The following is a 56,421-nucleotide window of genomic DNA, read 5'->3' on the forward strand; positions in this document are numbered from 1 at the left end:
TGATGTCCAGCCGCGAGAAGGTCCTCTGGATCGTCGCCGGCATCGCGATCGTGATCTACGCCCTGTTCCCGGTGGGCTGGATCGTGTCGCTGTCGCTGAAGTCGTCGGACGACATCGCGAACGGGCAGTTCCTGCCGACCGCCCTGTCCTGGGAGAACTACGAGCAGATCCTCGTCGGTGACGCCGCCGAGCTGTTCCTGCCCGCGCTGCGCAACTCGTTCGGCATCGTGCTGATCGCGACGTTCATCGCATGCGTCCTGTCGATGTTCGCCGCCTACGCGATCGCCCGGCTGGACTTCTCCGGCAAGAAGCTCATCCTGTCCACCGCGCTCGCGGTGGCGATCTTCCCGGTGATCTCGATCGTGACGCCGCTGTTCAACCTGTGGCGCCAGATCGGGCTCTACGACACCTGGCCCGGCCTGATCATCCCCTACCTGTCGCTGACCCTGCCGCTGTCGATCTGGACGATGTCGGCGTTCTTCCGCGAGATCCCGTGGGAGATGGAGCAGGCCGCGCAGGTCGACGGCGCGACGACCTGGCAGGCGTTCCGGAAGGTGATCGTCCCGCTGGCCACCCCGGGCGTGTTCACCACGGCGATCATCGCCTTCTTCATCGCCTGGAACGACTTCGCCTACGGCATCTCGCTCACCTCGACCAGCGCGTCGCGGCCGGTGCCCGCCGCGCTCGGGCTGTTCTCCGGGGCCTCGCAGTTCGAGTCCCCGAACGGCCCGATCGCGGCCGCCGCGGTGATCGTGACGATCCCGGTCGTCATCCTCGTCCTGATCTTCCAGCGCCGCATCGTCGCCGGGCTGACCAACGGCGCCGTCAAGGGCTGACTTCGTACTTCGCCAGAGAGAAAGGACCCGACCGGCCATGGCGTCGATCGAGATGCGCAACATCGTCAAGAAGTACGGGGACGGCTTCCCGGCCGTGAACGACGTGAGCATGGACATCGCCGACGGCGAGTTCATGATCCTCGTCGGGCCGTCCGGCTGCGGGAAGTCGACCCTGCTGCGGATGATCGTCGGACTGGAGGACATCACCTCCGGCGACATGGTCATCGGTGGCGACCGGGTCAACGACAAGGCGCCGCGCGAGCGCAACCTGTCGATGGTCTTCCAGAACTACGCGCTCTACCCGCACCTGTCGGTCTTCGAGAACATCGCGTTCCCGCTGCGCCTGGCGAAGGCACCCGAGGACGAGGTGAAGCGCAAGGTCACCGAGGCCTCCAACGTGCTCGAGCTCGGCGAGCACCTCGACCGCAGGCCCGCCAACCTCTCCGGCGGCCAGCGCCAGCGGGTCGCGATGGGCCGCGCGATCGTCCGGGACGCCGACGCGTTCCTCTTCGACGAGCCGTTGTCCAACCTGGACGCCAAGCTGCGCGGCCAGATGCGCACCGAGATCTCCCGGCTGCAGCGCAGGCTCGGCATCACCACGGTCTACGTCACCCACGACCAGACCGAGGCGATGACCCTCGGCGACCGGGTCTGCGTGCTGCGCAAGGGCGTCATCCAGCAGGTCGCCTCACCGCGCGAGCTCTACGAACAGCCGGTCAACCTGTTCGTCGCGGGCTTCATCGGGTCGCCCCCGATGAACTTCCTGCCCGCGACCGTCTCCGGAACCACGCTGGCGACCCCGTTCGGTCCGATCGAGCTCGACGCCTCCCGCGCCGACAAGGTCACCGGCAAGGACCTGGTGCTGGTCGGGGTCCGGCCGGAGTACTTCGAGGACGCGTCCCTGGTGGACGAGACGAAGAAGCACGTCGGCACCACGTTCACCGCGCAGGTCGACGTCACCGAGTGGCTGGGGGACTCCCAGTTCGCCTACATCCCCTACGAGGCTCCCGCCGCGGTCGACGCCCAGCTCAAGGAGCTCTCCCGCGAGCTCGACTCCGACCAGCTGCGGACCCAGGCCATCGTGTCGATCGACTCGACCAGCCGGATCAGGGAGGGGCGCGAGGCCGAGTTCTGGCTGGACGCCCGCAAGATCCACGTGTTCGACCCGGAGTCCGGCGACAACCTCACCCGGGACGCCGAGGCCGGCGCGGAGCTGACCCGGATGGCGGCCGAGGACCGCACCGACCAGGTCGCCCAGGCCCGCGGCGAGGCCTCCTGACACCTCACCGGCGGACGAGTTGCCGGTAGCGGGTCTCGGCGACACCGCTGAGGGTCCGGGCCATCACGGCGAACACGAACCGCTGGGCCGGGTACGCGGCCAGCCACGCCAGCCGGCCCGCCAGCCCGTGCGGTGCGAACCGCAGGGTCTGGGTGTAGCGGCTGGTCAGGCGTCCGGTGGGGTGGATCCGCAGCTCCAGGTGTACGACGCCGGGCAGCCGGGCCTCGGCGCGCAGCAGCAGCCGGGTCCCGGGCTCGACGGCCTCGACCACCCAGCGGTCCAGCGGCTCCCCCGCGACGAGGCGGGGCGGTCCGGTGGAATGCCTGCGCGGCAGGTGTCCCGGCCCGCCGGCGAGGACGTCGAGGAACCCGGTCAGCGTCGCCGTCCCGGGGACGGTGTACCAGCCGTGCTCGCCGCCGAGGGTCTCGATCACCGACCAGACGGCGCGGGGCGGGGCGTCGACGTCGTGGGCGTCGGTCGTCTCCCACTCGACCGGACCGCTGCCGGGGGCGTCCGAACTGCCGGGCCCGGCGTCGCCGGCACCGTCCAGCGCGCGGCGGACGGCCGCCCGGTAGGGCGTGTGCCCGCCGGGCGGTGGGCCGATCAGGGCGTCGAGCGCCGCTACGTCGGCGGGGTCGGCGACCAGCTCGTGCCGCATCGACTCGACGAGCGGCCCGGCGAGCCCGCGCCCGACCGGCGTGAGCGCCGCGACCGCGCGGGCGGTCAGCCGTGGCGCGGACAGCGGAACCGGCAGCGGGAACGGCCGGAGCAGACCGGCTTCGGCGCCGTACTCGCTCATCAGGGACCGGTAGGTGTGGACGTCGGGTCCTCCGATGTCGAACGCCCGGTTCGTCCCGTCCGGCAGGTCGAGGCAGCCGGTGAGCGCGTGCAGGACGTCGTCGACGGCGACCGGCTGGATCCGGTTCCACGCCCGGTCCGGCAGCGGCAGCACCGGCGGGCCGCCCATGGTGAGCTCGGTGAGGTGGCGGATCATCTCGAAGCTCGCCGAACCGGTGCCGACGACGATCCCGGCCCGCAGCACGACGGCCGGGACCGGCCCCGCGAGCAGGACGTCGCCGACCTCGCGGCGCGAGCGCAGGTGCCCGGAGACCGGCCGGCCGTCGTCGCCGGGTTGCAGTCCGCCCAGGTAGACGATCCGCTGGACCCCGGTCGCCGCGGCGCCACCGGCCAGGGCATGCGCGGCGGCGCGGTCCCGGTCCGCGTAGCCGGGCCCGTCCATGGCGTGCACGAGGTGGACGACGGCCTCGGCACCGTCGCACGCGCGGGTCACGGCCGCCCGGTCCTGCGCGTCGCCGGGTACGACCTCGACCCGGTCTGCCCAGGGGTGGTCCGCCACCCCGGCCGGGGTGCGGGCCAGGACGCGGACCTCGTGGCCGGCGTCGAGCAGGCGGGGCACCAGCCGCGATCCGATGTAGCCGGTCGCGCCGACGACGAGGACGTGCATGGTCCCGATCCTCGCCGCAGCGGCCCCGTGGCGCTCGGTGGGATCGCCCCGCGCCGGTGAACCGGTCAGGGCACGCCGGCCAGCCGGAGCCCGGCCGTGGTCCCGGCGGCCAGGAGCACGACGAGCAGGAACGGCAGCCGTCGCCAGATCGCGGCGGCGGCGACGGCCACGCCCGCGGGACGGGCCCAGCCCGCGAACTCCGAGCCCTCGAACCAGGTCCCGGTCGCGACCAGCGCCACCAGCAGGGCGACCGCACCGAGCTCGACGAGGCGGAGCGTGCGGTCGGAGAACTCGACCCGGCCGTGCAGGAGCAACGGCAGCAGCCGCATCAGGTAGGTGCCGACGGCGAGGACGGCCAGCGCGGTGATCGTCACGACCCACCACCCCGGATTCGCCCGGCGGCGCCGAGGCCGAGCAGGCCGGCGAGCACCGGGAGTCCCGCGGGCAGGAACGGGGCGCAGGCCAGCGAGACCGCGGCCGCTCCCCCGCCGACCCGCAGGGCGTCGGCCCGGCGCAGCATCGGGACCAGCAGCGCGAGCAACGCGGCGGGGAATGCGGCGTCCAGTCCGAACGCCGACGGGTCCGGCACGGCGGCCCCCAGCAGCAGCCCACCGGCGGTCCCGAGCTGCCAGCAGCCGTACTTGATCACGCCCAGGAGCCAGAAGGCTCGGCGGGCGCGACCGCCGGTCCCGGTGCGGGCCAGCACGAACGCCGTCGACTCGTCGGTGATGACGTGCGCGCCGGGGATCCGCCACCAGCCGCCGCCGATGTGACGGGCCAGCGCCAGGCCGAACGGCAGGTGCCGCAGGTTCAGCACGAGCCCGGCCACCACGGCCGCCCAGATCCCGCCACCGGCCGCGAGCACGCCGGTGACCAGCAGCTGCGCGCCACCGGCGAACACCAGCGTGGACATCGCCATCGTCATCGCCGGGGACAGGCCGGCCGACGGGGCGAGCGCGCCGAACGACACACCGACCAGGCCGACCGCCACCGAGATCGTCACCGCGTCGCGGAGGTCGGCCCGATCCTCCGCGCGCCCTGTTCGCTGCATCGAACGCATGGCCGATACAGTGAACCCAGGACCGTCCGTTCGTCAAGCCGAACGAGGAGACCGATGGAACGAACGCCACCGCTCGCGACGATCGCCACGGCCATCCGGCGCGAACGCGAGCGTCTGGGAATCTCCTCGGCGGAGCTCGCCCGCCGGGCGGGGATCGCCAAGTCGACCCTGTCCCAGCTCGAGGCGGGCACCGGCAACCCGAGCGTCGAGACGTTGTGGGCGATCGCGGTGGTGGCCGAGGTCCCGTTCAGCACGCTGGTGGAGCCACTGTCGGCGCCGGTGCGGGTGGTGCGGGCGGGCGAGCGACCGGCGCTCCGATCGGAGTCGTCGCCGTTCACGTCGGCACTGCTGTCGGCCTGCCCGCCCGGGGCCCGGCGGGACGTGCACATGGTCACGTCGGAACCCGGCGAGGCCCGCGCGTCGCAGGCGCACTCCCCCGGCACGGTCGAGCACATGATCGTCGGGAGTGGCCGGTGGAACGCCGGACCGGCCGGCGAGGAGGTCGATCTCGACCCCGGTGACTACGTCACCTTTCCCGCCGACCGGCCGCACGCCTACCGGGCGCTGACCGCGGGAGCTTCCGCGGTACTGATCATGGAATACCGCTGATCCGGAATACCGCTGATCAGGTCCCGCTGGGGCCGCGGGTCGCCGCTCCGGCGACCTCGTCCGGCGCGCCCTCGGTGATCCGCTCGCGCAGTCCGTCGAGGAGCCCCTCCTCGCCGGCACCGCCCTGTTCGGACTCGGGCAGCGGGTACTGGCGGACCCAGTCGACCTCCATCGTGGACGGCTTCACCTCACCTCCGCCCTCCGGGAACCAGTCGAGCTGGATGCACAGGTGCATCGGCCCGGGCGGCAGGATCGAGGTGTCGTCGGTGCGCCACCACTCCTTGCCGTCCACATAGGCCACAACGCCGTCCGGCGTCCACTCGACCGCCCAGTTGTGCCACTGGGTCCCGTCGATCCCGACCTCGCCCTGCACCTGGCTGTTGTCCTCTCCATAGTGGAGGAACAGCTCGGTCGTCTGCCGGGTGTGGTCGGTCATCTCCATGAAGTCGATCTCGCCGCCGACCGGGAAGTCCTCCGCGGTCGGCCAGAGCAGCAGCAACGCGTTGTACGTCGGGTCGGACGCCGGTGCCCGCACCCGCCCCTCCCAGCGGCCGTACTTCTGGCTGGCGCCGGTCCACGCCATCCCGCCGGTCGTGCCGTCGGCGTCACCGTCGATGGTGAGGATGCCGTCCTTCACCGACGCGGCCTCGGGCGAACGGGTGCCCTCGCCGGCGTGGCCCTCCCCGTCGTAGAGATTCCAGCCGGAGAGGTCGCCGTCGAACTCGTCGACCTTGCTCGGCTCGCCCCAGTTGTGCGCGGTCGCGGCACTGGTCTCGGCACCCGGGTACGCCGGGGCGGCCGGGTCGGCTCGCGCAGCCGGGTCGGCAGGGGCAGTCGGGCCAGCCGGATCAGCCGGGGCAGCCGGCCTCTTCGGCGCGCCGGGGGCAGCAGGAGCCTCCGGGCTCTCCGGTGCCTCCGGTGCCTCCGGTGCCTCCGGTGCCTCCGGTGCCTCCGGTGCCTCCGGACGGTCCGGGCCGTCCGGGGTCTCCGGGCTGTCCGGGGTCTCCGGGGTCTCCGGAGCTTCCCGGGCCTCCGGAGCGTCCGGCCTCTCCGGGGCCTCCGGAGCGTCCGGCCTCTCCGGGGCCTCCGGAGCGTCCGGCCTCTCCCGGGCATCCGGCCTCTCCCGGCTCTCCGGGGCGTCCTGAGCGCCCGGGGCCTCGGGGCTGCCCGGGGTCTCCGGGTCAGCCGGTGCGGGCGGATCGATCGGGGTGGCCGGGTTCACCGGAGTGTTCAGGTCGGCCGACGTACCCGGGCCGGCGGGCGCGTCCGGGTTGCCCGGAGTACCCGGGGTGGACGGAGCGCCCGCGTCGCCCGAGGTGTTCAGGTCGCCCGACGCGTTCCGGTCGGCCGGAGCGTCCGGGGCAGCCGATGCGGGCAGTCCGGCCGGAGGCGCCGGCTCCGCGGCCGCGGCGGGCGCATCGCCGGGCTCGCAGCCGGCCCGGCTCTCCCCACCCGCGCCACCCGCACCGGAGCCCGGCGCAGGACAGTCCACCGCCGTCGTCGCGCTCGACCGATCCGCCGTCCCGGTGTCGGCGAACGCCGCAGCCGGAAAGCTGATCAGCATCGCGGCCGCGATCGCCGCGGCTCGCACAGAGCGTCCCATCAGGCTCCTCCGCCTCACTGGTCTCGTGATTCGCACAAGAACGTAAGCGCCACAGAGTCACCGCGTGCCCCTCTGTCATCATATCGAGTAGGCAACCCCGCCCACGGGTGACCACGGAACCCGTCGAAATCAGACATACCCCCGCGACCGGGTGACCGGAACACTCACCGGATCGTGCCCGAGCGCAGCGCGACCATGATCGCCGCGAACCGGTCCGGGAACGACGAGAGCCCCGCCCGGCGACGGCCGGACGGGGCTCTCGGGACGACGTGGACTACCAGCCGCGCGAGGCGTAGCGCTGGTCCTCCGGGATGTCGCCGATGTTGATCCCGACCATGGCCTCGCCGAGCCCGCGAGAGACCTTCGCGACCATGTCCGGGTCGTCGTGGAAGGTCGTCGCCTTCACGATCGCCGACGCGCGCAGCGCCGGGTCGCCGGACTTGAAGATGCCGGAGCCGACGAACACGCCCTCGGCACCGAGCTGCATCATCATCGCGGCGTCGGCCGGGGTGGCGATGCCGCCCGCGGTGAACAGCACGACCGGCAGCTTGCCGGTGCGGGCGATCTCGGCGACCAGCTCGACCGGCGCCCGGAGCTCCTTGGCGGCGATGTAGAGCTCGGCGGCGTCCAGCGACGCCAGCCGGCCGATCTCGGCGCGGATCGAGCGCATGTGCCGGGTGGCTTCGACGACGTTGCCGGTGCCCGCCTCGCCCTTGGAGCGGATCATCGCCGCGCCCTCGGAGATCCGGCGCAGCGCCTCGCCGAGGTTGGTCGCGCCGCACACGTACGGCACGGTGTAGGCCCACTTGTCGATGTGGTGCGCCTCGTCGGCCGGGGTCAGCACCTCGGACTCGTCGATGTAGTCGACGCCGAGCGACTGCAGGACCTGGGCCTCGACGAAGTGCCCGATGCGGGCCTTGGCCATCACCGGGATGGACACGGCGTCGATGATCCCGGTGATCATGTCCGGGTCCGACATGCGGGCGACGCCGCCGTTCGCGCGGATGTCGGCCGGGACCCGCTCGAGGGCCATCACGGCCACGGCACCGGCGTCCTCGGCGATCTTCGCCTGCTCCGGGGTGACCACGTCCATGATCACACCACCCTTGAGCATCTCGGCCATGCCGCGCTTGACCCGCGCGGTGCCGTGCTGCGGACCGGCGTTGTCAGGGGTGTTGTCGGCTGCGGACACGGGTGATCGGAGCTCCTCACATGGCGGACGGGTAACGGCCCGATTCTACGTCAGCGGCGTCCGGTCCGGTCGCGGGTTCCGGATCGGCGATCTCGAAGTACACCGGCTCGGGAGCGGTGCCGTACAGGTGGAACCAGCGGACCAGTCGACGCGACCGGAGCACCCGGGTGTCGCGTACGGCGTCGTTGTGCACCCGGCGGGCCAGGACGACCAGCTGCTGGGCGTCCCGCAGCTCGGCCGCAGGCGCCGGCGCAGTCAGGGCCGGGGCGACAGCGGCGAGTTCCCTGGTCAGGGCGTTCTCGGCGACCTCGCGGGCCTCGCGGGCCCCGGCCGGGTCGCGGCCGTCGGGGGCGGGTGCGGACCCGGCCCGGGCGGTGGTCGCGGCGGCGCGCAGGCCCCCGGCCATGGCCGGGCCGACGGCGTCGGCGACCCGCAGCGCCACGGTCGCCCGGTGTTCCAGCGCGGCGGCCAGTCCGCCCCGGGCGGCGCCGACCCGCACGTGCAGCCGGTGCAGCCGTCGCACCCGTGCCACACACCACACCGTGAGCGCGGCCACGACCAGCAGGACCGTCGCGACGAGCAGGACCGCTGCGGGCGTGCTCATCGGGCACTCACGGGCGGCGCGGCCGCGACCGCCGTCCGGTACACCCGCAGCACGTCCTCGGCGACGACCTGCCAGTCGTAGCGGGCCACCCGGTCCCGGCCCGCGGCGGACAGCGCGGCACGGCGGGCGCCGTCGTCGAGCAGCGTGGTCAGCGCGGTGCCGAGTGCACCGGCGTCACCGGGCGGGACGAGCACGCCGGCGCCGGAGAGCACCGCGCGGAACGACTCGATGTCGGCGGCCAGCACGGGCGCGCCGGCGGCCATCGCCTCGGTGAGCACCATGCCGAAGCTCTCCGCGCCGCGGTGCGGGGCGCAGTAGACGTCCATCGCGCGCAGCGCCGCGGCCTTCGTCGGCTCGTCGACGGCGCCGAGCAGGTCGATCCGTTCGGCGAGCCGTGGCCCGGCCGCCCGGTACAGCGCGTCCGCGTCGCCCCGTCCGACGACGAGCAACCGCAGGTCCGGGCGCTGGGCGACGAGCGGGCGCAGCGCGTCGAGGAGCACCGGCATCCCCTTGCGCGGTTCGTCGAACCGGCCGACGAAGCCGACCCGCCGGACGGACGGGGACGCCGCGGCGAGGCCGGGGACCAGGTCCTCCAGTGCCGGGCCGCGGGCGAAGCGGGCGACGTCGACGCCGTTGGGGATCTCCGTCGCGTCCCCGCCGAGGTGCTCCACCTGGACCCGCCGGGCCGTGGCGGAGACCGCGATCCGCGCCGTCACCTTCTCCATCAGCGGTCGCAGCGTTCCGCCGAACGCGGCCAGCGCCCGGGAGCGCTCGGTCGAGGTGTGGAAGGTCGCGACGATCGGGCCACGGGCGGCCAGCAGCGCGAGCACCGAGACCGAGACCGTCGTGGGCTCGTGCAGGTGCAGCACGTCGAACTCGTGCTCGGCGAGCCACCGGCGGGTGCGGTGGTAGGACACCGGGCCGAACGCCACCCGCGCGACCGAGCCGTTGTACGGCACACCCAGGGGCCGCCCCACCGGCGTCACGAAGGGGGGCGCCTCGTGGACGGTCGGGGCGAGGACGTCGACCCGGTGCCCCCGCGCCCGCAGCGCCGCGGCGAGGTCGAGCACGTGGTTCTGCACTCCCCCGGGCACGTCCAGGGAGTACGGGCAGACGACGCCGATCCGCAGCACCGTCATCCCGGCCCGCCATGGATCGACGCCAGCATGTGCCAGTCCTCGGGCCGGCGGGCGATGAGCTCGCCGAACGCGTCGGCGAGGGCCTGGGTGGCCTTGGCCTCGGCCGCCCGGTCCGGTACCGGGATCTCCGGCCCGACGTGCACGCCCCAGGCGTCGCCCGCGAACACCGCGTACGCCGGGTGCAGCGCCGCACCGGTCAGCCGGGCCAGCCGGGCGGGCCCTGCGGGGAGCCGGGCCGGGGCGCCGAGGAACGAGACGCCGACCCCGGTGCCGGACAGGTCCCGGTCGGCGATCAGGCAGGCCACACCGCCGCCGCGCAGGCGAGCGGTCACGGCGCGGTGCGCGGCCCGTGGGTCGTCGGCGGGCACGACCTCGAACCCGAGCGAGCGCCGGTAGTCGAGGAAGCGGCGGAACAGCGACTCCGGGCGCAACCGCTGCACGACGGTCGTGATGGCCGGCTCCAGCCCCAGCCGGGCGAGCTCGCGCACCATGTAGACCCCGGCCACGTCCCAGTTCCCGGCGTGCGGCAGCGCGTAGAGCACGCCGCGCCCGGCCCGCACCGTGTCCAGCGACCCGCCGATGCCGTGCACGTGCGGGTGCATGGCGGCGTGCACCGCGCCGGGATCGAGCGACGGCAGCGCGAACGCCTCCCGCCAGTAGCGCGCGTAGCTGCGCATCCCGCGCCGCACCAGGTCGTCGAGCTCGGCGGGGCCGGCGTCCGGGCGGACCCGCGCCAGGTTGGCCCGCAGCCGTCGCACCCCGGGGCCGTCGCGGTGCGTGGCGAGATCGGCGCCGGCGTCGAACACCCGCGCGACGACGCCCGCGGGCAGCTTCCCGGTGACCGCCCAGCCGGCGGTGTACCCGGCCGCGGCGAGTGCCTCCCGGACCCGGTCAGGCACGGGGGACCTCGCGGGCGCTCCGGCGCACCGCCAGGATCCGCTGGCCCAGGGTCACCACCGTTCCGACCGCCAGCACGACCAGCGCGACGGACAGGGCGTACGGCACGCCGACCCCGGCCAGGAACGCGCCGAGCAACCCGAGCAGCAGGCGCTCGGCCCGCTCGACCAGGCCGCCCTCGGCGGTCAGCCCGACCGACTCGGCGCGGGCCTTGACGTAGGACACGATCTGCCCGCCGACCAGCGCGACCAGCGCGGCTGCCGCGGCGACGGGCTCGTTCCCGCCGGTCAGCGCCCACCAGGCGAGCGCGCCGAACACGGCCCCGTCGACCATCCGGTCGCAGGTCGAGTCGAGCACCGCGCCGAACGGGGTGCCGTGGCCGCGGGCCCGCGCCATCGCCCCGTCGATCAGGTCGGTGAGGACGAACAGCGTGACCAGGACCGACCCGATGACCAGCCCGCCGCCCGGCAGGAACACCAGCGAGCAGACGACGGCACCCACCGTGCCGAGCACCGTCATCGTGTCCGGGCTGACGCCGAGCGCGACCAGCCGCCGGCCCACCGGATCGGTGAGGCGGTTGACGTGGCCGCGGGCGAACAGATTGAGCATCGTGGGCGACGAACTCCCTACGGACAGGCGGTGGCGACCAGCCTAGTCCGGTTGCGGGGCCGCCCGCCGGGGCGGCTCCCACGCCTGCGCCAGCTGCGCGCGGGTCTCGGCCAGCAACTGCGGGATGACCTTCGTCTGCCCGACGACGGCGATGAAGTTCGCGTCGCCGCCCCACCGCGGGACGACGTGCTGGTGCAGGTGCTCGGCCAGCGAACCGCCCGCGACGTGGCCCAGGTTGAGGCCCACGTTGAACGCGTGCGGTGCCGCCACCCGCTTCATGGTCACCACCGCCTGCCGGGTGAAGGCCATCAGCTCGGCCGTCTCGGAGTCGGTGAGCTCCTCCAGCTCCGCGACGTGCCGGTAGGGCAGCACCATCAGGTGACCCGGGTTGTAGGGGTGCAGGTTGAGCAGCGCGAACACCTCGTCACCGCGGGCGATGACGAGGTTGTCGGCGTCCGGCTCCACATCCTCGCCGGGGTCCCCGACGATCTCACCGCGCGCGATCCGGCAGAACGGGCAGCCGAGATCCGAGGCACCCTTGATGTAGGCCAGCCGGTGCGGGGTCCAGAGCCGGGCGAACCCGTCGGGCGTCCCGACTCCCTCCTGCGGGACCCACTGCTGCTCCATCAGGCGATCCTAAGCTTCAGCCTGCGAGGAACGACTCCGCGTCCGGTGAGGTGTTCGTCCGCGATCCCACCCACTCCACGATCGCCGCCACCGCCTCGTCGACCGGCACACCGTTGCGCTGCGAACCGTCACGGAACCGGAAGCTCACGGCGCCCGCCTCGACGTCCCGGCCACCGGCGAGCAGCAGGAACGGCACCTTCTGGAGGGTGTGGGTGCGGATCTTCTTCTGCATCCGGTCGTCGCCTGCGTCGACCTCGATCCGGATGCCGTGGGTGCGCAGCTTCGCCGCGATCTCGCGGGCGTAGGTCTCCTGGGCGTCGGTCACCGGGATGGCGACCACCTGGACGGGGGCCAGCCAGGCCGGGAAGGCACCGGCGTAGTGCTCGGTGAGCACACCGAAGAAACGCTCGATCGACCCGAACAGCGCACGGTGGATCATCACCGGCCGCTGCCGGGACCCGTCGGGCGCGGTGTACTCCAGCTCGAAGCGGTCCGGCAGCATCATGTCGACCTGGATCGTCGACATCTGCCAGTACCGGCCGATGGCGTCCTTGGCCTGCACGGAGATCTTCGGGGCGTAGAAGGCGGCGCCGCCCGGGTCGTCGCGCAGCTCCAGGCCGAAGCTCGACGCGGCCTCGCGCAGCGCCCCGGTGGCCTCGGCCCACGCCTCGTCGGACCCGATCGACTTCTCCGGGTTGCGGGTGGAGAGCTCCAGGTAGAAGTCGTCGAGGCCGTAGTCGCGCAGCAGGTCCAGCACGAACTGCAGCAGCGAGCGGATCTCGTCCGCCATCTGGTCGCGGCTGCAGTAGATGTGCGCGTCGTCCTGGGTGAAACCGCGGGCCCGGGTGAGGCCGTGCACGACGCCGGACTTCTCGTACCGGTAGACGGTGCCGAACTCGAACAGCCGCAGCGGCAGCTCCCGGTACGACCGCCCGCGCGACCGGAAGATCAGGTTGTGCATCGGGCAGTTCATCGGCTTGAGGTAGTAGTCGACGGCCTGCTTCTTCAGCTCACCGTCGGGCCCGTACTCGGCGTCGAGCTGCATGGGCGGGTACATGCCCTCGGCGTACCAGTCGAGGTGCCCGGAGAGCTCGAAGAGCTGCCCCTTGGTGGCGTGCGGCGAGTAGACGAACTCGTAGCCCGCCTCGGCGTGCCGGATCCGCGAGTAGTCCTCCAGCTCCTTGCGGACGACGCCGCCCTTGGGATGGAAGACGGGCAGGCCGGAGCCGATCTCGTCCGGGAAGCTGAACAGGTCCAGCTCGGAACCCAGCCTGCGGTGGTCGCGGCGCTCGGCCTCGGCGATCCGCTCGAGGTAGGCGTCCTGCGCGTCCTGGGACTCCCAGGCGGTGCCGTAGATCCGCTGCAGCTGGGTGTTGCGCTGGTCGCCGCGCCAGTACGCGGCGGCCGACCGGGTCAGGGTGAACGCCGGGATGAACTTGGTGGTCGGCAGGTGCGGGCCGCGGCACAGGTCGGACCAGAGGGTCTGCCCACTGTGTGCGTGGACGTTGTCGTAGACGGTCAGCTCGCCGGAGGCGTCGACCTCCATGACCTCGCTGTCCTCGTCGCCGCCCTTGAGGTCGATCAGCTCGAGCTTGTACGGCTCCCCGGCCAGCTCGGTGCGTGCCTCGTCCTTGGACCCGAAGCGCCGCCGGGCGAACCGCTGCCCCGACTTGACGATCTTCTTCATCGCCGACTCGATCTTCTTCAGATCCTCGGGGGTGAAGGGGGTGTCGACGTCGAAGTCGTAGTAGAAACCGTCGGTGACCGGCGGGCCGATGCCCAGCTTCGCCTTCGGGAAGAGCTGCTGGACGGCCTGGGCCAGCACGTGCGCGCAGGAGTGCCGGATGACGCTGCGGCCCTCGTCGGTGTTCGCCGCAACGGGCACGACGTCCGTGTCGGCCTCGGGCGCCCACGCGAGGTCGCGGAGGTTCCCCTCGGCGTCGCGCACGACGAGGATCGCCTCGGGCCCACTCGTCGTCAGGCCGCCCTCCCGGACGCGCGCACCGGCGGTCGTCCCGGCCGGCACCCGGATCGGGGCGGACGCGGGCGGAGCGGGCGGTGCGGACACGGTGCGGCCTCCAGGGCGGTCACGGATGGTGGCGCTCCTGTTCGGGAGCCCCGACGATGCTAGTAGGGGCCCGCGAGGCGGTGACGGGCGCCGCCGCAACACGCCGGCGAGGATGATCGTCGCGGGAGCGGGGCCGGGATCGCGGGGGCCCGGGGAAGATCCGGCGATCGCCCGGCGTTGGGTCGGGTCGTGGTCCCCCTCTCCGTGCTCGACCTGGTCCCCGTCGCCGACGGTTCGTCCGCGACCGACGCGCTGGCGCACAGCACCCGGCTCGTGCAGCGGACCGAGGAGCTCGGTTTCACCCGCTACTGGGTGGCCGAGCACCACGCGATGCCCGGCATCGCGAGCTCGTCACCGCCGGTGCTGATCGCGCACCTGGCCGGGGCGACCGAGCGCATCCGGGTCGGCTCCGGTGGCGTCATGCTGCCCAACCACCGCCCGCTCGTCGTCGCCGAGCAGTTCGGGACGCTCGAGGCACTGCACCCGGACCGCATCGACCTGGGGATCGGTCGTGCGCCGGGCACCGACCCGAAGACCGCCGCCGCGCTGCGCGGGACCACCGCGGCACAGCTGCACGCACCGGAGGACTTCCCGGACCAGCTCGTCGAGCTGGCCTCGTACTTCCGGGGCGACGCCGACGTGCTCGCCGTGCCCGCCACGGGGAACGCGCCCTCGCTGTGGCTGCTCGGGTCGTCGGGCTACTCGGCGAAGCTGGCCGGGATGCTGGGGCTGCCGTTCTCGTTCGCGCACCACTTCTCGAGCCGGAACACGACGGCGGCCCTCGAGCTGTACCGGGAGCACTTCCGGCCGTCGGCGATGCTGTCCGAGCCGTACTCGATGATCGCGGCGAGCGTGTTCTGCGCGGACACCGACGAGGCCGCCCGCGATCTCTCGCTGCCCGCCGCCCTGCAGTTCCTGCACCTGCGGCTGGGCAACCCGCGCGAGCTCCCGGGGCCCGAGGAGGTCGCGGCGTTCGAGTGGACCGACCAGGCGCGGGCGTTCGTCGAGCAGCGCCGGGCCGACCAGATCATCGGGTCGCCGGCGACGGTGGCGGCGGGCGTCGAGGAGCTGGCGGCCCGCACCGGCGTCGACGAGCTGATGGTGACGACGTCGACCTACCGCGGCGAGGACCGGCTGCGGTCCTTCGAACTGCTCGCCGACGCCGTCGGCATGCCGGGGGACGCCGCCGCGGCGTGATCGCCGTGTCGCTCGGCGCCCGACACCGTCCGGTCGGCCCTGCCGCGGTGGCCCGGGTACCACCCGGCCCGGGCGGTCACGCGCGTCGTCGCACGCAGACGCCCGCTGCTCGACGGAGCGGGTGGCCGCATGCCGCAGAGCCGTACGGCGCAGGCACGATGGTGCGTGCGGTGGTGCTCCCAGGGCCGAATGGTGACGTATCGCCGTACCACCCGTGATGACGTGCCGACATTCGAGTGACGTCGATCAGGTGGGCACATCGCAACCCGCCGGTAACTCGTTGACCGGCCGAGCACGTGTGTGCCCGACCCGAGGCAGACGCCGGCCACCCCGCCGGCCGGACCGTGAGAGGAGAGGCGGTTGACCGCAGGCCCGCCCCCGTCCCCGCGGTCTCGGCGCTCCCCCGACGACGAGCCGTACGGCTACGGCCGGTCCGTCCGGACCGAGGAGCGCCCGACCGGCCGGCACGGCAGTGACCAGGTCGCCCGTCCGGACTCGGGCCGGCCGCCGCGACACGGCGCTCCCGCCCAGGACACCGGCGATACGCACGGCGGCACGACGCACAGCAGGAACGGCGGCGCCTCCGCTCCGAACGACCGCGCTCCCGACGGCCCCGTCCCGAACGGCCGGGCACCGAACAGTCGGACTCCGAACGGCCGGGCTCCGAACGGCCGAACTTCGAACGACCGCCCAGGCGGCCACGCTCCAGGCGGCCCCGTTCCGAACAGCCGCGTTCCCGACGGCCGCGTTCCCGTCAGCCGCGCTCCTGACGGCCACCCTCCGAACGGCCACCCTCCGGGCGGCCACGTCCCGGGCGGCCACGCTCCGAACGGCCGAGTCCCTGACGGCCGCGCTCCGAACGGCAGTGTTCCGGACGGTCGTGTTCCAAACGGCCGCGCTCCGGCCGGCCGCGTTCCGGACGCCCAGGGCCCGAACGGCCGCACTCCGGCCGAGCCCGCTCCGAACGGTCTCGCTCCGGACACCAAGATCGGTCTCCGGGTGCGGGGCGGAACCGTCCCCCGCGACCCGGGAACGCCCGTGCCGCCGTTGCCCCCGCCGCCGCCACCCGGCCCGGGCGGACCCGCCGCACGCCCTCCCCGCGCAACCCCCCCGGTCCCCGACCCGGCCGGCACGGTCCCGACCGGCGCGGCCGCCGCGCGCGCCGGCGTCGTCACCGGCGCCGGGCGACGACCGGACGAGCCCCCGGCCGGCCGCCGCCGCCGCGATCCCGCCGCGGCCCCGGCCCCCGCCGTCGACACCGGCGGCACCGGCGACGACGCCACCCGGGTGGCTCCCGTCGACGACGCGACCCGGGTGTCCCCCCTCCGCGAGGCCGCCTCGACCGCGGTCGCCGCCGCGGACGCCGATGCCGACCGGCCGCGCCGCCGTCGCCGCGCGGAGCCGGAACGCCCGCTGGACCGGGTCGTCGCGCTCGTCGGGCCGGGCATCGGGACCGTGCGCCGCCGGCTCGGCATCCTCGACGCCGGGCAGAAGGCCGCGCTCACCCCGCAGGAGCGGAAGACCCGCCGGCGCAAGCAGATCCGGTACTCGCTGATCGGCGGCGCCGTCTCGGTCGTGCTGCTGCCGCTGCTGCTGATCGGCATCGGCTGGCTGATCTTCCCGATCCCCAGCACGGACGAGACGGTGCAGAAGCAGGTCGCCACCGTCTCCTATGCCGACGGCGGGCAGCTGGCCCGGCTCGTGCCCGAGCACGGCAACCGGATCAGGGTCGGGATGGAGTCGATCCCGCCGCACGTGCGCGAGGCGGTGCTGGCCGCCGAGGACCGGACGTTCTACTCGAACCCCGGCTTCGACATCACCGGCATCATGCGGGCCGTGCTCAACCAGCTCACCGGCGGTGCGGGCGGCGGCTCGACGATCACCCAGCAGTACGTCAAGAACACCCTGGTCGGCAACGACGCGACGTACTGGCGCAAGTACAAGGAACTGGTCGTCTCGCTGAAGGTCTCCGGGCAGAAGTCGAAGGACGAGATCCTCAACGGCTACCTGAACGCGATCTACTTCGGGCGCGGCGCCTACGGCATCGAGTCGGCCAGCCTGGCGTACTACGGCAAGCCCGCCGCGCAGCTGACGCCGAGCGAGGGCGCGCTGCTCGCCGGGATCATCCAGTCGCCGTCGAACTGGGACCCGGCGAACTCGCCGGAGAGCGCGCGGGAGCGCTGGAACTTCGTGCTCGGTGGCATGGCCCAGCAGGGCTGGATCTCCGAGGCCGACCGGAAGGCCGCGGTCTTCCCCGAGACGATCCCGCCGGAGAACACCTCGCGCTCGTCGTCGCTGACCGACGAGCGCGGGCACATCCTCAACGCCGTCCGGTCCGAGCTGGGGTCGCTGGGCATCTCCGAGCAGGCCTTCGCGCAGGGCGGCCTGCAGGTCACGACGACCATCGCCCCGCAGCGCCAGCAGGAGCTGACCGAGGCCGTCCGCGGCGAGATGGAGGGCCAGCCCGAGATCCTGCGATCCGGCGCCGTCGCCATCGATCCGCAGACCGGCGGCATCGTCGGCTACTACGGCGGGGAGAACGGTACGGGCCTGGACTACGCCACGGTGATGAAGCAGCCCGGGTCGACGTTCAAGCCGTTCGCCGTGCTCGCCGGGCTGCTGGAGGACGACCCGGTCGGTCTGGGCACCGTCTTCGACGGCTCCGAGCGGCCCGGCCTGCGCAACGCCGAGGGGGCGAACTGCCCGAGCTGCGATCTCAAGCAGGCCATGACGATCTCCAACAACGTCGTGTTCACCAAGCTCGCCGCGCAGATCGGGCCGCAGAAGGTCGCCGAGGCCGCCCGGCTCGCCGGGATCACCGCCCCGATGGAGAACCCGGACGCCCGGCTCCCGCTGGGCAACAAGGAGGTCACCCCGGTGCAGCTGGCGTCGTCGTACGCGACGATCGCGGCCGGCGGGGTCTGGCACGCACCGCACCTGGTGTCCAAGGTCGTCGACTCCGAGGGCAACGTGCTCTACGAGTACGCACCCGGCCAGGGCGAGCAGCGGTTCCCGGAGCAGGTGGCCCGCAACGTCTCCGAGTCGATGATGAACGTCGTCGAGCAGGACGACGTGGAGCTGCCCGGTGGGCAGCCCGCGGCGGGCAAGACCGGCACCGTCCAGTCCCGGTTCGAGGGCGAGAACAACGACGCCTGGTTCGCCGGTTTCACCCCCGAGATCGCGACCGCCGTGTGGATCGGCACCGACCGCAACGACCCGATCCGGACGGCGTCGGGAGAGCCGGTCAGCGGCAAGGGCCTGCCCGCCGACGTGTGGCAGGAGTTCATGTCCAGCGCGGTCCGCAGCACCGGGATCGTCGAGTTCCCGGCCTTCCGCCCGATCGGGGAGTCGCCGTCGGAGCTGGCGCCCAACGAGCCGACCGAGACACCGGAACCACCCTCGACCAGCAGCGAACCACCGTCGCCGACCCCGGAGCCGGAGGAACAGCCCCCGCCGCCGCCCGAGCCGGAGGTCCTGGTCGAGCCGACCCCCACTCCCGAGCCCAGCACCGAGCAGCCGGTCGAGACGCAGCAGGAGCTCCGGCAGGAGCCGCAGCCGGGTGAGGACGCGGGCCTCGACGGCGAACCGACGTTCGGCTGACGAGCCTGCCCGCACCGTCGTCGCCGGGCTACGGTGGATCCGTGACCGGACACCATCACTTCGAGGTGGTGGCCTGGCGGGCGGACCGCAGGCTCACCCTCTACGTGCCCGGCATCGAGGCGTCGACCACCGTCGACGACCCCCGGGTGGCCGAGGACGCCGTGCGGGACCTGATCTCCGACCTGACCGGCGTCGACCGCGGCGAGATCACCTGCGACATCCGGCTCGGCCGCCCCTGGCGGTCCGGCATCTGAGGGCACACCGGCCCTACCGGTGCTCCCTGAGCGGCGGGACCAGGATCCGGGACGCGACCTCCTGCACCGCGTCGGTCAGCGCGTCCAGCACCGGGGTGGAGAGCTTCCAGTGCTGCCAGTACAGCGGCACGTCCAGGTACCGCACGGCGTCGAGCAGCACGATCCGGCCCGAGTCCGCGGCCGCCCTCGCCGGCGCGTCGGTGAACATCCCCCAGCCCAGACCCGCCCGGACGGCGTCGTGGTAGCCGTCGGCGGCCGGGACCCGGTGCGCGGGCCCGGTACACGGCCGGTGGGTGATCCGCCGGACGAAACGGGTCTGCAACCGGTCCTTGGGGCCGAAGTCGACCCGCGGCGCGACCGGGAACGCCTCCGCGGGGTCCCGCCCGGCGAACCACCGGTCGTGGATCGCACGGGCCGCCACCGGCCGGTAGCGGGTGGCGCCGATCGGACGGACCGCGCAGCCCTGCACGGCAGCGGCCGACGTCGTCACCGCGCCGAGGACCGCACCTTCACGGAGCAGGGCCGCGGTGTGCTCCTCGTCGTCGACGTGCAGGTCGAGCCGGACGCCGTGGCGAGCCGCGAGGGGGACGACGGCCCGCAGGAACCAGTGGGTGACCGAGTCGGCGTTGACCGCGATCGGGAGGTGGACACCCGTCGCGTCGCCGCCGCCGTCGCCGAGGTTGCGCGACACCGAGTCCTCCAGCACCGCGATCTGCCGCGCCAGGCGTAGCAGCACCTGCCCCGCCTCGGTGGCGGCACACGGCCGGGACCGGCGCACCAGGACGTGACGGGACTGGCGTTCGAGAGCCTTGATCCGCTGGGACACCGCCGACGGGGTGATCCCCAGGGCGTCGGCGGCGCCCTCGAAGCTCCCCTGCTCGACGACGGCGCTCAACGTGGCCAGCCGGTCCCGGTCGTACATGAAGCGAGCCTAATGTTGCTGAGCATCCCTGAACGAGAGCGATGCAGGTGATCGGACCGCCCTACGGTCACGGAGTGAGCGTGATGGTCGGGTTCGGAACCGGGTTGTCCCTGATCGCGGCGATCGGCGCCCAGAACGCGTTCGTGCTGCGGCAGGGGCTGCGGCGCGAGCACGTGTCGTCGGTCGTGGTGTTCTGCGTGCTCGCCGACCTGCTCCTGGTGACCGCGGCGGTGGCCGGCGTCGGGCTCGTGCTGGCGAACGTGCCCGGGCTGGTCGAGGTGGTGCGCTGGGGCGGGGTTGCCTACCTCGCCGGCTACGGCCTGCTGGCGGCCCGCCGGGCGCTGCGACCGGGCGCGCTGACCGCGGACGCGCGCGGTGCCGCCCGTCCGCTGGCCCCGGTGCTCGGGAGCGCGGCGGCGCTGACCTTCCTCAACCCGCACATGCTGCTGGACCTGCTCGTCCTCGGGTCGCTGGCCGCCGCGCACGGCGACGGCGGGCGGTGGGCGTTCGCCGCCGGCGTGGGCGCGGCCAGCCTGGTCTGGTTCGCCGGGCTCGGCTTCGGCGCCGCGCGGCTCGCGGGGGTGTTCGCCCGCCCGGCGGCCTGGCGGGTGCTGGACGCCGTCGTCGCCGCCGTGATGCTGGGCCTCGCGACCACACTGGCACTGGTGTAGGGGTCGGAGTAGAACCCGGGGGATGGACGCCGAGTACGTGCCGGCGCGCCCGCCCGCGGCGCTGCGCCGCTACGTCCTGCGCTACCTCGGGTACCGGGAGCACTCCCCGGTGCCGGTGCGGCGCCGGCAGGCCCCGGCCGCCGGTGTCGCCCTGATCCTCGGGTTCCATCCGATGACGCTGTCGGGACCCGCGCTCGGGCCGGCCCGGGCCGCCGCGTTCGCGGGCGCGATGAGCGACACCTGGGTGCTCACCGAGTTCACCGGCCCGCAGGCCGGGGTCCAGGTGGATCTCACCCCGCTCGGGATGTTCATGCTGCTCGGCGGGCAGGTGCTGCCCACCGGCGGGGTGCCAGCCCTCGACCAGCTCTCCGATCCGGTGCTCGCGGCACTGCCGGACCGGCTCGCCGCGGCACCGGGATGGGCGGAGCGGTTCGCACTGGTCAGCGGCGTGCTCGCGGACCGGCTGCTGGACGTCCGGGCCCGCCGGCCCGCCCCGGAGGTCGTCCATGCCTGGGACCGGCTCGCCGCCACCGGCGGACGGGTCACGGTCGGCCGGCTGGCCGCCGAGACCGGCTGGAGCCGCAGGCACCTGCAGGCCCGGTTCTCCGCGCAGGTGGGGCTGGCGCCGCGCACCGCGGGCCGGGTACTGCGGTTCGCGGCCGCGTCCCGGCTCGTCGGTGGCGGCCGGATCCCGCTCGCCGAGGTGGCCGTCACCTGCGGGTACGCCGACCAGGCCCACCTCAGCCGGGAGTTCCGGGCGCTGGCCGGGACGACGCCGTCGTCGTACCGGGTGGAGGGTGAAGGGTTCCCATCCGTACAAGACGTCACGCCCGGCCCCGGCCAGGATCTGCGGGCATGAGCATCCACCCGACACTGCGTTACGACGACCCGCGCGCCGCCATCGACTTCCTGGTCGCCGCGCTCGGCTTCCGCGAGCTGGCCGCGCACAAGGACGGCGACGGCACGATCGTGCACGCCGAGCTCGCCTGGGAGGACCGGGGCGAGCGCGGCGCCCTCGCCCTCGGGGCCCGCACCGCCGGCGACCCGTTCGACACCGGCCGCGCCGTGACCTACCTGACCTGCGACGATCCGGACGCGCTGCACTCCAGGGCTGTCGCGGCCGGCGCGGTCGTCGTCATGGGGCTCACCGACCAGGACTACGGTTCCCGCGAGTTCGCCGTCGCCGACCCGGAGGGGAACGTGTGGTCGCTCGGCACATACCGGATGGGCGCCGGGTGATCGCACCGCGTCCCGATCCGGCCGACCCGCTGCCCTGGCTGCGCGAGATCTGCCTGTCGCTGCCCGAGGTGACCGAGAAGATCAGCCACGGGTCCCCGTCCTGGTTCGTGCGCGCGATGTTCGTGTCCTACGCCGAGCACCACCACGGGCACCCGCACATCGCGTTCTGGTGCGCGGCACCGCCCGGGGTGCAGGAGGAGCTGGTCGCCGAGGACCCGGCCCGGTTCTTCCGGCCGGCCTACGTCGGGCACCGCGGGTGGCTCGGGGTCGTGCTGGACGGCACCGGCGCACCCGGCGGTCCCGCGCCGGCCGACCGCGACGAGATCACCGAGATCGTGACCGACGCCTACCGCTGTGTCGCGGCGAAGCGGCTGGCGGCTTTACTGGACGGGTGATCGAACTCGACGGCCTGCGGTACGAGTACGACGACGTCCCCGGCTCCGACGACCGCGCTCCCCTGCTGTTCCTGCACGAGGGCCTCGGGTCGGTCGGGCTGTGGCGGGGGTTCCACCGCCGGATCGCGTCGGAGACCGGACGCCGGACCGTCGCCTACTCGCGGCTCGGGCACGGCCGCTCGGACCGGCCGCGTGACCCGCGCACCGTGTCGTTCATGTCCGCGGAGGCCGGGTCCGTGGTGCCCGCCCTGTGCACCGCGCTCGGCCTGGACCGGCCGGTGCTCGTCGGGCACTCCGACGGTGCCACGATCGCGCTGCTGGCCGCCGCGTCGATGCCGGTGAGCGGCGTCGTCGTCCTCGCCCCGCACGTGCTGGTCGAGGAGTTCGCGCTGGCCGCGATCCGCTCCGCCCGCGACGCGTTCGAGACCGGTGACCTGCGCACCCGGCTGGCGCGCCACCACGACGACCCGGACGCCGCCTTCCGCGGCTGGAACGACATGTGGCTCGCGCCGGGGTTCCGGGACTGGGACGTCCGTGACCGGCTCTCCCCCATCACCGCGCCGGTACTGGGGATCCAGGGCGACGACGACCCGTACGGCAGCTTCGTGCACGTCCGCAGCGTCGCGGAGCGGGCCGCGGGGCCGGTGACGATCACCGAGCTCGGCTGCGGGCACTCCCCCCACCTGGAGCTCCCGGACGAGACCGCCACCGCGATCACCGGGTTCCTCGCCGACCTCCCCTGAGCTCAGCGGGCGGACCAACCGGACCAGCGGGTGGGACGCAGCGCCAGGACCGGGCCCTCCGGTGGCTGCCGGGCATAGGGCGGGTACTTCCGCGCCAGTGCCGCGATCGCGCGGTCCCGCAGGTCGCCGGCGTCGTGGATCTCCGCGGTCGCGTCGAGGCGCGCCCACCACAGCTGCGACCAGTCGTCGTCGTAGTGGTCGGCGAGCAGCCCGACGCGCGGATCGGACTCGATGTCGCGCAGCCGGGCCAGCCGGCGGTGCCGCTTGGGCTTCACGTCGTCCACGGCGGACACGACGAGGTCGTCGAGCATCGTGAACGTCATCGGCACCAGCCGCGGGGTGCCGTCGGTGCGCCGGATCGTGGCCAGCCGGGCGACCGGGGCGGAGGCGAGCAGCGCGCGGGCTGCGGTCTCGTCGAGCGTGGGCATCGGCGGCGATCCTACGGCCGGGCACGAATTTCGCCTCCTTCAACCTGTGGGTTGAATACGGGCTCGACGTCCGCTATCGTCTTAATCAACCGCAAGGTTGAACGAAGAGGAGACATCGTGGAGGACCGGCTCTCGAAGGTGTTCGCCGCTCTGGCGGACCCGACCCGGCGCGACATGGTGGCCCGGCTGGCCGCCGACGACGCGACGGTCAACGAGCTCGCCGAGCCCTACGACGTCTCCGTCCAGGCGGTGTCCAAGCACATCAAGGTGCTCGAGGACGCCGGGCTGGTCCGGCGCAGCCGGCAGGCCCAGCGACGGCCGGTGCACCTCGAAGCGGAGGTGTTCGACCTGATGACGGCCTGGATCGAGCGATACCGGCGACAGATCGAGGAACGCTACCGGCGCCTCGACGACCTGCTCGCCGCCGAAGTGCCCACCGAGACGAACGAGGGAGCAGCATCATGACCACCCCGACCCGCGAGACCACCATCGAGGCCGTTGCGGACCTGCCGATCATCCGGATCATCCGGGAGTTCGACGCCCCGCCCGAGCGGGTCTTCGAGGCGCACGTCGACGTCGAGAAGGTGAAGCGCTGGCTCGGCCCGCGCCGGCTCACCATGACCGTGCAGCGCTGGGACGCCGAGACCGGCGGCGGCTACCGCTACACGCACACCGACGACGACGGCGAGTACCGCTTCTACGGCTCGTTCCACGAGGTCCGCGCGCCCGAGCGGATCGTGCAGACCTTCACCTTCGAGGGCTACCCGGACGGCGTGTCCCTGGAGACCATGACGCTGACCGAGCTGCCGGGCGGCCGCACCCGTCTCGTCGGGATCTCGGTCGTCGACTCGGTGGAGGCCCGCGACGCCATGCTCGCCTCCGGCATGGAGGTCGGCGTGAACGAAGGCTACGAACAGCTCGACGAGCTGCTCGCGGAGTCGTAGGCGAGACCCGCCGGGTGTCACGTCAGGGTTCGGTGGCCCGCACCTGCGTGACACTCGGCGAGTTCGGCGGGACGCGGGGGCGTCGCTGTCGGGGGTCGGCTCTAGCGTGGTGGCGTGCTCGTCGTTCATGCGCTCCACTCCCCCGGGCGGGGTGTCCTGCTCTGGGCCGAGGACGGTGAGCGGCCCGCGCGGACCGACCGGCGTTCGCTGCGGACCGCGCGGCCGCACCCGTTCGCCGTGCCCTCCGACGAGCTGGCCGCGATCCATCCGGGGAAGGCGGCGTCGGTGACGGTGCTGCTTCCGTCGCACCCCAGCGGCCCGCGGGACTCGCCCGGCCTGGTGCGGACCACGGCGCGCGCCCGGACCCGCAGCGAACCCACGCTGGCCCCGTGGACCGTGCCTGCCGTGCAGGTCGACCCGTCGGAGCTCACCGACCCGTCGCCGGACGTCCGGTACGGCGAGTCGTTCCGGCACCTGGCCGAGCTGGTCCGCTTCGCCGACGAGCTGGCCGCCCGCGGGCGCGTGCTGCCGGTGCTGGCCACCGAGGCGGGCCGGCCGGTGGCCCGCTGGCGACCGGTCGTGCAGGGGCTGGACGCCGTCGCCCGGGCCGATCTGGCGCGCCGGCTCCCGCCGGTGGCCCGCTGCGAGCAGCGGCGCCCCGGTGACGTCGCCGGGCAGGACCCCGACGAGCTGGTCGGCACCGCGCTCGACCGCTTCACCGACACCGCGGTCCGGGACCGGCTGGGGCGCAGCGCCGCGATGCCACTGCCGCTGCCCGACCGGCCGAGCACCCCGGCCGCGCTGCTGCACGCGCTGACCGGGCCCGCGCCGGAGGTGCCGGCGACCGAGGAGGGACTCGGCGCGCTGCGCGAGGCCCTCACCGCGTGGGACGACGTGGGCCGCGAGCAGCCGGGGGCGGGCACCGCCCTGTTCCGGCTGACCGAGGTCTCCACGATGCACGATCCGGCCGACCCGGATCCGGACCCGCTCGACCAGACCGGCGACGGCACCCGCTGGGAGGTGCGGTTCGCGCTGCAGTCCACCGAGGACCCGAGCCTGCAGCTCGAGGCCCCGGACGTCTGGGCGGGGGCAGCCGACGGCCTGATCGCCGGCGCGCAGGACGTGCTGCTGGCCGAGCTGGGCCGCGCCGCGCAGGTGCTGCCGGAGCTGGTCCGGTCGCTGCGCGACGCCCGGCCGGTGGGACTGACGCTCGACGTCGCCGGCGCGCACCGCTTCCTCACCCGCGACGCTCCCGCACTGCTCGCAGCCGGGTTCGGTGTCACGCTGCCGCGCGGCTGGGACGGGACGCGCGCACTCGGGCTGAAGCTGTCGGCGTCGTCGGCTCCGGCTCCCGGGGTCGTCACGCGCGGCGGGCTGGGCCGCGACGAGCTGGCGGAGTTCCGCTGGTCGCTCGCGGTGGGCGACGACGAGCTGGGTGAGGACGAGATCAGCGCCCTGGTCGCGGCGAAGGCGCCACTGGTCCGGCTGCGGGGGCGCTGGGTCGCCGTCGACGCGGACGCGCTGGCCCGCGGTCTGGACTTCCTGCGCCGCTCCCGGGACCGCACCCCGACCGTGCACGACGTGCTGGCCGCGGCCCGCGGGGACGTCGACGCACCGCTGCCGGTCACCGACGTCGACGCCCGCGGCCGGCTCGGCGCCCTGCTCGACGGCACCGCCGAGCGCGACCTCGAACCGTTGCCCGCGCCGCCCGGGTTCACCGCGACCCTGCGCCCCTACCAGGAGCGGGGTGTGGCCTGGCTGGCGTTCCTGTCCTCGCTCGGGCTGGGCGCCTGCCTGGCAGACGACATGGGGCTGGGCAAGACGGTGCAGCTACTGGCCCTGGAGACCCACGACCGGGCCGAGGACAGCACCGCACCCACCCTCATCGTCTGCCCCATGTCGATGGTCGGCACCTGGCAGAAGGAGGCGGCCCGGTTCGCCCCGGACCTGCGGGTGCACGCCCACCACGGTGCGGCGCGCCCCCGCGGCGCGGCCCTGCACACCCGGCTCGGCGAGGTCGACCTGGTGGTGACGACCTACGCCACCGCCACCCGGGACGCGGAGGACCTGCGGCTGTGGCGGTTCCACCGGCTCGTCCTCGACGAGGCCCAAATGATCAAGAACTCGCACGCGGCGGCCTCGCGGACCATGCGCTCGCTCGATGCCGCGCACCGGATCGCACTCACCGGCACCCCGATGGAGAACCGGCTGGCCGAGCTGTGGTCGGTGATGGACTTCCTCAACCCCGGCATCCTCGGCTCGCCCGAGGTGTTCCGGCAGCGCTTCGCGGTCCCGGTCGAGCGGCACCGTGACGCCGGCGCCGCCCGGACACTGCGCCGGATCACCCGGCCGTACCTGTTGCGCCGGGTCAAGACCGACCCGCAGGTGATCGACGACCTGCCGGAGAAGATCGAGATCGTGCAGGACCACCGGCTCACCCGGGAGCAGGCGTCGCTGTACCGCACGGTCGTCGACGACATGATGGAGCGGATCGAGGGCAGCGACGGCATCGAGCGCCGCGGCAACGTGCTCGCCGCGATGAGCAAGCTCAAACAGATCTGCAACCACCCCGCGCAGCTGCTGCACGACGGGTCCCCGATCCACCGGGCCGGGGGGCGGCACCGCTCCGGGAAGGTCGCCCGGCTGGAGGAGATCCTCGAGTCGGTGCTCGCGGCCGGGGACAAGGTGCTGCTGTTCAGCCAGTACACGGAGTTCGCCGCGATGCTGCGGCCGCACCTGTCGGCGCGGTTCGACACCGAGGTGCTCTACCTGCACGGCGGCACGCCGAAGAAGCGGCGCGACGAGATGGTGGCCCGGTTCCAGAGCGACGACGGGCCGTCGGTGTTCCTGCTCTCGCTCAAGGCCGGCGGGACCGGCCTGACGCTGACCGCGGCCAACCACGTCATCCACCTGGACCGGTGGTGGAACCCGGCGGTGGAGGACCAGGCCACCGACCGGGCGTTCCGGATCGGGCAGAAGCGTTCGGTGCAGGTGCGCAAGTTCGTCTGCCCGGGCACGGTCGAGGAACGGATCGACACCCTGGTGGCCTCGAAGCGGTCGCTGTCGGACATGGTCGTGACCGACGGCGAGGACTGGCTGACGTCGCTGTCCACGGCCGAGCTGCGCGAGGTGTTCGCGCTCGGGTCCGACGCGGTCACCGACGACCCGGGAGAGACCGATGAGTGACCAGCCGTTCTGGGCGTCCGACGAGTACACCGGCGGCCGGCCGATCCGGGTCGAGGGCGGCATCCGGATCCACGCCGCGAAGGGAGCGGTGGCCCGCACCTGGTGGTCGGCGCGGTTCCTGTCCGTGCTGGAGCGGCTCGGCGTCGGCGGGCGGCTCTCGCGCGGCAAGACCTACGCCCGCTCCGGGCAGATCGTGTCGCTCGACGTCGACGCCGGCGCGGCCGTGGCGCTCGTGCAGGGCACCCGGCCGCAGCCCTACCGGGTCCGGATCGGGCTGCGGGTCTGGGACAAGCCGCAGTGGCGGCGGGTGGAGGAGGCGCTGGCCGCCGACGCCTGGTACGCGGCCGCGCTGCTCTCCGGGACGGTCCCGCCGGAGATCGAGGAGCTGCTCGACGGCCTGGGACTGTCGCTGTTCCCGGCGGCCGGTGGTGACCTGGCGCAGGACTGCTCCTGCCCGGACGCCACGGTGCCCTGCAAGCACCTCGCCGCCGTGTTCTACGTGCTGGCCGAGCGCTGCGACACCGACCCGTTCACCCTGCTCACGTTGCGCGGGCGGGACCGCACGACGTTGCTGGAGCGGCTGCGCGAGGAGCGGGACCGCGCGGCGGGGGCCGGCGCCCCCTCCGGCCCCGCGGCGCTCGCCGACCTGCTCGACGGCTTCTGGACCGCCCCGGCCGGTGGCGCCGCTCCCCCGAGCCCGCCCGAGACGGAGCCGGACGCCGTGCTCGACCAGGTGCCGGAGCCGGCGCTGCGCGCGGGCCCGGACACGCTGACCGACCTGCTCCGGCCGGTCTACCGGGCGCTCGCACACCCCGATCGCTGAACCCCGCTAACGCGTGAGGGCCCGGCCACCGTGTTGGCGACCGGGCCCTCGTTCCCGAACTGACGCGCCGCTCCCACCACGAAGCGACATCACTGAAGTTAGCCTACCCTTAGCTGATCGTCAAGACCCTCGATCCCTCCGGACGAGAACCGCAGAGGAGAGCGAAAAGAGGGACGGCCCGGCCGCTGTGGTCGAGGCGGCCGGGCCGTGATTCCCGAACTGACGCGCCGCCCCCACCACGAGGCGACGGCGTTGAAGTTAGCCTAGGCTTACCTCAGACGTCAAGGGTGGGTGCCGCACCGCAGTTCGGAGCGCGTGTCAGCCGGTGACGGGCTGACTGCGCGCGGGGTCGAGCCGGCCGGATCGCGCCACATGCCGCTCGAACCAGATCGTCGTCAGCGGCGGGATGCTGGCGAGCACGCCGACGACCGTCGTCCACAGGTCCCACCGGAACAGCCGTGCCGTCCACAGCGTCACCAGCACGTACACGACGAACAGCGCGCCGTGGATCGGGCCGAAGACCTGCACCCCGAGCTCGCTGGTGCCCAGCACCCACTTGACGAACATCCCGATCAGCAACCCGGTCCAGGAGCAGGCCTCGGCGATCGCGACGACCCGGAAGACCCGGGCGACGATGGTGGGGTCGTTCATGGCAGCGGGTTCCTCCGGGACGGGGTCGGAACGATGTCGCCCTCCACTCTGCCGTACTCGTCCCACGAACTTCTACCGGGTGTCGAATTAGGCTCACACACCCGTACAGCCCACTGAACGCTTGCCCGTTCAGCTCGCTAGACTTACCCTTGTGGTGAACCGCCGGACCAAGTACGCGACGACGATGCAGATCGTCCGCCGCACGGCCCGCCGGCACTCGATGAGAGTGATCGAGATCCCGGGGAGGGGCGAGGGCTCACACCGCTGGCACGCACTGGTCGACTCGTCCGGAATCGAGATCGTGCGCTTCTCGCTGACAGATCATCCGCGCGAGCTGTCCTGGACGGTCCTGCGGAACCTGGAGGAGCGGCTCGCACCGTGCTTCGGAGAGAAGTGGATGGAACGATGAGCACCTACACGGTTGACGTGAACCGCGAGGACGGGCTGTGGTCGGCCATCGTCAACGATCTGCCCGGCGGCGCCTTCGTCGGGCTGGACTTCGAGCGCTTCTCCGATATCCGTGACGGCGTCCAGGAAGCTCTGATCGACTTCTTCGGGACCGAGGAGTTCGCGCTGGAGTGGACCTTCGCGACCGACCACCGCGACTTCACCCGGCCACTTCAGGAGGCCTTGGACCAGGCCGCCGTCGCTGAACGTGCCCGCGCCCGTCTCGATCACAGCCGGCGCGAGGCCATCGCCACCATGCGCGGCGCAGGACTCTCCTACCAGGAGATCGGCGATGCCCTGAGCCTGTCCAAAGCACGCGTGTCGCAGATCCACCACGCGGCGACCGAGGCCGGCGACCGGTCCGTCAGCGCCGCATCCTGACCCGATCGGCAGCCGAGTCGGGGGCGCTCGCGTACGTGATCCACGCCGGGAGTCGTGACCGGGCAGTGACCGCCGCGTAACGTGCCGTGAGTGGTCGACTCTCCGCACGGCAAGGTACGGATCGGCGTCGGATTGCTGGGGGCACGCAGCCTCGCCGAGCTGGGATCCGAGTTCGACGAAGTCGTCGACGCCCTCGACAAGTCCTCCGTGGACTCTCTCTGGCTCGCTGACCTGGCGTCCAAGCCCGTGATCGATCCGATGGTCGGGAGCACCTGGGCCGCCGCGCGGACCCGGCGGCTCAAGGTCGGTACCGGTGTCACGGTGCTGCCGGGGCGCAACCCGATGCTCCTGGCCGCCGAGCTCGCGTCACTCGCGGTGCTCGCGCCGAAGCGGATCCTGCCGGTGTTCGGGATCCGCGCGGCGTCCCCGGAGGACCGGCAGCTCCATCCCGCCCCGGGCCGGCTGGTCGCGGTGTTCGAGGAGTCGCTCGTCGTGCTGCGCCGGCTGCTGACCGAGGAGTCGGTGACCCACCACGGGGAGTTCTTCACCCTCGACGACGCCACGATCCTCCCCCGGCCGGACCGGCCGCTGGATCTCTGGCTCGGTGGCCGGGCCGAGGCGGGCCTGCGCCGGGTGGGCCGGCTCGCCGACGGCTGGCTGGCCAGCTACCTGACCCCGGCCGAGACCGCCCGGGCCCGCACCGTCATCGAGAACGCGGCACGGGACGCCGGCCGGACGATCGAGGACGACCACTACGGCACCAACATCTGGATCGCGCTCCCCGGCACCGACCTGGACGCAGCGCTGGAGCGAGCCACCGTCCAGCGCCCGGACGCCGACCCCCGCGACCTCGTCGGGCTCGGCTGGAACGGGGCCGCGGAGCTGATCCGCCGGCATGTCGACAGCGGGCTCACCAAGTTCGTCGTCCGTCCCTCGGCGCCGGTGGACGACTGGTTCACCTACCTCGACCGGTTCACCGAGGAGCTGGGAGCGCTCGAGTCCGGCTGATCACCGGATCGCGGACGGGTCACCGGGTCCGCCGCTCACCGGTTCGCGGCTCATCGGGTCACCGGGTCACCGTGAGCGCGTCCGTCGATCCCGGACGCAGCGTCCCGCAGCCGGAGCGGGGCGCCGCGCTCGCGCCCTCCCGCCGCGGCTGCGTCACCTGCTGCGCGAAGGCGGTCGCCTCCGCCAGCAGCGCCGGATCGGTGACCAGGTCGCGCCGGACCAGGTATCCGGAGTCGGGACTCACCATGAGCACCGGCACGTAGCGCTGCGCGGTCCGCGGATCGGCCAGCAGCCCGGTGCTGCGCGTCCAGTTGCCGTGCACCTCGATGAACTCGGGACGCACGTCGTCGAGGACATGGTCGCGCAGCGCGTCCATGTCGTCGTCGGCGTGGAACCGGGCGATCGGCGCCGACACCAGACCCACCAGGTCGACGACCTCGTACCGGCTGCTCAGCGCAGTGCCGCCGACGTCCGGCGTGGCGATCCGGCCGCTCGGGATCCCGAGGATGTCGCCGAACGCGTTCGGCGCGGCGCCCATCCCGACCGCGATCGCGCACAGCGGCACGGTCGGCCCGTTGCGGAACGTGCGCGCGGTCTCCAGCCACGACGACGCCGACACGACCAGCGCCACCACGACGAGGACCCCGGCCACGGTCCGGCCCCGCACGGTCGCCGCGCCGATCGCACGGTCCACGGCGAGCACCGCGACCAGCGCCCCGAGCGCCCAGATCGGCGTCGCGAACCGGTGCAGACCCATCCAGTCCGGTTCGAGCACGGCGTAGGCCGCGAGCGCGCACCCGAGCGGCACCAGCAGCACCGCGAACAGCGGCCGGTGCCGGCCCGGACGTAGCAGCGCCGCCCCGAGCGCGCCGACCGCCAGCGACACCAGCAGCCATCCGGCCACCGGCACCAGCTCGGCAGGCCGGTTCAGCGCCGTGACCTCCGGCAGACCCTGTGCCTTGGCGACGGCGGTGTTCGGTACCCACAGCCCGAAGGTCGCGACCCGCCAGAGGAGGTAGCCGCCGTAGGGCACCGCGAACACGGCGAGTGAGAGCCCCGCCGCGGCCGTCGCCCGCAGGATCGTGTCGCGGCGCAGCAGCACCAGCAGCGCGAGCGGGTACGCGAGGGCGTACACCAGACCGTCCGGCCGGGTCAGTGCGGCGAGCGCGGCGAGCAGCCCGCAGGTCACCGCCGGCCCGGGCGCGGTGAGCCGATCCCGGGACACGGCGCGGACCAGCGTCGCGGCGAGCGCCGCCGCGGCGAGCGCGAGCAGCGGGTTCTCCAGCCCGGACGTCAGCCAGACCGCGTACGACGGCACGGCGGCGGCCAGCGTCCCCGCCACCGCGGTGACCACGGCGGCCCGCCATCGCCCGGGCACGATCTCCCGGGCCGCCAGGTGGAACGCCGCCACGACGCCCGCCCCGCAGGCCAGCGCGGCGCCCTTCGGGAACAGCACCAGGTCCGACACCCCGAACCAGGTGCCGTGGTCGAACAGTCCGGCTGCGCTCGCGAGCACCAGCAGCGCCAGCCAGGCCGGGTTCGACCAGCCCTCCACCGGGTCGGCGCCCGGTTGCAGCACCGGGCCCGCGCCGGCCGCGATCGAGCGGGCGTAGGCGAACGTGATGCCCGCGTCGTCGATCAGCCAGCGGCCGTAGAGCGCCATGTGCAGCGCCAGCACCACGGTCGGGACGCCCACGGCGACCAGCCAGGCCGCTGGGGCACCGGGCCCACGCCTCCGCGCCGCGGTGACGGGCCGGACCGGTCTGTCGGGTGCCTGGACCACGCGGGCATCATTGCGCACCGCGCCCGGCCCCGCGTGCGCCCTCCCCGGCACGGGGCGAACGGCACACCGGCGCTCCGGCCGCAAGATCTGACAGCCCGCATGCGCCCATGATGGAGCCGCCGGGCCGTGCCCGGGCGGGGCCTGACGCTCGAGAGGCGCGTGCGGGTAGTTCGGATCCTGTGGCGAGCACACTCGCGTGCCCCCTCGCGGAGCAGCCGGGCCGTGCCCTGGGTCGCACCTGACGTTCGAGGGGCACGTGCGGGTAGTTCGATCCCGGGGCCAGCGCGCTCCTCTGCCCCTGGTGGAGCAGCCGGGCCGTGCCTGGCCGCACCTCACGCTCGAGAGGCGCGTGCGGGTAGTTCGATCTCGTGCGAGCGCGCTCGCGTGCCCCTGGTGGCGCCGCCGCCCGTGCCCTGGGCCGCACCTGACGTTCGAGGGGCACATGCGGGTAGTTCGATCTCGCGGCGAGCGCGCTCCTGTACCCCTGGTGGTCCCGCAGCCGATGCGGAGCCCGATCGCCCGAATGTTTCCGCTCGAAAACCATTCGGCGACCAACAATGCACCACCGGATACCGGTATTCGCGATCACCAAAGAAAGAGTGACATCGAACACCTGTTCGGCTAAAATGAGACGCGTGACCGCAGTCCACGACCCCCCGATCCCCGACACCTTCCCGGGTGCCGGAGAGCCCGGGTTCCCGCAGGTCGACCTCACGCTGATGCAGCTGGTCATCGAGCAGGCTGCCGCAGCGGATGCGGAGTCGCGCACCGAATCCGAGTCCGAGTCCGAGTTGATCGATCAGATTCAGCAGATCGAATCGTTGCAGAACTCACTGGCCGCATTGCAGGCGAACCGCATCCGCGCATTCGCCCGCGCCCACGTGAGCGCACGGATATCCGCCGGTGTCGTCGAACCCGAGAAACTCGAACGCGCCGCGGTCGCCCAGATCGGGCTCGCCTGCCGGGTGTCACCGACCGAAGGGCGCTCCCGGCTCCGGGTCGCGCGTGATCTGCGCGAAGGCCTCGACCACGTCCGCGCCCTGTTCGTCGCCGGCGAACTGAGCCGGGACAAGGTCTCCGCGATCGTCACCGCGACCACGGACCTCGACCACGACGAACGGGCCACGATCGACACCCGGCTCGCCGCCCACGACCTGCCCCGGCTCGGGACCGGACGACTGCGCGACCTGACCCGCAGGCTGGTCGCCGAGATCGCCCCGGACAAGTTCACGGCCCGCGTCGACACCGCCCGCACCCAGCGGCGGGTCACCCTGCGCCCGGCCCCGGACGCGATGACCTACCTGACCGCCTACCTACCGGTCGAGCAAGGCGTCGCCTGCCTGGCCGCACTGCGCAAGGCGTTCGTCGACGTCTCGGTGGACCCGGCACCACTGACCCGCACCCGCGGCCAGGTCATGGCCGACACCCTGGTCGAGCGCGTCACCGGGAAGACCACCGCCACCGACATCGACCTCGAAGTCCAGGTGATGGTCCCGGTCGAGGCCCTCATCGACCCGGACAGCCCACTACCCGCCGAGGTCCCCGGCCACGGCCCCGTCCCGGTCGACCTGCTGGCCACCAGCACCGGTCAGAAGGCGCTACGGCGGCTGTTCACCCGGAACGGGATCGTGATCGGCGGCGAATCCCGGCAACGGTTCTTCACCGGGCTGCTGGCCGAACTCCTCAAGGCCCGGGCGCGACATCGGTGCACCGAGCCCTACTGCGATGCACCGGCCCGGCACCTCGACCACATCGACCGCGCGACCGACCACGGACCCACCGAACTCGACAACGGCCGGGCCACCTGCGAGTTCCACAACCATGTCCGCGAGCAGCCCGGGTGGTCAGTGAAGCGCACCCCCGAGGGCGTGCGCACCACCACACCCACCGGCCACTCCTACCTGACACCCGAGGAGCGCCATGACAGTCGACAGGAGTGACGAGCGGGCGCTGTCAGCGTGTCGTCCAGATGCCCCCGTCGACCGGGATGATCGCGCCGGTGACGTACGAGCCCGCCGCCGCGGCCAGGAACAGCGTGGCCCCGACGACGTCCGACGGCTGCCCGAGCCGGCCCAGCGGCGCGGACTCGGCGATCTCCTCCCCCGCCTCCTCCAGGGTCGCCCGCATCATCCGCGACGGGAACGGGCCCGGCGCGATCGCGTTGACGGTGATCCGCCTCGGCCCGAGGTCGCGAGCGAGCACGCGCGTCAGCTGGTGCACCGCGGCCTTGCTGGCCGAGTAGCTGTAGTTCGGCGCCTCGGGCACCCGCAATCCGTCGATGCTGCCGATGTTGATCACGCGGCCGGGGTCGTCGACCGAGGCGGCGGCCTCGAGCAGCGGCAGGAACGCCCGGGTCAGGAAGAACGGCGCCTTGAGGTTCAGGTCGAGCACCTTGTCCCAGGCGTGCGCCGGGAACTCCTCCAGCGGTGCACCCCAGGTGGCGCCCGCGTTGTTGACGAGCAGGTGCAGCCGGTCCTCCCGGGCCCCGATCTCGGACGCCAGCCGGACGCACTCGTCCTCCGACGACAGGTCGGCCGGGATCCCGACGGCGCCGGTCTCCGCCTCGGCGGCGGCGCACGCGTCGGCCTTGCGGCTGGACACGTAGACCCGCGCACCGGCCTCCACGAGCCCGCGGGCGATCATCTGCCCGATTCCGCTGGTCCCGCCCGTCACCAGGGCGACCTTGCCGTCGACGTCGAACAGCCCATGGGTCATGGCACGCACGCTAACGGATCACCTGGCAGGGTCGTCCCCATGACCCGATCCCGCGATCGTGACGAGGCCGGCCGCGCCCGCAACGCCCGCCCCCGCGACGCCGCCGGGCGCCCGCTGCCGCACGGGGCCGCCGGCGTCGAGCGGGTGCCCGAGGACCTGGTGCTGAGCCCCGCCGAGGCCGTCACCGAGGCACAACGACTGCTCGACGACGGCCTGCCGTTCCAGGCCCACGAGGTCCTCGAGGGCGCCTGGAAGGACAGCGGCGACGACACCCGGGGGCTCTGGCGGTCGCTGGCCCAGCTCGCCGTCGGCCTGACCCACGCCCAGCGCGGCAACGCCCGCGGCGCCGTCGCGCTGCTGCGCCGCGGCACCGAGGGGCTCCGGTCGTGGCGGGTGCTGGGCGCCGACGCCCCGGCCGGGCTGGACCTGGACGGCCTCACCGCGCACGCCGACGCACTCGCCGAGGACATCGAGGCCGGCGGCGCCGGAGCGGTCGCGGCCGAGTGGCTCCGCCCACGCCTGCGCGGTGCCTGACGGGGTCGAGGATCACGGTTCCGCGACCCCGTTCGCCGTGACGCGGCCGGGGCCCGGCGGGCACGATGGCCGCATGCCGTCTCCCGACCTCCCCCGCTGACGGTGCCGGCGCGCCGTTCCCGCCCGAGCCGGCTCCGCGCGCTGGTGCGCGAGGCCCGGTCGTTGCCCACCATGGCGCTCCTGGCCCTGATCGCGGTCGTCGGCGTCCCGCTGGTGATCATGCTGACGCCGGAGAAGCACGTCGAGGTGTTCGGTCAGGACATCGGGGTCGGCGCCCGCGTCCCGCCGCTCTCGCTGTCCGGGCCGGCGCAGATCGTGCAGCTCGGCAACGCCGAGTTCGACCTGACCGAGGTCGAGGTCTACGGCCCGATCCGGCCACGGCTCTCGATCGGGCCGCTCGAGCGCCCGCCCGACAACGGGCCGCTGCTGACCGCGCAGACCGCGGACCGGCCGGGCGGGGTGGCGGGTGCCGTCGAGGACCTCATCGAGGGCTTCGCCACCTGGTACCTGTGGGGCGCGGCCGGCATGGTGCTGGCCGCGCTGCTGGGCAGCGCGCTGATGGCCTGCGCCCGGCTGCTGGTGGCGTTGCGCCGGGCCCACACCCGCCACCGCGCCGTGCACTGGGACGACCACGCCGGTCCGATCGGCCGGATGACGACGATCGCGGTCACCGCGTCCGTGCTGCTCTGGGGCGGGGCCGGGGCCGCCGCGCTGCACGGCACGACCACCGGGCTGGGGAAGGTCACCTCGCTGACCGACCTGGTGGGTGCGACGACGGTCAGCCCGTCCCCGGTGGGGCCGCCGGTCACCGGGGTGAGCGGCGCCGTCATCGGCGACTCGCGGGCCGCGCGGATCGGCGGCCCGCCGGTCGTGGGGCCCGACGGCACCGTCGACCCGGACGACGCCGCGTGCGCCCGCAGCGCCGACTCGGCCGCCGCTCAGCTGTCGCTGCTGCGCGGCGAGCAGGTGCTGAACCTGGCGTGCGCCGGCGCGAGCGTCGCGGCCGGGCTCCGCGGCCCGCAGCTGCGCGAGGGCGTCACGCTGCCCCCGCAGGTCGGCAGGCTCAAGCAGGTGCAGGGCCTGGACTGGGTGTCCGTCGCGGTCGGCCCGAACGACCTGGCCTGGTCGGACTTCCTGCTGTACTGCTACGGGCTCGCCACCTGCGACGACCGGCTCTCCGACGGCGAGTTCGAGGCCCGGCTCGCCGAGTTCGCCCGTGACATCGGGGCGCTGTTCGCCGATCTGGACGCGCTGCCCGCGCGGCCATGGGTCGTCGTCACGCTGTCCTACGACCCGTTCCCCGCGGAGTTCGACCCGACCTGCCCGGACATGCGGGGCCCGATCGGCACACCGGGGCTGGACCAGGAGAAGATCGACCTGCTGGCGGAGCGGAACCGGCGGCTCAACGACGTCCTCGCCGACGGCGCGGCCCGGTACGGGTTCACCACCGCCGCCCCGAACCTGACGCCGCTGTGCGCGGTGTCGGGCGACCGGATGGGCCCGGACCTGCAGGGCCTGAACCGGCCCGATCCCTTCCACCCGACGGCGATCGGCTCGCTCCGGATGGCCGCCTCGACCGCCGCCGCCCTGGCCGTGGCCCGGGAGGACTGAATCCGGCGGTAGGCGGCGCCGGACGTGCGACGGGCCCCGGGACGTCGTCCCGGGGCCCGTCGTGACCGTGCTGTGGATCAGTAGCGGATGACGCCGCGGATGTTCTTGCCGGCGTGCATGTCCTCGTACGCCGTCGCGACCTGGTCGAGGGTGTAGGTGCTCGTGACCAGCTCGTCGAGCTTCAGCGCGCCCGAGCGGTAGAGCTCGAGCTGGCGCAGGATGTCCCAGTTCGGGTTGGACATACCGAACATCGCGCCCTGGATGCGCTTCTGGAACAGCGTCACGTCGGCCAGCGACACCGGCAGCGCCTCGGTGCTGTTGATGTCGCCGAGCGCGGTGACGACGACGGTGCCGGCCTTGCGGATCGACGCCATCGCCTGGCCGACGTGCTCCGGCTTGACCACACCGACGGTGATGATGGCCTGGTCGGCACCCTGGCCGTTGGTGAACTGCTGGGCGAGCTCGGTGGCCTCCTCCATCGACTCCACCGCGTGGGTGGCGCCCATCTGCTGCGCCTTCTCCCGCTTCAGCGCGACCGGGTCGACGGCGATGACCTGCGACGCGCCCGCGTGCGCGGCACCCTGCACGGCGTTGATGCCGATGCCGCCGACACCCATGATGATCGTGGTGTGGCCGGGCTGGACACCGCCGGCGTTCACCGCGGAGCCCCAGCCGGTGCCCACACCGCAGCCGACCAGGCAGGCGACCTCGAGCGGGATGTCGTCGGGAATCTTCACGCACGAGTCCTCGGAGACCAGCGTGGTCTCGCAGAACGTCGAGATGCCGCACATCTGGCCGACCGGGGTGCCGTCGTCGGCCAGCCTCAGCCGGGTGGAGTTCTCCTCCCACCGGGTCCCGGCGAGCAGGCCGGCACCCAGGTCGCACAGGTTCTGCATGCCGCTGGCACACCAGCGGCAGTGGCCACAGGACGGCAGGAAGGAGAAGACGACGTGGTCGCCCTCCTTGAGGCCCTTCTTGTTCGTCCCGGCCTTCGTCACGATGCCGGAGCCCTCGTGGCCGCCGGCGAAGGGGTAGGTGCCGACCGGGATGTCACCGGTCGCGATGTGGTCGTCGGAGTGGCACAGGCCCGACGCCACCATCTTGACCTCGATCTCGCCCGGTCGCGGGTCGTCGATCTCCAGGTCCACGACCTCGAACTTGCCCGGTGCGCTCCGGATCACGGCTCCGCGCGTGTGTCCCACTGCTGTCCTCCTGGACGTCGTCGTCACCACTGGGGATGCGCACGCGACCATATGACCACCGTCACCACAGCGGAAGTGCCACACACCGAATGCGGGACGTGGCGTGGCAGTCGAAGGTCCAGGTACCCCCTAACGGGGCATCCGGCGCCAGAGCGGCCGGGGCAGCAGCCGCAGCGCCGTGAACAGCAGCCGGAGCGCACCCGGGACCCAGACGTCGGCGTTGCCCCGGCCCCTGCGGACCGCCCGCACCGTGGCGTCGGCCACCTGATCCGAAGTCGAGGACAGCGGGGCCGGGCTCATCCCCGTCGTCATCCGGCCGATCACGAACCCGGGCCGGATCAGCACCAGACGCACGCCGGATCCGTGCAGGGCGTCCGCGAGACCGGAGGCGAACCCGTCGAGGCCGGCCTTCGCGCTGCCGTAGACGTAGTTCGCCCGGCGCACCCGCACGCCGGCCACCGAGGAGTAGACGACCAGCGTCCCGCTCCCCTGTGCCCGCAGTACCTGCGCCAGCTCGGTGAGCAGGTGCACCTGGGCGAGGTAGTCCGTGTGCACGATCGCCGCCGCGTGCGCGGCGTCGGTCTCCGCACGCGCCTGGTCACCGAGGATCCCGAACGCGACGACGGCGACGTCGATCCGCCCGTGCCGGGCGAGCACCTCGTCGAGCAGCGGGCGGTGGCCGGCCAGGTCGTCGGCGTCGAACTCCGCGGTCTCGGCCACCGCACCGGCCGCGCGCACCCGCGCGGTCTCGGCGTCGAGGTCGTGCGCCCGGCGCGCGGCCAGCACCACGGTGTCCGCATCCCGCCCGGCCAGCCGCTCGGCCACCGCCACCCCGATCTCGCTCCGTCCACCCAGGACCAGCACCGTTCGCTCCACCCGACCAGGGTGGCAGCCGCCCCGTGCGGCCCGTCCGCTCGGCCGTGCAGGAGCCGTCCCGACCCGCCCGGACGCAGCCCCGCATACTGCGGGGGTGACAACCCGGACCACCCCCGCCCGCCGTGCCGCCGTGCTCGGCTCGCCGATCGCGCACTCGCTGTCCCCCGCCCTGCACAACGCCGCCTACGCCGCGCTGGGCCTCGACGGCTGGCACTACGACCGGTACGAGGTGGACGCGGCGGGCCTGGCCGGGTTCGTCGCCGGGCTCGGCCCCGAGTGGGCCGGGTTGTCGCTGACCATGCCGCTCAAGCGGGTGCTGCTCGACGTCGCCGACCACGTCGCCCCGGGTGCCGCGGCGATCGGTGCCGGGAACACCCTGGTGTTCGGCCCGGACGGCAGCAGCGCGCACAACACCGACGTCACCGGGATCGCCGAGTCCCTGCGCGCGGCCGGGGCGGGCAGCGGACGCGCGGTGATCCTCGGGGCGGGCGGGACCGCGCAGGCCGCCGTCGCCGCGCTGCACGACCTGGAGGCCGACGAGATCGACATCCTGGTCCGTGACGCCGGCCGGGCCGACGACCTGCTCGCGACCACGGCGCGCCTGGGCGCCGAGGCACGGGTGCACGCCGTGCTCACCGACCCGGCCGCCACCGCGGGCCTGCTCGACGGCGCCGACGTCGTGGTCTCCACGCTGCCCGCCGGGGTCGCCGACCCGCTCGCCGGTGCCCGCTGGCGTCCCGGCACCGTGCTGCTCGACGCCGTGTACGCGCCGTGGCCGACGGTCGTCGCCGGCGGTGCCGCCGCGGCCGGGGCGACGATCGTGTCCGGGCTGGAGATGCTGCTGCGCCAGGCCGTCGCCCAGGTGGAGCTGATGACCGGGCGCACGGGTCCGGAGGCGGCGATGCGCGAGGCCCTGGACGCCGCGGTGCTCGCCCGGAACTGAGTACGGCACGCTGTCACCGTGCCCCGCGACACCTACACCCACGGTCATCCCGACGTCGTCGTCCGCTCGCACGCCGCCCGCACCGCGGTGAACTCGTGCGGCTACCTGCTGCCACACCTGCGCCCCGGTACCAGCCTGCTCGACGTCGGCTGCGGCCCCGGCAGCATCACCGCCGACCTGGCCGAGCGGGTGGCGCCCGGACGGGTCCGCGGCGTCGAGGTCGTCCCCGAGCCCCTCGACAAGGCCCGCGCGGGAGCCGAGCAGCGCGGTGTGCCGGTGGAGTTCGCCCTCGACGACGCCTACGCACTGTCCGATCCGGACGACACCTGGGACGTCGTGCACGCCCACCAGGTGCTGCAGCACGTCTCCGACCCGGTCGCCGTGCTGCGCGAGCTGCGCCGGGTCGCCCGGCCGGGCGGGATCGTCGCGGTCCGGGACGCCGACTACGCCGGCTTCCACTGGTGGCCGCACGACCCGCGACTGGACCGCTGGCTCGAGCTCTACCGGGCGGTGGCCCGCGGCAACGACGCCGAGCCCGACGCCGGACGACGGCTGCTGGGCTGGGCGCACGCCGCGGGCTTCACCGAGGTGACCCCGTCGGCGTCGGTGTGGTGCTACGCGACCCCCGGCGAGCGCGCGGCCTGGGGCGGGATGTGGGCGGACCGGGTCCACACCGCTGTCGGGCGCTCGGCCCTCGAGCGCGGGCTGACGGATCCGTCCGAACTGGACGGGATCTCGCAGGCGTGGCGGGAGTGGGCCGCGCACCCGGACGGCTGGTTCGTCGTCCCGCACGGCGAGCTGCTCTGCCGGGTTCCCTAGGCCCGGGAGCCGGCGCCGGTCAGCGGCGGCGGTGCAGGGCGACGAGGTAGTCACCGCCGTCGTACGGGTCGCGGTGCCAGGTGGCCCAGCGCTGCTGCGGCTCCAGGCCCGCGGCGGCGCACCAGCCGTCGTACTCCTCGGGGGTGGGCCAGCCGGGCCGCAGTGAGAACCCGGCCAGCAGCAGCCCGCCCGGGCGCAGGTGCCGGGCACATCCGGCGACCACACCGGACCGGTCGGACGCGTACGGGATCACGTTGCCCGCCAGCACGACCAGCCCGAACCGGTCGGGCAGGTCGAGGTGTTCGAGGCCGACCGCCTCCCAGCGCAGCCCGGGCGCCTTGGCCCGCGCCGCGGCGATCATGTCGGGGTCCGGGTCCACACCGGTCACGGCGATCCCGCGGCGGTCGAGCTCGATCGCGACCCGGCCGGTGCCGCAGCCGCCGTCGAGCACCGGGCCGTCCTCGAGCAGCGCCTGCACGAGTCCCGCCTCCCCGTGCGGGTCGTGGCCCGCCTCGGCCATCGCCGCCCACCGGGCGTCGTAGGCGTCGAGGTCGACCCGGTCCTTCCAGGCCGCCCAGTCGGAGGGCAGGTTTCCCGCTTCGGCTCGCTGTTCGTCGGGCACGCACCGCAGCGTAGGCGCCCCGGACTCAGCGCCCCAGTGCGGTCACGCGGTCCATGCGGGCGAGCTTCTCGGGGTTGCGCACGGCGTAGAGCCCGGTGACACGGCCGTCGTCGATGCGGACCGTCAGCACGCTGTCGAGCTCGCCGTCGAGCCGCAGGACCAGCGCCGGATGGCCGTTGACCTGCACCGGGTGCAGCGACACCGACGCGCCGGCCAGCTTGCCGAGCCCGCCGGTCAGCACGCGTGCCACCCGGTCGGCGCCGGTGACCGGCCGCGGGATCGCCTTCTTGATCCCACCGCCGTCGCCCACCAGGACGACGTCCGGGGCGAGCACGTCGAGCAGGCCCTGCAGGTCGCCGGTCTCGACCGCGCGCCGGAACGCCTCGATCGCGGACCGGGCCTCGTCCCGCGACGACGCGCCACCGCGCGGTCTGCGCGCGGCGACGTGTGCCCGCGCCCGGTGGGCGATCTGCCGGACGCCGGCGGGATTCCTGCCGACCGCCTCGGCGATCTCGTCGTACCCGAGGGCGAACACGTCGCGCAGCACGAACACCGCCCGCTCGGTCGGCGCGAGGGTCTCCAGCACCAGCAGCATCGCCATCGAGACGCTCTCGGCGAGCTCGACGTCATCAGCCACGTCGGACGCGGTCAGCAGCGGCTCGGGCAGCCAGGAGCCGACATAGGACTCCTTGCGCCTGCCGAGGGTCCGCAGCCGGGTCAGCGCCTGACGGGTGGTGATGCGGACCAGGTAGGCGCGGGAGTCCCGCACCACGGCGAGATCGACGTCCGCCCAGCGCAGCCACGTCTCCTGGAGGACGTCCTCGGCGTCGGCGGCCGAGCCCAGCATCTCGTAGGCGACGGTGAACAGCAGGTTGCGATGGGTGAGGAACTCCGCGGTCGCGGCCGGCTCGACGGGCACGGTCGACTCCTCTCGTTCGCGTCACCATCCGACGCCGGGCGCGGCCGATCCGTGACAGCCGCCCGGCGTGTCCTGCGTCACACCCCGACCCTGTCACGCGTTCCGGGTCACCGGGGTCTCGTGGTCGTCCGACATACCCGAGACACGAGTGAGGACGAGACCATGGACACCCGATTCGATCTGTTCGGCAACCAGCTCGCCGGCACGTTCGCCAAGCGGTTCGCCGGCGCCGCCCTGGTGCTCGAGCAGTCACCGCTGCCCCGGACCACCCGGGAGCTGGTGTCGCTGCGCGCCAGCCAGATCAACGGCTGCGGCTTCTGCGTCGACATGCACACGAAGGAGGCGACGGCGGCGGGCGAGAGTCCGGCCCGGCTGAACCTGGTCGCGGCCTGGCGCGAGGCCGTCGGGTTCAGCGAGGCCGAACGCGCCGCGCTCGCGCTGACCGAGGAGGGGACCCGGCTCGCCGACGCCCACCAGGGCGTCTCCGACGAGACCTGGGCCCGGGTCCGTGAGCACTACGACGACGACGGGGTCGCCGCGCTGCTCTGCCTGATCGCCATGGTCAACGCGGCGAACCGGCTCAACGTGATCGCACGGACCCCGGCGGGTTCCTACGAGCCCGGCATGTTCGCCGCCGTGCTGCGCTGACCCGCCCGGCCGGCTCCGGTCAGGCCGCGATGGCGGTGGTGAGCTTGCGCCGCAGCCATTCGGCCAGCCGGTGCCCCCGGTACTGCGGGTGGACCATGACGACCGGTTCCGGCACTGCCGCCGGGTCCGACTCCTCGGTCTGCGGGCGCGAGCCGGCCGCGACCAGGGTGCCGTCCGCGGTGCGTACCACCATGCAGGCACCGCCGGGCGGGAGCAGCACGGCACGCAGATCGGCCGTGGTCCACTCCACATCGGACGGTGCACCGTCCGGACGCGCGTCCAGGCAGGCCCGCACCAGCGTGTCCAGCTCGGCGAACTCGGCACCGGTGGCCGGGCTCGCGACGAGCTCCGTACCGTCGGGCAGCAGCACCTCGTAGGCCGTGCGGCCCGCGTCCGCGGTCGCGGCCCGCACGAACGCCTCGGCCCGGGCCCGCTCGGTGACCGTGAACGGAGCCCACTGCCGCCGGGCGACCATCCGGGGCTCGAGCGGCGTCGGCAGCACGAGCGCGTGCTCGTCGTCCGGCGCCGTCCCGGCCGGTGCGACGTCGATCTCGTCGGCGCGCAGCAGCGCGGCCAGCCCCTCGAGCAGACCCGCGGCGTCCCGTCCGCGGCAGCCGGCGACCAGGTCCAGCGCCCGGGTGGGGCCGTCGACCAGCTCGTGCGGGTCGGCCGGCACCACCCGGACCGCGTCCGGACCGGCGGTGTTCAGCGCGCCGCGGATCACGGCGACGAGCCGGGCCGCGCTCAGCGTGCCGCCCACCAGCATCTCGTCGACGACCGAGCGGGAGTCCTGCCCGTGCACCGACAGCGACAGGATGTTGCCGCCCGCGTCGGCGACGGCGGCGGTCAGCCGGGCCAGCGCGCCGGACTCGTCGGGCATCCGGACCCGGACCTTGTGCAGCGACGGGAGCCCGGCGCCGTCCATCTCGTCGGGATCCGCAGGCAGGTCGGTCGTGTCTCCCGGCGCCACGACCCGCAGGACCGGGCGGTCGCCGGGCGCCCGGCGCTCGATCAGCGCCTGGCCCGGGCCGACCGCGGACAGGCCCGCCGCGGACAGCGCGGCCCACATGGTGACCTGGTTCGCGGTGAGGACCGGCTTGCCGAGCTCGCGCTCGAGCCGGGCGATCACGTCGTAGGTGGGCAGGTTGGTGCAGGAGACGAAGACCGCCTCCGCATCCGGGTGGTCGGCCGCCCGCACCGCGCGGACCACCTCGGCCGGCGACACGTGCCAGATGTGGCCGAGCAGGCCGAGCCCGTGCCTGCTCACCGTGCCGACGCCGTGCGCGGCGAGGAACCCCTCGAGCTTGTCGGTCAGGTCGTCGACGTAGGGCGTCGCGAGGGCGAGCCGGTCCACGCCGAGCGCGGTGCAGGCCTCGACCAACGATCCCGCGGTCGTGACCGCCTGCGGCGCACCGGCATCGCGGATGACCGCGCGCAGCGCCCGCTCACCCTCCGCGCCGCCGACGAAGCTGCCCGACGTGCACGAGTAGGCCACCACACCCGGTTCGGGCAGCAGCACGTCCTGCACGGCCCGGCGCACCATCTCCGGGTCCGAGACCAGGCGGGCCTGGCCCGCGTCGGCCGGGATCGCGACGAACGGCGTCCGGGTGACGTGCAACGACGTCGGTTCCGGCACCCATCGCCACATCTCACGGTCCTGGGCGAAGTCGTACGGGACGACGACGCCGACACCGGGCCCGCCACGGGTTTCGGGGAACAGCTGCTCATCCATGCCGGCCTCCACAGCACACACGCTCACCGCCCGCCGATTTCGCAGGGGATCACGCCAGTCTCAAAAGGGTGGTGGACGTCCGCCGGAGGCTGTGGGTTCCGTCTCCCCGTCAGTACACGTAGGCCTGTTCGGAGGAGAGGTGTGCTTGCCCATTCTCGATCGTCCCGCCCCGCAATATGCCATACGAGCGCGGCACCACGCATCCACCCTCCGCGGTGGGGTCAGAGGCAGACCGCGCCGTCGGCGGCGGACGAGACGAGCTTGGCGTACTTCCCCAGTACCCCGCGCCGGTTGGTCGGCTCCGGGCGCACCCAGTCCGCGCGCCGGCGCTCCAGCTCCTCACCGGACACCCCGAGGTCGAGGGTGCGGGCCTTCATGTCCAGGGTGATCGTGTCGCCGTCGCGGACCAGCGCGATCGGGCCGCCGTCGGCAGCCTCCGGAGCGACGTGCCCGACGCACAGCCCGGTCGTCGCACCGGAGAACCGGCCGTCGGTCACCAGCAGCACGTCCTTGCCCAGCCCGGCCCCCTTGATCCGGCCGGTGACCGCCAGCATCTCGCGCATCCCGGGCCCGCCGCGCGGCCCCTCGTAGCGGATCAGCACGATCGTGCCGGGCCCGATCTCCCCCTCGTCGACGGCGTCGAGCGCGCCCTGCTCGCCGTCGAAGACCCGGGCGGTGCCGGTGAAGGTGGTCGCGTCGAACCCGGCCGACTTGACGACGGCCCCCTCCGGTGCGAGCGAACCGCGCAGGATCGTGATGCCGCCGGTCGGGTGGATCGGGTTCGCCAGGTCGTGGACGACGGTGCCGTCGAGCGCCGGCGGGTCGAGCTCGGCGAGGTTCTCGGCGACGGTCCGCCCGGTGACGGTGAGCGCATCGCCGTGGATGAGCCCGGCGTCGAGCAACGCCTTCATCACGACCGGGATCCCGCCGACCTGGTCGACGGCGTACATGAGGTGCTGCCCGAACGGTTTGACGTCGGCCAGGTGCGGCACCCGGTCACCGACCCGGTTGAAGTCGTCGAGGTTCAGGGCGACACCGGCCTCACGTGCGATCGCCAGCAGGTGCAGCACCGCGTTGGTGGACCCGCCGAACGCCATGACGACGGCGATCGCGTTCTCGAACGCCTCCTTGGTCAGCACCGAGCGGGCGGTCAGCCCCCGCGCGATCATCCCGACCGACGCCTCGCCCGATGCCCGGGCGACGCCGTCGCGACGCCGGTCGACGGCGGGCGGGCTGGCCGAGCCGGGCAGCGCCATCCCGAGCGCCTCGGCCGCGGCCGCCATCGTGTTCGCGGTGTAGAAGCCGCCGCACGCACCCTCGCCCGGGCACATCGCCCGCTCCAGGGTGTCCACCTCGTCCGCGGTGATCAGGCCGCGGGCACACGCGCCGATCGCCTCGAAGGCGTCGCCGATGTTGACCTCCCGGTCCCCCACCCGGCCCGGCATGATCGATCCCGCGTAGACGAACACGCCGGCGAGATCGAGTCGCGCCGCGGCCATCAGCATCCCGGGCAGCGACTTGTCGCAGCCGGCGAGCAGGACGGTGCCGTCGAGCCGCTCCGCCTCGACGACCGTCTCCACCGAGTCGGCGATGATCTCCCGGCTGACCAGCGAGTAGTGCATGCCCCGATGGCCCATGGAGATCGCGTCGGAGACCGAGATCGTGCCGAACTCCATCGGGTACCCGCCGGCGGCGTGCACGCCCTCCTTGGCCGCCGTCGCGAGCCGCTGCAGCGACAGGTTGCACGGGGTGATCTCGTTCCAGGAGGACGCGATCCCGATCTGTGGCTTGGCGAAGTCGTCGTCGCGCATGCCGACGGCCCGCAGCATCGACCGGGCGGCGGTCGCCCCGAGTCCGTCGGTGACCTGGTGGCTGCGCGGCTTCTGTGTGGCGTTCGGTCGCGTGGTGGTCATGACGCACTCCTCGTCTCTCGGTCGTCCGGGGTCGCCCGATCCTCTCGCAGAACGACCACCGGGGCCGGTTGCCCGCCGAAACTGATCCCCCGATCGGCCGTAACCGTCGCGGCGCGTAACCGTTGATCACTTCGACCCGCCTGCCGTTCACCCGTGAGAGGACCGCCTCGCAGCCATGGCGCACACGAACCGTTCGATCCCCCGCACCACGCGTCGTACCCGCAGGCGGCGCGCCCTGGCCGGCGCCTCGGCCGTGCTCCTGATCGGGCTGGGGACCGCGGGGACGGCGCTGGCGACGTCGTCCGACGAGGCGGACGGGACGGACGGGACGCCGTGCTCGGCCGCCGCGCGGGCGTGCGTGGACCTGGAGAACCACCAGGCCTGGCTGATGGAGGACGGCCGGGTCACCCTCGGGCCGGTCGAGGTGAGTCACGGCGGGCAGGGCACCGAGACCCCGACCGGTGACTTCGAGGTCTACGCGAAGGAGAAGGACCACTACTCGGCCGAGTACGACGGTGCCCCGATGCCGTGGTCGGTGTTCTTCGCACCGGGCGGGATCGCCTTCCACGAGGGCGACCGGGACGCGGCGTCGGCCGGCTGCGTGCGGCTCAAGAGCAAGGACGCGACCGTCTTCTTCGGGAACCTGTCGATGCACGACCGGGTCGAGGTCCGGTAGCGGCTCGTACCTACGGGCCCGCGGCGGTGACGAACGGGTACAGAGCCGCCGCGAGCCCTCGCGGGTGCGTCAGCGGCACCATGTGGGCGGCCTCGGGCACGGTGGCGATCACGGCGTGCCCGGAGCGGTCGGCCAGCCGGTCGAGCCAGGCCGGCGGGCAGATGTGGTCGCGGGCCCCGCGGACCAGCAGGATCGGGCAGCCCAGCGCCGCGACCGTGTCGTCGAGCCGGTGGCGACGGGCCGCGTCCATCGCCCGGGCGAAACTGATCATTCCGCTGTAGGTGTAGTCCCGCAGCAGGTACGGGACCTGCCAGAGCGGCTCCCGGCGCACCGTGCGGGTCCACCGCCGGACCAGCGCGCTCCACGGCCGGGCCGCGGGATCACCGGTCGGCCCCACCAGCACCAGCGCCGCCACCCGGCCGGGGGCGCTGCGGGCCACCTCGGCGACGACCTGGCAGCTCGCCGAGTGCCCGAGCAGGACCGCCCTGCCGATCCGGAGCTCGTCCAGCCGGGCGATCAGCTGCTCGGCCGAGGCCCGCGGATCCAGGGCGCTCCCCCGGGGTGCCGGGACGCCGTACGCCGGCAGGGCGATCGCCGCCGCGGCCTGCCGCGGGTCGCGCCCTGGGTCCAGCCGCGCGAGTGTCGGTTCCCAGCCGCGGACCGACAGTCCCAGCCCGGGGACCGCCACGCAGCGCACCGGCGACCGGTGCGTCGTCCGCAGGAGGTCGGGCGGCCGGAGCCGGGACGGGAGCCGCAACCGTCCCCCTCCCCCGGCGTCGGGCCGACGCCGCGTCCGGAGAACCTACGCCACACGCGCGAACACACCGGCATCACCGGCGCGCCGGCGGGCACTCGGGGTCATGACCGATTACCAGAGCGCCACTCGAAACGGCCCGCCGAACGCCCGTCCGGTCGCCATGGTCACCGGAGCCAGCCGCGGGTTGGGTTTCCTGCTCGCCCGCGAGTTCGCCGACCGCGGCTACGACCTGGTCGTCTGTGCCCGCGACGGCCTCGACCCGGCCCGCGCCGACCTGGCCCGGCACGGGACTCAGGTCCTGGCTCTCGAGGCCGACGTCAGCGAGCCGGCGGATGCGGCGCGGCTGGTCGCCGAGACCGAGCGCCGCTTCGGCAGGCTCGACGTGCTGGCCACCAACGCGGGAGTGATCCAGGTCGGGCCGGCCGCCGAGATGCGGATCGCGGACCACGAGCACGCCATGGACGTCATGTTCTGGGGCGTGGTGCACACCGTGCACGCCGCCCTGCCGCTGCTGCGCCGGCACCACGGGCGGCTGCTGGCGGTGACCTCGATCGGCGGGAAGCTGCCCGCCCCGCACCTGCTGCCCTACAGCGCGGCCAAGCACGCCGCCGTCGGGTATGCCGAAGGGCTGCGGGTGGAGGCCGCCCGGCTCGGCATCGGGGTGACCGTCGCCGTGCCCGGCCTGATGCGGACCGGATCGACGCGCAACGCGCTGTTCGCCGGTGACGACCCGGCCGCCGAGCGGCGCTGGTTCACCCTCGCCGCGAGCACGCCCGTGCTGTCGATGGACGCCGAACGCGCCGCGCGACGCCTGGTCACGGCCACCCTGCGCGGGCGGGCCGAAATGATCCTCACGCCGGCGGCCAAGCTCGGCGTACGGGTGCACGCACTCGCTCCCGGGCTCACGATGCGCACCGCGGCGGCGGTCGAGCGGCTGCTGCCCGGCCCGCTCACGCTGAACGGCGGCGGTGCCCGCCCCGAGCCCGGCCATTCCACCGGCCGGCAGCCGGGCTGGTTCGCCCGCCTGACCCGGCTGGACCGCGACGCCGCCCACCGCTGGCACGAGCTGGACGATCCGGCCTGACGGCGTGTCGCCGGCTCGGGGCCTACTGCACGAAGCCGTCGGCGAACGTGCCCGGTGGCCGGTCGGGCAGCGCGAGGTCGGCCACGATCCCCAGATGATCACTGGGCGGCGTCGAGGCACCGCCGGTGAAGGCGCGTTCGCAGGCGTCGACGCGCAGTGTCGGGCCGTGGATCGTGCCACGGACCAGGACGTGGTCGATCCGGCGCGGCCGGACCAGCGGCATGTCGCCGGCCGCGACGAGCGGGTTCGCGGGATCGAAGGTGGCGCCGGGCTCGTCGGGATGGGCGCTCTCCCAGGCGTCGTGATAGCAGACGCTCACCCCCTCGAGCGACTGACGGCCGGTGAGGAACCGGATGCTGGCGGCGTCGGGCGTCGCGTCGAGGTCCCCGAGCAGCACGGCGTGTGCCTGCCGGTCCTGCACCAGGCGCTCCACGAGCTCCGCCGTCGCGACGGCCTGCAGCTCACGCTCCCGCTCGAAGCCGAGCTGCCAGCAGGGCTTGTGGTGGACCACCAGCAGCGCCCCGAGCCCCGGGACCTCCAGCTCGCCGACGACCGCACCGCCCCAGGTGAACGTCCGGGCACGCGGTGTCACGTCGAGATCGAGCCGGTGCAGCCGGGTGAACGGCCACCGGCTCGCGAGCACCGCGGCGGGGCCGTCCTCGGCGACGGCGGGGTGCGGGGCGAGGTGGTAGGCGGGGCCGAGCAGCTCGGCCGCGTCGTTCACGTCCCCGTCGAGCCGGACCTCCTGCAGCGCGACGACGTCCGGGGCCAGGTGCCGCAGCTCCTCACGGACGGCCGCCAGCCGGGACCGCCCGTCGGCGTACCGGGACGACAGGACGTTCAGGGTGACGAGCCGTATCCGGCCCGAGCTCGCAAAGTCCGGCTCCCGGCGGTCCATGGCCCGCCACCTTACCCAGCACGCACCTACGGCACGAGTTCGATCCAGCCCCGGATGACGTCGGGCGTGACCTGGTCGGCCAGCTCGGGGTGGGTATCGGTGACGTGGCGCTGCACCGTGCGGACCAGCGTCTCCTCGTCGTCCTCCCGTGCGTGGTACCCGCACTCACAGCTCACCTGACGTTGCATGACGGCTCCTCGTGGCTCGGCGTCGAGCGCGGCGATGGTTCGAATTGATGAGATGCACAGTGTCCGCGGTGCCCGTTGCGGGATCGGTGTCGCAACGTTGCCGAGACCTTGCCACCGTGGGTGGGTGCGCATCCAGCTGCATGGCCAGTTCACGGTGGAGGTCGACGGTGCGGCGGTCGACCGGCGCCTGCCGGGGCGCCGGGCACGGCTGCTCGTCGCCTACCTGGCGGCGCACCAGCGCTCGGCGACCGACCGCACCACGCTGCTCGAGGTGCTGTGGCAGCCCGGGTGTCCCGGCCCCGGTGCCGGCCGCGTCTTCGACTCGATGCTGTCCAAGACGCGCACGACGCTCGCCCCGGCCGAGATCCGGGGCCGCAGCAGCCTCCGGCTGGTCCTCCCGCCCGGCGGGCTGATCGACTCCGAACGTGCCGTCTCCGCCCTGCACGAGGCCGAGTCCGCGGCAGGCCGCGGCGACTGGCGCCGGGCCTGGACCCAGGCGCTCAGCGCGCTGTTCGTGCTCCAGCGGGAGTTCCTGCCCGGGGTCGACACGGAGTGGACGGCCGGGCGCCGCGCCGAGGCGCACCTGGCCCACACCCGTGCGACCGCCTGCTACGCCGAGGCCTGCCTCCGGCTGGGCGGCGCGGAGCTGGCGAGCGCGGAGCGGTCCGCACGCCGGCTGGTCGAGGCCGACCCGCTGGGTGAGCGCGGTTATCTGCTGCTGATGCGCGCGCTGGCCGCCCGCGGCGACCGGGCCGCCGCGCTGACCGTGTTCGAGCATCTGCGGTGCCGGCTCCGGGACGAGCTCGGGGTGTCACCCGGCCCTGCGGCCACCGGGCTGCACCGCGGCCTCCTCGGAACATCCGAGCCGCGGCCCGTTCCGCACTGAGATCCCCCCGGATACACCGACGGGGCACCCCGCGCGCCGCAGCGTCGCGCGGGATGCCCCGTCGGGTGTGGACTCAGGCGTCGGCGTTGTCCCGGTCGCGCCGGACGTTCGCCTTGCGGCCCTTCAGCGTGGTCGCGCCGCGCAACGAACGCAGCACGTCCTCGGCGGCGTGCTCGGGAACCTCGACCAGCGCGTGCCGCTCGTGGATCTGGATGGCACCGATGTCGCGGCCGGACAGCCGCGACTCGTTGGCCAGCGCACCCACGATGTCCTGCGGGCGGATGCCCGAGGAACGGCCCGCGGAGACGAACAGCCGGGTGGTGCCGGCCTTCGGGGGGCGGGCACCCTGGCCACGCGCACCACCGGGACCGGGACGGCCGTCGCGGTCCCGGCGCGGGCCGCGGTCACCGCCCATGCCGCGCTCCCCGCCGCTGCGCGCGCGGACCTGCGGGATCTCGACCTCGTCGTCCGGCACGGAGGTGCCGGCCCGGGCCATCCGGATCGACGCGGCGGCGACGGAGGCCAGGTCGTGGTCACGGGCGAGCTCGAGCACGAGCTCGTCGACCCCGTCACCGGACGCGGAGTCCGCGACGTCGGAGTCGGCCCCGATCTGGTCGCGCAGCGCCAGCGCGGTGCGGGCCAGCCGCACCGAACGCAGGTCGTCCGGCGTCGGCACGGGTGCACTCGGGACGGACTGACCGATCAGCCGCTCGATGTTGCGCAGGTGGCGCACCGAACCCGGGGTGACCAGGGTGATCGCGACGCCCTCGCGCCCGGCGCGGCCGACCCGGCCGATCCGGTGCACGTAGGACTCGGGCGACGACGGTACGTCGTGGTTGACGACGTGGGTCAGCGACTCGATGTCCAGGCCGCGGGCGGCGACGTCGGTGGCGACCAGCAGGTCGGTGCGACCGGCGCGCAGGCGCTCGACGACGCGGGTCCGGTGCTCCTGGTCCATGCCGCCGTGCAGCGCCTCGGCGCGCAGGTTGCGCGCGGTGAGGGTCTCGGTGACGGCGTCGACGTCGGCGCGGGTGCGGCAGAACACGATCGCCGCGGTCGGCTGCTCCATCTCGAGCACCCGGCCCAGCGCGACCGTGACGTGGCTGCGCGGCACGTGGTACGCGGTCTGGCGGACCTTCGGGGCCTCACCCTCCGGCGTCGCCTCCCGCTTGATGCGGATGTCGGCCGGGTCGGTCAGGTGCGTGCGCGCCAGGCTCTGGATGCGGCCCGGCATGGTCGCCGAGAACAGCACCGTCTGCCGGCCCTCGGGCGTCGAGCCGAGGATGGTCTCGATGTCCTCGACGAAGCCCATGTCGAGCATCTCGTCGGCCTCGTCCAGGACGGCGACCTCGATCGCGGCCAGCGACAGCGCGCCACGGTTGATCAGGTCGATCGCCCGGCCGGGGGTGGCGACGACGACGTCGACGCCGCGGCGCAGCTGGCCCAGCTGCGGGCCGATCGGGGCGCCGCCGTAGACGGTGGCGACGCTCGCGCCGACCTCCGAGCCGTACTTCGTGATCGCCTCGCCGACCTGCATGGCGAGCTCACGGGTCGGGGCGAGCACCAGGCCGAACGGCTTGGGGCCGCGCTCGCGGGTGGTGCGGCCGTCGGCGAGGCGCTGCAGCATCGGCAGGGCGAACGCGGCGGTCTTGCCGGTGCCGGTGGCGGCCTGCCCGAGCAGGTCGCGCCCGGCGATGAGCGGGCCGACCGCGGCGGCCTGGATCGGGCTCGGGGTCTCGTAGCCGAGCCGGGCCAGCGTGGCCAGCAGCTTCGGGGCCAGGCCCAGGTCTGCGAAGGTGGGGCCGGCGGGCTTCTCGGGGGGCGTGTCCACCGTGTTCTCGTCGGTGGTCTCCACCGTGTTCTCGTCGGTGGGCAGGTCGGGGTGCTGTTCCAGCAGGGTGTTCACTCGGTCCTCAGGTCGCGCAGGGGGTGCGCCTCGTCGTCGGGCGACTCTCGCCCGCTCCCAGCCCGCCAGGCCCGCGCGCGGCAACTCGTCGTGGTGCCGTGAACCCAGACCTCCGGGGCTCGCGGCCGCGCATCCTCGCCGGCGGCCGTCGAACGTTCATTCTTCCACGTCCGAACCGGACGCGTACGGCGGGGGCAGGGTGATCGAGGCCACCGATGCCCCTGGTCACGCGCATCGGCGTGCCGAACGGGTGATCCCCGACCCTGGACGGGTGACCGCCTTCCTCACCCGCGGCGCGGCCGGACGACCGGCCGACCTGCGCGACCTCGGCGGTACCCGCACCGATGACGGGTACCGGATACGTACCGGGGTGCTCTACCGGTCGGGCGCCCCGCGACCCGGTGTCGTCCGTCCCGCGCACCGTCCCGGCCTGCCCGAGGGCTCCGCCTGGCCACCCGCGACGGTGATCGACCTGCGCCCCGACGCCGGTGCCGCCGGGGACCACCCGCTCGCCGGCGTCGCCGACGTCCGTCCGGTCCCGCTGGGCGCCTCCCTGCTCGGCGCGGGTGCGGGCGACGAACTGGTCCGGATCGTGCGGATCGTCGCCGACGCACCCGCTCCGATACTGGTGCACGGCGGAGCCGGCCACGACCACACCGGCCTCGTCCCGGCGGTGCTGCTCGCTGCACTGGGTGTGCCGCGCGCGACGATCCTCGAGGAGTACGGGCGCCCCGCGCACGACCCGGCGCCCCCGTGGATCCGGCTGCGGCGCAGAGGGTCTCAGGAGCCCGAGCACACGCCGCGGCCGCGGGTCGGCACCGCGACGCCGGCGGGCGTGCTGGACGCTCTGGACGCGCACGACGACGGCGTGCCGGGGGGCCTGCGTGACGCCGGTGTGTCCGACGGCGACCTGCGCCGGCTCGCCGAGCGGCTGCTGGAGCCCGATCTCCCGGCCTGATCGGGCTCCAGGGGTCTCAGCCCTTGCCGAAGCCGGCGCGGCGCAGCGCGTCGGCCATGGCGTCGTTCGCCGGGGCGGGGCGGCCGCGGTCGTTCCCGGCGCCGCGACCACCACGACCGTCGCCCTTGCCGCCGGAGTCGCCCTTGCCACCGGGCTTGCCGCCGCCCGTGCCGCCGCTCTTGCCACCGCGGTCGTTCTGCGGGCGCCCGCCACCACGCGGGCCGCCCCGGCCGCCGCTCTCGCCGCCGCCCCGGCCGCCGTGCTCGCCGCCTGCGCGGCCCCCGCGCTCGCCGCCGCCCTGGCCGCGCCCGCCACCGCGCTGCTTGTCCGCGCCCGGCTCGTCGTCGAGGCGCAGCGTCAGCGAGATCCGCTTGCGGGCCTCGTCGACCTCCAGGACCTTCACCTTCACCACGTCGCCGGACTTGGCGACGTCGCGCGGGTCGGACACGAAGTCCTTGCTCATCGCCGAGACGTGGACCAGACCGTCCTGGTGCACGCCGACGTCGACGAACGCGCCGAACGCGGCCACGTTCGTCACGACGCCCTCGAGCAGCATGCCGACCCGCAGGTCGGAGATCTTGTGCACGCCCTCGGCGAAGGTCGCGGTGCGGAAGGCGGGGCGCGGGTCGCGGCCCGGCTTCTCCAGCTCGGTGAGGATGTCGGTGACGGTCGGGAGGCCGACGGTGTCGTCGACGTACTCCTTGGGCTTGATCTGGTGCAGCCGCGCGGCGTTACCCATCAGCTCGGAGACGTCGATCTTGGTGCGCTCCACCATCTTCCGGACGACCGGGTAGGACTCCGGGTGGACGCCGGTCACGTCCAGCGGTTCGTCTCCACCGCGGATGCGCAGGAAGCCCGCGCACTGCTCGAACGCCTTCGGGCCGAGCCGGGCCACGTCGGTGAGCGCGCCGCGGCTGCGGAACGGGCCGTTCGAGTCCCGGTGCGCGACGATCCCGGTCGCGAGGGTCTCCGAGATCCCGGACACCCGGCGCAGCAGCGGCGCCGACGCCGAGTTCAGGTCGACGCCGACGGCGTTCACACAGTCCTCGACGACCGAGTCCAGCGACCGCGACAGCGCCGACTCGGGCAGGTCGTGCTGGTACTGGCCGACGCCGATGGACTTCGGGTCGATCTTGACGAGCTCGGCGAGCGGGTCCTGCAGCCGGCGGGCGATCGAGACGGCGCCGCGCAGCGACACGTCCATGTCGGGCAGCTCGGCCGACGCGTACGCCGACGCCGAGTACACCGACGCACCCGCCTCGGAGACCATGACCTTGGTCAGCTTCAGGCCGGGGTTCTGCTTGATCAGCTCGCCGGCCAGGGCGTCGGTCTCCCGGGACGCGGTGCCGTTGCCGATCGCGACCAGCTCGACCGCGTGCTTCGTGCACAGCGCGGCGAGGGTCTTGAGCGCGCCCGCCTTGTCCTTGCGCGGCTCGTGCGGGTAGATCACCGCGGTGTCGACGACCTTGCCGGTCGCGTCGACGACGGCGACCTTGACGCCGGTCCGCAGGCCCGGGTCGAGGCCGATGGTGGCCCGCGTGCCGGCCGGGGCGGCGAGCAGCAGGTCGCGCAGGTTCACCGCGAACACGCCGATCGCGCCCTCCTCGGCGGCGGTGCGCAGCCGGACCCGGATGTCGATGCCCAGCGCGGTGAGCAGCCGGGTGCGCCAGGCCCAGCGGACGACGCCGAGCAGCCACGCATCCGCCGGACGGCCCCGGTCCGCGATGCCGTACTCGGCGGCGATCAGGCGCTCGTACGGGTTCGGCTCCTCGTCGGCGTCACCGGCGTCGAGGGTGATGTCGAGGGCCTCCTCGGCCTCGCCGCGGAAGGCGGCGAGGATCCGGTGCGACGGCAGCGTGGTGAACTTCTCGGAG

General features: G+C 73.8%; 56 protein-coding genes and 1 pseudogene (2 of these 57 cut by a window edge). 29 read left to right on the forward strand and 28 right to left on the reverse strand.

Features of this window, described 5'->3' with window-relative positions:
- The 3 genes in view from JOF36_RS39335 to JOF36_RS22035 are tightly spaced (at most 37 nt apart) and all read left to right on the forward strand, a layout consistent with a single transcriptional unit that may run on beyond the window.
- On the forward strand, positions 1-3 hold the final stretch of the coding sequence (locus JOF36_RS39335) for a carbohydrate ABC transporter permease (RefSeq protein WP_210030353.1). 963 nt of this gene lie to the left of the window's left edge; the window shows 3 of its 966 coding nt (coding positions 964-966); its start codon lies beyond the left edge, outside the window; it ends in the stop codon at positions 1-3.
- On the forward strand, positions 3-836 hold the full coding sequence (locus tag JOF36_RS22030; RefSeq protein ID WP_210030355.1) for a carbohydrate ABC transporter permease: 834 nt from the start codon (positions 3-5) through the stop codon (positions 834-836). The genes JOF36_RS39335 and JOF36_RS22030 overlap by 1 nt, the downstream gene beginning before the upstream one ends.
- Positions 837-873: 37 nt before the next feature.
- Positions 874-2,115 (forward strand): ABC transporter ATP-binding protein, encoded by a 1,242-nt coding sequence (locus JOF36_RS22035; RefSeq protein WP_210030358.1) that lies wholly within the window; start codon positions 874-876, stop codon positions 2,113-2,115.
- 4 nt (positions 2,116-2,119) lie between these two features.
- Here JOF36_RS22035 and JOF36_RS22040 read toward each other — a convergent pair whose 3' ends face one another.
- From JOF36_RS22040 to JOF36_RS22050, 3 genes are all read right to left on the reverse strand, one after another.
- A complete protein-coding gene (locus tag JOF36_RS22040; protein ID WP_210030362.1) occupies positions 2,120-3,580 on the reverse strand; it encodes a DUF2867 domain-containing protein in 1,461 nt (486 codons plus the stop codon).
- A 65-nt stretch (positions 3,581-3,645) separates the two neighbouring features.
- A complete protein-coding gene (locus JOF36_RS22045) occupies positions 3,646-3,954 on the reverse strand; it encodes an AzlD domain-containing protein (RefSeq protein ID WP_210030367.1) in 309 nt (102 codons plus the stop codon).
- The gene (locus tag JOF36_RS22050) at positions 3,951-4,640 is read right to left on the reverse strand and encodes an AzlC family ABC transporter permease (protein WP_210030368.1); all 690 of its coding nucleotides are present in this window, start codon (positions 4,638-4,640) and stop codon (positions 3,951-3,953) included. Before JOF36_RS22050 ends, JOF36_RS22045 begins: the two co-directional genes overlap by 4 nt.
- Before the next feature lie 54 nt (positions 4,641-4,694).
- Between JOF36_RS22050 and JOF36_RS22055 the strand changes: the two genes are divergently transcribed.
- Positions 4,695-5,249, forward strand: a complete 555-nt coding sequence (locus JOF36_RS22055) for a helix-turn-helix domain-containing protein (RefSeq protein WP_210030371.1) — start codon at positions 4,695-4,697, stop codon at positions 5,247-5,249.
- A 16-nt stretch (positions 5,250-5,265) separates the two neighbouring features.
- Here the strand turns inward: JOF36_RS22055 and JOF36_RS40305 are convergent, their stop codons facing one another.
- The 8 genes from JOF36_RS40305 to thrS form a co-directional block, all read right to left on the reverse strand.
- Positions 5,266-6,852, reverse strand: coding sequence for a glycoside hydrolase family 16 protein (locus tag JOF36_RS40305; protein WP_281071657.1), 1,587 nt, complete (start codon positions 6,850-6,852; stop codon positions 5,266-5,268).
- A 274-nt stretch (positions 6,853-7,126) separates the two neighbouring features.
- Positions 7,127-8,044 carry a pyridoxal 5'-phosphate synthase lyase subunit PdxS gene (pdxS, locus tag JOF36_RS22070; protein ID WP_210030377.1) on the reverse strand — a complete coding sequence of 306 codons (918 nt, stop codon included), beginning with the start codon at positions 8,042-8,044 and terminating at the stop codon, positions 7,127-7,129.
- 16 nt (positions 8,045-8,060) lie between these two features.
- Entirely contained in the window at positions 8,061-8,648 is a 588-nt protein-coding gene (locus JOF36_RS22075; RefSeq protein WP_210030380.1) for an NUDIX hydrolase, read from the reverse strand.
- The gene (locus JOF36_RS22080; protein ID WP_210036130.1) at positions 8,645-9,778 is read right to left on the reverse strand and encodes a glycosyltransferase family 4 protein; all 1,134 of its coding nucleotides are present in this window, start codon (positions 9,776-9,778) and stop codon (positions 8,645-8,647) included. Before JOF36_RS22080 ends, JOF36_RS22075 begins: the two co-directional genes overlap by 4 nt.
- Positions 9,779-9,783: 5 nt before the next feature.
- Positions 9,784-10,686 carry a phosphatidylinositol mannoside acyltransferase gene (locus tag JOF36_RS22085; RefSeq protein ID WP_210030382.1) on the reverse strand — a complete coding sequence of 301 codons (903 nt, stop codon included), beginning with the start codon at positions 10,684-10,686 and terminating at the stop codon, positions 9,784-9,786.
- Complete coding sequence (gene pgsA / locus JOF36_RS22090; RefSeq protein WP_210030384.1) at positions 10,679-11,293, reverse strand: phosphatidylinositol phosphate synthase; 615 nt, start codon at positions 11,291-11,293, stop codon at positions 10,679-10,681. The genes JOF36_RS22085 and pgsA overlap by 8 nt, the downstream gene beginning before the upstream one ends.
- A gap of 42 nt (positions 11,294-11,335) precedes the next feature.
- Positions 11,336-11,920 (reverse strand): HIT family protein, encoded by a 585-nt coding sequence (locus tag JOF36_RS22095; protein ID WP_210030386.1) that lies wholly within the window; start codon positions 11,918-11,920, stop codon positions 11,336-11,338.
- Positions 11,921-11,936: 16 nt separating this feature from the next.
- Entirely contained in the window at positions 11,937-13,988 is a 2,052-nt protein-coding gene (thrS, locus tag JOF36_RS22100; protein WP_210030389.1) for a threonine--tRNA ligase, read from the reverse strand.
- A 189-nt stretch (positions 13,989-14,177) separates the two neighbouring features.
- On the opposite strand from thrS, the gene JOF36_RS22105 reads away from it, so the two are divergent.
- The 3 genes from JOF36_RS22105 to JOF36_RS22115 all read left to right on the forward strand — a co-directional run bounded on the left by JOF36_RS22105 (position 14,178) and on the right by JOF36_RS22115 (position 19,039).
- Positions 14,178-15,185, forward strand: a complete 1,008-nt coding sequence (locus JOF36_RS22105) for an LLM class flavin-dependent oxidoreductase (RefSeq protein WP_307862519.1) — start codon at positions 14,178-14,180, stop codon at positions 15,183-15,185.
- Positions 15,186-16,223: 1,038 nt separating this feature from the next.
- Complete coding sequence (locus JOF36_RS22110; RefSeq protein WP_307862520.1) at positions 16,224-18,785, forward strand: transglycosylase domain-containing protein; 2,562 nt, start codon at positions 16,224-16,226, stop codon at positions 18,783-18,785.
- Between the two features lie 41 nt (positions 18,786-18,826).
- On the forward strand, positions 18,827-19,039 hold the full coding sequence (locus JOF36_RS22115; RefSeq protein ID WP_210030393.1) for a hypothetical protein: 213 nt from the start codon (positions 18,827-18,829) through the stop codon (positions 19,037-19,039).
- A gap of 13 nt (positions 19,040-19,052) precedes the next feature.
- Here the strand turns inward: JOF36_RS22115 and JOF36_RS22120 are convergent, their stop codons facing one another.
- The gene (locus JOF36_RS22120) at positions 19,053-19,961 is read right to left on the reverse strand and encodes a LysR family transcriptional regulator ArgP (RefSeq protein WP_210030395.1); all 909 of its coding nucleotides are present in this window, start codon (positions 19,959-19,961) and stop codon (positions 19,053-19,055) included.
- An 83-nt stretch (positions 19,962-20,044) separates the two neighbouring features.
- Between JOF36_RS22120 and JOF36_RS22125 the strand changes: the two genes are divergently transcribed.
- From JOF36_RS22125 to JOF36_RS22145, 5 genes are read left to right on the forward strand one after another with little or no spacing between them, the layout of a single operon-like run.
- Positions 20,045-20,632, forward strand: coding sequence for a LysE/ArgO family amino acid transporter (locus tag JOF36_RS22125; protein WP_245352357.1), 588 nt, complete (start codon positions 20,045-20,047; stop codon positions 20,630-20,632).
- A 22-nt stretch (positions 20,633-20,654) separates the two neighbouring features.
- On the forward strand, positions 20,655-21,491 hold the full coding sequence (locus JOF36_RS22130) for a helix-turn-helix domain-containing protein (protein ID WP_210030404.1): 837 nt from the start codon (positions 20,655-20,657) through the stop codon (positions 21,489-21,491).
- Positions 21,488-21,871: a VOC family protein gene (locus tag JOF36_RS22135; protein ID WP_210030411.1), complete on the forward strand. Its 384-nt coding sequence runs from the start codon at positions 21,488-21,490 to the stop codon at positions 21,869-21,871. The genes JOF36_RS22130 and JOF36_RS22135 overlap by 4 nt, the downstream gene beginning before the upstream one ends.
- Positions 21,868-22,266 carry an MmcQ/YjbR family DNA-binding protein gene (locus JOF36_RS22140; protein ID WP_307862521.1) on the forward strand — a complete coding sequence of 133 codons (399 nt, stop codon included), beginning with the start codon at positions 21,868-21,870 and terminating at the stop codon, positions 22,264-22,266. The genes JOF36_RS22135 and JOF36_RS22140 overlap by 4 nt, the downstream gene beginning before the upstream one ends.
- A complete protein-coding gene (locus JOF36_RS22145; RefSeq protein WP_210030413.1) occupies positions 22,263-23,009 on the forward strand; it encodes an alpha/beta fold hydrolase in 747 nt (248 codons plus the stop codon). Before JOF36_RS22140 ends, JOF36_RS22145 begins: the two co-directional genes overlap by 4 nt.
- Positions 23,010-23,011: 2 nt before the next feature.
- Here the strand turns inward: JOF36_RS22145 and JOF36_RS22150 are convergent, their stop codons facing one another.
- Entirely contained in the window at positions 23,012-23,437 is a 426-nt protein-coding gene (locus JOF36_RS22150) for a TIGR03668 family PPOX class F420-dependent oxidoreductase (RefSeq protein WP_210030415.1), read from the reverse strand.
- Positions 23,438-23,551: 114 nt separating this feature from the next.
- Here JOF36_RS22150 and JOF36_RS22155 point away from each other — a divergent pair, with 114 nt between their 5' ends.
- The 4 genes from JOF36_RS22155 to JOF36_RS22170 all read left to right on the forward strand — a co-directional run bounded on the left by JOF36_RS22155 (position 23,552) and on the right by JOF36_RS22170 (position 28,390).
- Positions 23,552-23,902 (forward strand): ArsR/SmtB family transcription factor, encoded by a 351-nt coding sequence (locus JOF36_RS22155; protein WP_210036146.1) that lies wholly within the window; start codon positions 23,552-23,554, stop codon positions 23,900-23,902.
- Positions 23,899-24,381 carry an SRPBCC family protein gene (locus JOF36_RS22160; RefSeq protein ID WP_210030417.1) on the forward strand — a complete coding sequence of 161 codons (483 nt, stop codon included), beginning with the start codon at positions 23,899-23,901 and terminating at the stop codon, positions 24,379-24,381. The genes JOF36_RS22155 and JOF36_RS22160 overlap by 4 nt, the downstream gene beginning before the upstream one ends.
- 114 nt (positions 24,382-24,495) lie before the next feature.
- Entirely contained in the window at positions 24,496-27,567 is a 3,072-nt protein-coding gene (locus tag JOF36_RS22165; RefSeq protein WP_210030418.1) for a DEAD/DEAH box helicase, read from the forward strand.
- Positions 27,560-28,390 (forward strand): SWIM zinc finger family protein, encoded by an 831-nt coding sequence (locus tag JOF36_RS22170; protein ID WP_210030420.1) that lies wholly within the window; start codon positions 27,560-27,562, stop codon positions 28,388-28,390. Before JOF36_RS22165 ends, JOF36_RS22170 begins: the two co-directional genes overlap by 8 nt.
- Before the next feature lie 318 nt (positions 28,391-28,708).
- Here JOF36_RS22170 and JOF36_RS22175 read toward each other — a convergent pair whose 3' ends face one another.
- The gene (locus JOF36_RS22175; protein ID WP_210030422.1) at positions 28,709-29,041 is read right to left on the reverse strand and encodes a DUF3817 domain-containing protein; all 333 of its coding nucleotides are present in this window, start codon (positions 29,039-29,041) and stop codon (positions 28,709-28,711) included.
- Between the two features lie 154 nt (positions 29,042-29,195).
- On the opposite strand from JOF36_RS22175, the gene JOF36_RS22180 reads away from it, so the two are divergent.
- The 3 genes from JOF36_RS22180 (at position 29,196) to JOF36_RS22190 (ending at position 30,877) form a co-directional block, all read left to right on the forward strand.
- Positions 29,196-29,450, forward strand: a complete 255-nt coding sequence (locus JOF36_RS22180) for a hypothetical protein (protein WP_307862522.1) — start codon at positions 29,196-29,198, stop codon at positions 29,448-29,450.
- Positions 29,447-29,869 carry a sigma factor-like helix-turn-helix DNA-binding protein gene (locus tag JOF36_RS22185; protein ID WP_210030426.1) on the forward strand — a complete coding sequence of 141 codons (423 nt, stop codon included), beginning with the start codon at positions 29,447-29,449 and terminating at the stop codon, positions 29,867-29,869. Before JOF36_RS22180 ends, JOF36_RS22185 begins: the two co-directional genes overlap by 4 nt.
- A gap of 90 nt (positions 29,870-29,959) precedes the next feature.
- Complete coding sequence (locus tag JOF36_RS22190) at positions 29,960-30,877, forward strand: TIGR03854 family LLM class F420-dependent oxidoreductase (RefSeq protein ID WP_307862523.1); 918 nt, start codon at positions 29,960-29,962, stop codon at positions 30,875-30,877.
- Between the two features lie 58 nt (positions 30,878-30,935).
- On the opposite strand, the gene JOF36_RS22195 is transcribed toward JOF36_RS22190, so the two are convergent.
- The gene (locus tag JOF36_RS22195; RefSeq protein WP_307862524.1) at positions 30,936-32,573 is read right to left on the reverse strand and encodes a hypothetical protein; all 1,638 of its coding nucleotides are present in this window, start codon (positions 32,571-32,573) and stop codon (positions 30,936-30,938) included.
- 722 nt (positions 32,574-33,295) lie between these two features.
- Here JOF36_RS22195 and JOF36_RS22200 point away from each other — a divergent pair.
- On the forward strand, positions 33,296-34,600 hold the full coding sequence (locus JOF36_RS22200; RefSeq protein WP_210030428.1) for an HNH endonuclease signature motif containing protein: 1,305 nt from the start codon (positions 33,296-33,298) through the stop codon (positions 34,598-34,600).
- A gap of 13 nt (positions 34,601-34,613) precedes the next feature.
- On the opposite strand, the gene JOF36_RS22205 is transcribed toward JOF36_RS22200, so the two are convergent.
- A complete protein-coding gene (locus tag JOF36_RS22205; protein ID WP_210030430.1) occupies positions 34,614-35,375 on the reverse strand; it encodes an SDR family oxidoreductase in 762 nt (253 codons plus the stop codon).
- A gap of 39 nt (positions 35,376-35,414) precedes the next feature.
- On the opposite strand from JOF36_RS22205, the gene JOF36_RS22210 reads away from it, so the two are divergent.
- Both JOF36_RS22210 and JOF36_RS22215 read left to right on the forward strand, forming a co-directional pair.
- Positions 35,415-35,909, forward strand: a complete 495-nt coding sequence (locus tag JOF36_RS22210; protein ID WP_210030432.1) for a DUF309 domain-containing protein — start codon at positions 35,415-35,417, stop codon at positions 35,907-35,909.
- Between the two features lie 102 nt (positions 35,910-36,011).
- On the forward strand, positions 36,012-37,520 hold the full coding sequence (locus tag JOF36_RS22215; RefSeq protein WP_307862525.1) for a GDSL-type esterase/lipase family protein: 1,509 nt from the start codon (positions 36,012-36,014) through the stop codon (positions 37,518-37,520).
- 77 nt (positions 37,521-37,597) lie between these two features.
- On the opposite strand, the gene JOF36_RS22220 is transcribed toward JOF36_RS22215, so the two are convergent.
- Positions 37,598-38,722: an NDMA-dependent alcohol dehydrogenase gene (locus tag JOF36_RS22220; RefSeq protein WP_307862526.1), complete on the reverse strand. Its 1,125-nt coding sequence runs from the start codon at positions 38,720-38,722 to the stop codon at positions 37,598-37,600.
- Between the two features lie 129 nt (positions 38,723-38,851).
- Complete coding sequence (gene dprE2, locus JOF36_RS22225) at positions 38,852-39,598, reverse strand: decaprenylphospho-beta-D-erythro-pentofuranosid-2-ulose 2-reductase (protein WP_210030444.1); 747 nt, start codon at positions 39,596-39,598, stop codon at positions 38,852-38,854.
- 94 nt (positions 39,599-39,692) lie between these two features.
- Between dprE2 and JOF36_RS22230 the strand changes: the two genes are divergently transcribed.
- Complete coding sequence (locus JOF36_RS22230) at positions 39,693-40,541, forward strand: shikimate dehydrogenase (protein ID WP_210030447.1); 849 nt, start codon at positions 39,693-39,695, stop codon at positions 40,539-40,541.
- A gap of 18 nt (positions 40,542-40,559) precedes the next feature.
- On the forward strand, positions 40,560-41,360 hold the full coding sequence (locus JOF36_RS22235; protein ID WP_210030449.1) for a methyltransferase domain-containing protein: 801 nt from the start codon (positions 40,560-40,562) through the stop codon (positions 41,358-41,360).
- A gap of 19 nt (positions 41,361-41,379) precedes the next feature.
- Here JOF36_RS22235 and JOF36_RS22240 read toward each other — a convergent pair whose 3' ends face one another.
- Both JOF36_RS22240 and JOF36_RS22245 read right to left on the reverse strand, forming a co-directional pair.
- Complete coding sequence (locus JOF36_RS22240) at positions 41,380-41,982, reverse strand: class I SAM-dependent DNA methyltransferase (protein ID WP_307862527.1); 603 nt, start codon at positions 41,980-41,982, stop codon at positions 41,380-41,382.
- Between the two features lie 25 nt (positions 41,983-42,007).
- On the reverse strand, positions 42,008-42,901 hold the full coding sequence (locus JOF36_RS22245) for an RNA polymerase sigma-70 factor (RefSeq protein ID WP_210030451.1): 894 nt from the start codon (positions 42,899-42,901) through the stop codon (positions 42,008-42,010).
- 162 nt (positions 42,902-43,063) lie between these two features.
- On the opposite strand from JOF36_RS22245, the gene JOF36_RS22250 reads away from it, so the two are divergent.
- Complete coding sequence (locus tag JOF36_RS22250) at positions 43,064-43,549, forward strand: carboxymuconolactone decarboxylase family protein (RefSeq protein ID WP_210030453.1); 486 nt, start codon at positions 43,064-43,066, stop codon at positions 43,547-43,549.
- Positions 43,550-43,568: 19 nt separating this feature from the next.
- On the opposite strand, the gene JOF36_RS41680 is transcribed toward JOF36_RS22250, so the two are convergent.
- The 3 genes and pseudogenes from JOF36_RS41680 to ilvD form a co-directional block, all read right to left on the reverse strand.
- Complete coding sequence (locus JOF36_RS41680) at positions 43,569-44,474, reverse strand: ACT domain-containing protein (protein ID WP_504739890.1); 906 nt, start codon at positions 44,472-44,474, stop codon at positions 43,569-43,571.
- 87 nt (positions 44,475-44,561) lie between these two features.
- A pseudogene (locus tag JOF36_RS41685) lies at positions 44,562-45,281 on the reverse strand (maleate cis-trans isomerase family protein); the annotation flags it as partial.
- A 221-nt stretch (positions 45,282-45,502) separates the two neighbouring features.
- Positions 45,503-47,194 carry a dihydroxy-acid dehydratase gene (gene ilvD / locus JOF36_RS22260; RefSeq protein ID WP_210030457.1) on the reverse strand — a complete coding sequence of 564 codons (1,692 nt, stop codon included), beginning with the start codon at positions 47,192-47,194 and terminating at the stop codon, positions 45,503-45,505.
- Positions 47,195-47,369: 175 nt separating this feature from the next.
- Here ilvD and JOF36_RS22265 point away from each other — a divergent pair, with 175 nt between their 5' ends.
- Entirely contained in the window at positions 47,370-47,870 is a 501-nt protein-coding gene (locus tag JOF36_RS22265) for a L,D-transpeptidase (protein ID WP_210030460.1), read from the forward strand.
- A gap of 10 nt (positions 47,871-47,880) precedes the next feature.
- On the opposite strand, the gene JOF36_RS22270 is transcribed toward JOF36_RS22265, so the two are convergent.
- A complete protein-coding gene (locus JOF36_RS22270; protein ID WP_210030461.1) occupies positions 47,881-48,558 on the reverse strand; it encodes an alpha/beta fold hydrolase in 678 nt (225 codons plus the stop codon).
- 172 nt (positions 48,559-48,730) lie between these two features.
- Between JOF36_RS22270 and JOF36_RS22275 the strand changes: the two genes are divergently transcribed.
- Complete coding sequence (locus JOF36_RS22275) at positions 48,731-49,711, forward strand: SDR family NAD(P)-dependent oxidoreductase (RefSeq protein WP_210030462.1); 981 nt, start codon at positions 48,731-48,733, stop codon at positions 49,709-49,711.
- Positions 49,712-49,733: 22 nt separating this feature from the next.
- On the opposite strand, the gene JOF36_RS22280 is transcribed toward JOF36_RS22275, so the two are convergent.
- A complete protein-coding gene (locus JOF36_RS22280; RefSeq protein WP_210030464.1) occupies positions 49,734-50,609 on the reverse strand; it encodes an endonuclease/exonuclease/phosphatase family protein in 876 nt (291 codons plus the stop codon).
- A 26-nt stretch (positions 50,610-50,635) separates the two neighbouring features.
- On the reverse strand, positions 50,636-50,797 hold the full coding sequence (locus tag JOF36_RS22285) for a DUF1059 domain-containing protein (protein ID WP_210030465.1): 162 nt from the start codon (positions 50,795-50,797) through the stop codon (positions 50,636-50,638).
- A gap of 124 nt (positions 50,798-50,921) precedes the next feature.
- Here JOF36_RS22285 and JOF36_RS22290 point away from each other — a divergent pair, with 124 nt between their 5' ends.
- A complete protein-coding gene (locus JOF36_RS22290; RefSeq protein ID WP_210030466.1) occupies positions 50,922-51,683 on the forward strand; it encodes an AfsR/SARP family transcriptional regulator in 762 nt (253 codons plus the stop codon).
- Positions 51,684-51,756: 73 nt separating this feature from the next.
- Here the strand turns inward: JOF36_RS22290 and JOF36_RS22295 are convergent, their stop codons facing one another.
- Positions 51,757-53,589: a DEAD/DEAH box helicase gene (locus JOF36_RS22295; protein WP_307862528.1), complete on the reverse strand. Its 1,833-nt coding sequence runs from the start codon at positions 53,587-53,589 to the stop codon at positions 51,757-51,759.
- A 271-nt stretch (positions 53,590-53,860) separates the two neighbouring features.
- Here JOF36_RS22295 and JOF36_RS22300 point away from each other — a divergent pair, with 271 nt between their 5' ends.
- Entirely contained in the window at positions 53,861-54,547 is a 687-nt protein-coding gene (locus JOF36_RS22300; RefSeq protein ID WP_210030468.1) for a tyrosine-protein phosphatase, read from the forward strand.
- Positions 54,548-54,563: 16 nt separating this feature from the next.
- Here the strand turns inward: JOF36_RS22300 and JOF36_RS22305 are convergent, their stop codons facing one another.
- Positions 54,564-56,421: the 3' portion of a Tex family protein gene (locus JOF36_RS22305; RefSeq protein WP_210030470.1), read on the reverse strand. It continues 659 nt past the right edge of the window; only the last 1,858 of its 2,517 coding nucleotides appear in the window; its start codon lies off the right edge, out of view; the stop codon is at positions 54,564-54,566.

Source organism: Pseudonocardia parietis, assembly GCF_017876315.1.
GTDB lineage: Bacteria > Actinomycetota > Actinomycetes > Mycobacteriales > Pseudonocardiaceae > Pseudonocardia > Pseudonocardia parietis.

Excerpts from the sequence above, each read along its gene's own strand:
- pgsA (WP_210030384.1), bottom strand. The coding sequence starts at position 11,293 with ATGCTCAATCTGTTCGCCCGCGGCCACGTCAACCGCCTCACCGATCCG.
- JOF36_RS22130 (WP_210030404.1), top strand. The coding sequence starts at position 20,655 with ATGGACGCCGAGTACGTGCCGGCGCGCCCGCCCGCGGCGCTGCGCCGC.
- JOF36_RS22275 (WP_210030462.1), top strand. The coding sequence starts at position 48,731 with ATGACCGATTACCAGAGCGCCACTCGAAACGGCCCGCCGAACGCCCGT.
- JOF36_RS22050 (WP_210030368.1), bottom strand. The coding sequence starts at position 4,640 with ATGCGTTCGATGCAGCGAACAGGGCGCGCGGAGGATCGGGCCGACCTC.
- JOF36_RS22170 (WP_210030420.1), top strand. The coding sequence starts at position 27,560 with ATGAGTGACCAGCCGTTCTGGGCGTCCGACGAGTACACCGGCGGCCGG.
- JOF36_RS22280 (WP_210030464.1), bottom strand. The coding sequence starts at position 50,609 with ATGGACCGCCGGGAGCCGGACTTTGCGAGCTCGGGCCGGATACGGCTC.
- JOF36_RS22030 (WP_210030355.1), top strand. The coding sequence starts at position 3 with ATGTCCAGCCGCGAGAAGGTCCTCTGGATCGTCGCCGGCATCGCGATC.
- JOF36_RS22120 (WP_210030395.1), bottom strand. The coding sequence starts at position 19,961 with ATGTACGACCGGGACCGGCTGGCCACGTTGAGCGCCGTCGTCGAGCAG.
- JOF36_RS22205 (WP_210030430.1), bottom strand. The coding sequence starts at position 35,375 with ATGACCCATGGGCTGTTCGACGTCGACGGCAAGGTCGCCCTGGTGACG.
- JOF36_RS22265 (WP_210030460.1), top strand. The coding sequence starts at position 47,370 with ATGGCGCACACGAACCGTTCGATCCCCCGCACCACGCGTCGTACCCGC.
- ilvD (WP_210030457.1), bottom strand. The coding sequence starts at position 47,194 with ATGACCACCACGCGACCGAACGCCACACAGAAGCCGCGCAGCCACCAG.
- JOF36_RS22135 (WP_210030411.1), top strand. The coding sequence starts at position 21,488 with ATGAGCATCCACCCGACACTGCGTTACGACGACCCGCGCGCCGCCATC.
- JOF36_RS22250 (WP_210030453.1), top strand. The coding sequence starts at position 43,064 with ATGGACACCCGATTCGATCTGTTCGGCAACCAGCTCGCCGGCACGTTC.
- JOF36_RS22040 (WP_210030362.1), bottom strand. The coding sequence starts at position 3,580 with ATGCACGTCCTCGTCGTCGGCGCGACCGGCTACATCGGATCGCGGCTG.
- JOF36_RS22055 (WP_210030371.1), top strand. The coding sequence starts at position 4,695 with ATGGAACGAACGCCACCGCTCGCGACGATCGCCACGGCCATCCGGCGC.
- JOF36_RS22175 (WP_210030422.1), bottom strand. The coding sequence starts at position 29,041 with ATGAACGACCCCACCATCGTCGCCCGGGTCTTCCGGGTCGTCGCGATC.
- JOF36_RS41680 (WP_504739890.1), bottom strand. The coding sequence starts at position 44,474 with ATGGACGGCGCCGGGCTCCCGTCGCTGCACAAGGTCCGGGTCCGGATG.
- JOF36_RS22285 (WP_210030465.1), bottom strand. The coding sequence starts at position 50,797 with ATGCAACGTCAGGTGAGCTGTGAGTGCGGGTACCACGCACGGGAGGAC.
- JOF36_RS40305 (WP_281071657.1), bottom strand. The coding sequence starts at position 6,852 with ATGGGACGCTCTGTGCGAGCCGCGGCGATCGCGGCCGCGATGCTGATC.
- JOF36_RS22125 (WP_245352357.1), top strand. The coding sequence starts at position 20,045 with ATGGTCGGGTTCGGAACCGGGTTGTCCCTGATCGCGGCGATCGGCGCC.
- JOF36_RS22160 (WP_210030417.1), top strand. The coding sequence starts at position 23,899 with ATGACCACCCCGACCCGCGAGACCACCATCGAGGCCGTTGCGGACCTG.
- JOF36_RS22210 (WP_210030432.1), top strand. The coding sequence starts at position 35,415 with ATGACCCGATCCCGCGATCGTGACGAGGCCGGCCGCGCCCGCAACGCC.
- JOF36_RS22185 (WP_210030426.1), top strand. The coding sequence starts at position 29,447 with ATGAGCACCTACACGGTTGACGTGAACCGCGAGGACGGGCTGTGGTCG.
- JOF36_RS22075 (WP_210030380.1), bottom strand. The coding sequence starts at position 8,648 with ATGAGCACGCCCGCAGCGGTCCTGCTCGTCGCGACGGTCCTGCTGGTC.
- JOF36_RS22035 (WP_210030358.1), top strand. The coding sequence starts at position 874 with ATGGCGTCGATCGAGATGCGCAACATCGTCAAGAAGTACGGGGACGGC.
- JOF36_RS22095 (WP_210030386.1), bottom strand. The coding sequence starts at position 11,920 with ATGGAGCAGCAGTGGGTCCCGCAGGAGGGAGTCGGGACGCCCGACGGG.
- JOF36_RS22150 (WP_210030415.1), bottom strand. The coding sequence starts at position 23,437 with ATGCCCACGCTCGACGAGACCGCAGCCCGCGCGCTGCTCGCCTCCGCC.